At 70.8% G+C, this 57,671-nt stretch carries 46 protein-coding genes and 1 pseudogene (2 of these 47 cut by a window edge); 20 read left to right on the forward strand and 27 right to left on the reverse strand.

Annotated elements, in window-relative coordinates:
• Positions 1-1,166, forward strand: the 3' portion of a protein-coding gene (gene metG / locus ACF088_RS29590; RefSeq protein ID WP_392378923.1) for a methionine--tRNA ligase. The gene continues 553 nt to the left of window position 1, outside the view; only the last 1,166 of its 1,719 coding nucleotides appear in the window; its start codon lies beyond the left edge, outside the window; its stop codon occupies positions 1,164-1,166.
• Positions 1,167-1,355: 189 nt separating this feature from the next.
• Here the strand turns inward: metG and ACF088_RS29595 are convergent, their stop codons facing one another.
• Positions 1,356-3,080, reverse strand: a complete 1,725-nt coding sequence (locus ACF088_RS29595) for a hypothetical protein (RefSeq protein WP_392378924.1) — start codon at positions 3,078-3,080, stop codon at positions 1,356-1,358.
• 213 nt (positions 3,081-3,293) lie between these two features.
• A complete protein-coding gene (gene aspS / locus ACF088_RS29600; RefSeq protein WP_392378925.1) occupies positions 3,294-5,057 on the reverse strand; it encodes an aspartate--tRNA ligase in 1,764 nt (587 codons plus the stop codon).
• 266 nt (positions 5,058-5,323) lie between these two features.
• Here aspS and ACF088_RS29605 point away from each other — a divergent pair, with 266 nt between their 5' ends.
• Entirely contained in the window at positions 5,324-7,477 is a 2,154-nt protein-coding gene (locus ACF088_RS29605; protein WP_392378926.1) for a SpoIIE family protein phosphatase, read from the forward strand.
• Here ACF088_RS29605 and ACF088_RS29610 read toward each other — a convergent pair.
• The 3 genes from ACF088_RS29610 to ACF088_RS29620 form a co-directional block, all read right to left on the reverse strand.
• Positions 7,417-8,553 (reverse strand): AI-2E family transporter, encoded by a 1,137-nt coding sequence (locus ACF088_RS29610; RefSeq protein ID WP_392378927.1) that lies wholly within the window; start codon positions 8,551-8,553, stop codon positions 7,417-7,419. The genes ACF088_RS29605 and ACF088_RS29610 overlap by 61 nt on opposite strands.
• A gap of 98 nt (positions 8,554-8,651) precedes the next feature.
• Positions 8,652-9,605 (reverse strand): pirin family protein, encoded by a 954-nt coding sequence (locus tag ACF088_RS29615; protein WP_392378928.1) that lies wholly within the window; start codon positions 9,603-9,605, stop codon positions 8,652-8,654.
• A gap of 213 nt (positions 9,606-9,818) precedes the next feature.
• Positions 9,819-10,295: an SseB family protein gene (locus ACF088_RS29620; protein ID WP_392378929.1), complete on the reverse strand. Its 477-nt coding sequence runs from the start codon at positions 10,293-10,295 to the stop codon at positions 9,819-9,821.
• 164 nt (positions 10,296-10,459) lie between these two features.
• On the opposite strand from ACF088_RS29620, the gene ACF088_RS29625 reads away from it, so the two are divergent.
• From ACF088_RS29625 to ACF088_RS29645, 5 genes are all read left to right on the forward strand, one after another.
• Positions 10,460-12,286 (forward strand): acyl-CoA dehydrogenase, encoded by a 1,827-nt coding sequence (locus ACF088_RS29625; protein WP_392378930.1) that lies wholly within the window; start codon positions 10,460-10,462, stop codon positions 12,284-12,286.
• Positions 12,287-12,690: 404 nt separating this feature from the next.
• On the forward strand, positions 12,691-13,986 hold the full coding sequence (locus ACF088_RS29630; RefSeq protein WP_392378931.1) for a M18 family aminopeptidase: 1,296 nt from the start codon (positions 12,691-12,693) through the stop codon (positions 13,984-13,986).
• 1 nt (position 13,987) lies between these two features.
• Complete coding sequence (locus tag ACF088_RS29635) at positions 13,988-16,102, forward strand: BTAD domain-containing putative transcriptional regulator (RefSeq protein WP_392378932.1); 2,115 nt, start codon at positions 13,988-13,990, stop codon at positions 16,100-16,102.
• Positions 16,103-16,315: 213 nt separating this feature from the next.
• Positions 16,316-17,164, forward strand: coding sequence for a DUF4232 domain-containing protein (locus ACF088_RS29640; RefSeq protein ID WP_392378933.1), 849 nt, complete (start codon positions 16,316-16,318; stop codon positions 17,162-17,164).
• A 374-nt stretch (positions 17,165-17,538) separates the two neighbouring features.
• Positions 17,539-18,189 (forward strand): DUF4232 domain-containing protein, encoded by a 651-nt coding sequence (locus tag ACF088_RS29645; protein ID WP_392378934.1) that lies wholly within the window; start codon positions 17,539-17,541, stop codon positions 18,187-18,189.
• 72 nt (positions 18,190-18,261) lie between these two features.
• On the opposite strand, the gene ACF088_RS29650 is transcribed toward ACF088_RS29645, so the two are convergent.
• A complete protein-coding gene (locus ACF088_RS29650; RefSeq protein WP_392378935.1) occupies positions 18,262-20,079 on the reverse strand; it encodes an NHL domain-containing thioredoxin family protein in 1,818 nt (605 codons plus the stop codon).
• A 64-nt stretch (positions 20,080-20,143) separates the two neighbouring features.
• Here ACF088_RS29650 and ACF088_RS29655 point away from each other — a divergent pair, with 64 nt between their 5' ends.
• Together ACF088_RS29655 and ACF088_RS29660 are read left to right on the forward strand one after the other, a co-directional pair.
• Positions 20,144-20,674, forward strand: a complete 531-nt coding sequence (locus ACF088_RS29655) for an LURP-one-related/scramblase family protein (protein WP_392378936.1) — start codon at positions 20,144-20,146, stop codon at positions 20,672-20,674.
• 146 nt (positions 20,675-20,820) lie between these two features.
• Positions 20,821-21,645, forward strand: coding sequence for a maleylpyruvate isomerase family mycothiol-dependent enzyme (locus ACF088_RS29660; RefSeq protein WP_392378937.1), 825 nt, complete (start codon positions 20,821-20,823; stop codon positions 21,643-21,645).
• Between the two features lie 147 nt (positions 21,646-21,792).
• On the opposite strand, the gene ACF088_RS29665 is transcribed toward ACF088_RS29660, so the two are convergent.
• The 3 genes from ACF088_RS29665 to ACF088_RS29675 form a co-directional block, all read right to left on the reverse strand.
• Positions 21,793-23,046 carry a nitrate/nitrite transporter gene (locus ACF088_RS29665; protein ID WP_392379000.1) on the reverse strand — a complete coding sequence of 418 codons (1,254 nt, stop codon included), beginning with the start codon at positions 23,044-23,046 and terminating at the stop codon, positions 21,793-21,795.
• 98 nt (positions 23,047-23,144) lie between these two features.
• A complete protein-coding gene (locus tag ACF088_RS29670) occupies positions 23,145-23,828 on the reverse strand; it encodes a GntR family transcriptional regulator (RefSeq protein WP_311623090.1) in 684 nt (227 codons plus the stop codon).
• 198 nt (positions 23,829-24,026) lie between these two features.
• The gene (locus ACF088_RS29675; RefSeq protein ID WP_392378938.1) at positions 24,027-24,911 is read right to left on the reverse strand and encodes a GNAT family N-acetyltransferase; all 885 of its coding nucleotides are present in this window, start codon (positions 24,909-24,911) and stop codon (positions 24,027-24,029) included.
• A 208-nt stretch (positions 24,912-25,119) separates the two neighbouring features.
• Between ACF088_RS29675 and ACF088_RS29680 the strand changes: the two genes are divergently transcribed.
• On the forward strand, positions 25,120-25,296 hold the full coding sequence (locus tag ACF088_RS29680) for a hypothetical protein (RefSeq protein WP_392378939.1): 177 nt from the start codon (positions 25,120-25,122) through the stop codon (positions 25,294-25,296).
• Between the two features lie 397 nt (positions 25,297-25,693).
• Here the strand turns inward: ACF088_RS29680 and ACF088_RS29685 are convergent.
• From ACF088_RS29685 to pdhA (ACF088_RS29700), 4 genes and pseudogenes are all read right to left on the reverse strand, one after another.
• Positions 25,694-26,117 (reverse strand): annotated as a pseudogene (locus ACF088_RS29685) (VOC family protein).
• 405 nt (positions 26,118-26,522) lie between these two features.
• Complete coding sequence (locus ACF088_RS29690; protein ID WP_392378940.1) at positions 26,523-28,022, reverse strand: dihydrolipoamide acetyltransferase family protein; 1,500 nt, start codon at positions 28,020-28,022, stop codon at positions 26,523-26,525.
• Between the two features lie 23 nt (positions 28,023-28,045).
• Positions 28,046-29,029 (reverse strand): alpha-ketoacid dehydrogenase subunit beta, encoded by a 984-nt coding sequence (locus tag ACF088_RS29695; RefSeq protein ID WP_392378941.1) that lies wholly within the window; start codon positions 29,027-29,029, stop codon positions 28,046-28,048.
• 2 nt (positions 29,030-29,031) lie between these two features.
• On the reverse strand, positions 29,032-30,249 hold the full coding sequence (gene pdhA / locus ACF088_RS29700) for a pyruvate dehydrogenase (acetyl-transferring) E1 component subunit alpha (protein WP_392378942.1): 1,218 nt from the start codon (positions 30,247-30,249) through the stop codon (positions 29,032-29,034).
• 327 nt (positions 30,250-30,576) lie between these two features.
• Here pdhA (ACF088_RS29700) and ACF088_RS29705 point away from each other — a divergent pair, with 327 nt between their 5' ends.
• The 3 genes from ACF088_RS29705 to ACF088_RS29715 all read left to right on the forward strand — a co-directional run bounded on the left by ACF088_RS29705 (position 30,577) and on the right by ACF088_RS29715 (position 32,869).
• On the forward strand, positions 30,577-31,236 hold the full coding sequence (locus ACF088_RS29705; RefSeq protein ID WP_392378943.1) for a response regulator: 660 nt from the start codon (positions 30,577-30,579) through the stop codon (positions 31,234-31,236).
• A 120-nt stretch (positions 31,237-31,356) separates the two neighbouring features.
• A complete protein-coding gene (locus ACF088_RS29710; RefSeq protein WP_392378944.1) occupies positions 31,357-31,773 on the forward strand; it encodes a pyridoxamine 5'-phosphate oxidase family protein in 417 nt (138 codons plus the stop codon).
• Positions 31,774-31,825: 52 nt separating this feature from the next.
• Positions 31,826-32,869, forward strand: a complete 1,044-nt coding sequence (locus ACF088_RS29715) for a phosphotransferase (protein ID WP_392378945.1) — start codon at positions 31,826-31,828, stop codon at positions 32,867-32,869.
• A gap of 18 nt (positions 32,870-32,887) precedes the next feature.
• Here ACF088_RS29715 and ACF088_RS29720 read toward each other — a convergent pair whose 3' ends face one another.
• Complete coding sequence (locus tag ACF088_RS29720; RefSeq protein ID WP_392378946.1) at positions 32,888-34,501, reverse strand: protein kinase; 1,614 nt, start codon at positions 34,499-34,501, stop codon at positions 32,888-32,890.
• Positions 34,502-34,814: 313 nt separating this feature from the next.
• On the opposite strand from ACF088_RS29720, the gene ACF088_RS29725 reads away from it, so the two are divergent.
• Complete coding sequence (locus tag ACF088_RS29725; RefSeq protein ID WP_392378947.1) at positions 34,815-36,518, forward strand: protein kinase; 1,704 nt, start codon at positions 34,815-34,817, stop codon at positions 36,516-36,518.
• A 191-nt stretch (positions 36,519-36,709) separates the two neighbouring features.
• Here ACF088_RS29725 and ACF088_RS29730 read toward each other — a convergent pair whose 3' ends face one another.
• From ACF088_RS29730 to ACF088_RS29740, 3 genes are all read right to left on the reverse strand, one after another.
• The gene (locus ACF088_RS29730) at positions 36,710-37,267 is read right to left on the reverse strand and encodes a bacterial proteasome activator family protein (RefSeq protein WP_392378948.1); all 558 of its coding nucleotides are present in this window, start codon (positions 37,265-37,267) and stop codon (positions 36,710-36,712) included.
• 184 nt (positions 37,268-37,451) lie between these two features.
• Complete coding sequence (locus ACF088_RS29735) at positions 37,452-38,417, reverse strand: hypothetical protein (protein ID WP_392378949.1); 966 nt, start codon at positions 38,415-38,417, stop codon at positions 37,452-37,454.
• A 155-nt stretch (positions 38,418-38,572) separates the two neighbouring features.
• Positions 38,573-39,550: an NAD(P)H-quinone oxidoreductase gene (locus tag ACF088_RS29740; protein WP_392378950.1), complete on the reverse strand. Its 978-nt coding sequence runs from the start codon at positions 39,548-39,550 to the stop codon at positions 38,573-38,575.
• A 605-nt stretch (positions 39,551-40,155) separates the two neighbouring features.
• Between ACF088_RS29740 and ACF088_RS29745 the strand changes: the two genes are divergently transcribed.
• On the forward strand, positions 40,156-41,265 hold the full coding sequence (locus tag ACF088_RS29745; protein WP_392378951.1) for a potassium channel family protein: 1,110 nt from the start codon (positions 40,156-40,158) through the stop codon (positions 41,263-41,265).
• Between the two features lie 257 nt (positions 41,266-41,522).
• Here ACF088_RS29745 and ACF088_RS29750 read toward each other — a convergent pair whose 3' ends face one another.
• From ACF088_RS29750 to pdhA (ACF088_RS29770), 5 genes are all read right to left on the reverse strand, one after another.
• Entirely contained in the window at positions 41,523-43,331 is a 1,809-nt protein-coding gene (locus ACF088_RS29750; RefSeq protein ID WP_392378952.1) for a molybdopterin molybdotransferase MoeA, read from the reverse strand.
• On the reverse strand, positions 43,328-44,236 hold the full coding sequence (locus tag ACF088_RS29755; protein ID WP_392378953.1) for a DUF6457 domain-containing protein: 909 nt from the start codon (positions 44,234-44,236) through the stop codon (positions 43,328-43,330). Before ACF088_RS29755 ends, ACF088_RS29750 begins: the two co-directional genes overlap by 4 nt.
• Positions 44,237-44,604: 368 nt before the next feature.
• On the reverse strand, positions 44,605-46,341 hold the full coding sequence (locus tag ACF088_RS29760) for a dihydrolipoamide acetyltransferase family protein (RefSeq protein WP_392378954.1): 1,737 nt from the start codon (positions 46,339-46,341) through the stop codon (positions 44,605-44,607).
• Entirely contained in the window at positions 46,341-47,378 is a 1,038-nt protein-coding gene (locus tag ACF088_RS29765; RefSeq protein ID WP_392378955.1) for an alpha-ketoacid dehydrogenase subunit beta, read from the reverse strand. Before ACF088_RS29765 ends, ACF088_RS29760 begins: the two co-directional genes overlap by 1 nt.
• The gene (gene pdhA / locus ACF088_RS29770; RefSeq protein WP_392378956.1) at positions 47,375-48,568 is read right to left on the reverse strand and encodes a pyruvate dehydrogenase (acetyl-transferring) E1 component subunit alpha; all 1,194 of its coding nucleotides are present in this window, start codon (positions 48,566-48,568) and stop codon (positions 47,375-47,377) included. Before pdhA (ACF088_RS29770) ends, ACF088_RS29765 begins: the two co-directional genes overlap by 4 nt.
• Positions 48,569-48,792: 224 nt before the next feature.
• On the opposite strand from pdhA (ACF088_RS29770), the gene ACF088_RS29775 reads away from it, so the two are divergent.
• A complete protein-coding gene (locus ACF088_RS29775) occupies positions 48,793-49,341 on the forward strand; it encodes an Lrp/AsnC family transcriptional regulator (protein WP_392378957.1) in 549 nt (182 codons plus the stop codon).
• 94 nt (positions 49,342-49,435) lie between these two features.
• Here ACF088_RS29775 and ACF088_RS29780 read toward each other — a convergent pair whose 3' ends face one another.
• Both ACF088_RS29780 and ACF088_RS29785 read right to left on the reverse strand, forming a co-directional pair.
• The gene (locus tag ACF088_RS29780) at positions 49,436-50,026 is read right to left on the reverse strand and encodes a TetR/AcrR family transcriptional regulator (RefSeq protein ID WP_392378958.1); all 591 of its coding nucleotides are present in this window, start codon (positions 50,024-50,026) and stop codon (positions 49,436-49,438) included.
• An 11-nt stretch (positions 50,027-50,037) separates the two neighbouring features.
• Positions 50,038-51,549 carry a 3-hydroxyacyl-CoA dehydrogenase gene (locus ACF088_RS29785; protein WP_392378959.1) on the reverse strand — a complete coding sequence of 504 codons (1,512 nt, stop codon included), beginning with the start codon at positions 51,547-51,549 and terminating at the stop codon, positions 50,038-50,040.
• A 147-nt stretch (positions 51,550-51,696) separates the two neighbouring features.
• On the opposite strand from ACF088_RS29785, the gene paaN reads away from it, so the two are divergent.
• On the forward strand, positions 51,697-53,379 hold the full coding sequence (paaN, locus tag ACF088_RS29790) for a phenylacetic acid degradation protein PaaN (protein WP_392378960.1): 1,683 nt from the start codon (positions 51,697-51,699) through the stop codon (positions 53,377-53,379).
• 72 nt (positions 53,380-53,451) lie between these two features.
• On the opposite strand, the gene ACF088_RS29795 is transcribed toward paaN, so the two are convergent.
• Genes ACF088_RS29795 through ACF088_RS29805 form a run of 3 tightly spaced genes read right to left on the reverse strand, consistent with a single transcriptional unit; the run spans position 53,452 to position 56,203 of the window.
• Positions 53,452-54,126, reverse strand: a complete 675-nt coding sequence (locus ACF088_RS29795; RefSeq protein WP_392378961.1) for a TrmH family RNA methyltransferase — start codon at positions 54,124-54,126, stop codon at positions 53,452-53,454.
• The gene (locus ACF088_RS29800; RefSeq protein ID WP_392378962.1) at positions 54,123-55,535 is read right to left on the reverse strand and encodes an HTTM domain-containing protein; all 1,413 of its coding nucleotides are present in this window, start codon (positions 55,533-55,535) and stop codon (positions 54,123-54,125) included. The genes ACF088_RS29795 and ACF088_RS29800 overlap by 4 nt, the downstream gene beginning before the upstream one ends.
• On the reverse strand, positions 55,532-56,203 hold the full coding sequence (locus ACF088_RS29805) for a DUF5819 family protein (protein WP_392378963.1): 672 nt from the start codon (positions 56,201-56,203) through the stop codon (positions 55,532-55,534). The genes ACF088_RS29800 and ACF088_RS29805 overlap by 4 nt, the downstream gene beginning before the upstream one ends.
• A gap of 166 nt (positions 56,204-56,369) precedes the next feature.
• Here ACF088_RS29805 and paaA point away from each other — a divergent pair, with 166 nt between their 5' ends.
• The 3 genes in view from paaA to paaC are tightly spaced (each overlapping or abutting the next) and all read left to right on the forward strand, a layout consistent with a single transcriptional unit that may run on beyond the window.
• On the forward strand, positions 56,370-57,323 hold the full coding sequence (gene paaA, locus ACF088_RS29810; protein ID WP_392378964.1) for a 1,2-phenylacetyl-CoA epoxidase subunit PaaA: 954 nt from the start codon (positions 56,370-56,372) through the stop codon (positions 57,321-57,323).
• Complete coding sequence (paaB, locus tag ACF088_RS29815) at positions 57,320-57,658, forward strand: 1,2-phenylacetyl-CoA epoxidase subunit PaaB (RefSeq protein ID WP_392378965.1); 339 nt, start codon at positions 57,320-57,322, stop codon at positions 57,656-57,658. The genes paaA and paaB overlap by 4 nt, the downstream gene beginning before the upstream one ends.
• Positions 57,658-57,671 carry the 5' portion of a 1,2-phenylacetyl-CoA epoxidase subunit PaaC gene (gene paaC / locus ACF088_RS29820; protein WP_392378966.1) on the forward strand. Its footprint extends 703 nt past the window's final position, so the window shows 14 of its 717 coding nt (coding positions 1-14); the start codon lies at positions 57,658-57,660; its stop codon lies off the right edge, out of view. Before paaB ends, paaC begins: the two co-directional genes overlap by 1 nt.

A 57,671-nucleotide genomic window follows, 5' to 3' on the forward strand; every position in this document is an offset into this window, starting at 1 on the left:
AGACCAAGCACCTCTTCCTGCTCCAGTCGAAGCTGCAGCACGAGGTCGAGGGCTGGCTGGACGGCAACGGCAGCAAGGACTGGCCGACGCTGGCCTCGTCGATCGCGCACAAGTGGCTGACCGAAGGCCTTCAGGACCGGGCGATCACCCGCGACCTGGACTGGGGCGTTCCGGTGCCGGCCGATGTGTGGCCGGAGCTGGCGGCCGAGGGCAAGGTCTTCTACGTATGGTTCGACGCCCCGATCGAGTACATCGGGTCGACCAAGGAGTGGGCGGACGCCGTCTCCGACGGGAGCCGCGACTGGAAGTCGTGGTGGTACGAGGCCGATGACGTCCGGTACACGGAGTTCATGGCCAAGGACAATGTGCCGTTCCACTCCGTGATGTTCCCGGCGACGCAGCTGGGCACCCGCGAGCCGTGGAAGAGGGTCGACTTCCTCAAGGCCTTCAACTGGCTCAACTACTACGGCGGGAAGTTCTCCACCTCCCAGCGGCGCGGCATCTTCACGGACGCGGCGCTGGAGCTGCTGCCCGCCGACTACTGGCGCTACTTCCTGATCGCCAACGCCCCGGAGTCGGACGACACGTCCTTCACCTGGGAGCTGTTCTCGGCGTCGGTCAACAAGGACCTGGCGGACACCCTCGGCAACTTCGTCAACCGGGTGCTGTCGTTCTCGCGGAAGCGGTTCGGTGACGAGGTGCCCGCGGGCGCCGAGGCCGGGGCCGCGGAGCAGAAGCTCGGCGAGGAGATCGCCGGGCTGCTGACGGAGTACGAGGGCCACATGGAGGCCCTCCAGTTCCGTAAGGCCGCGGCCTCGCTGCGCGCCCTGTGGAGCGCGGGCAACTCCTACCTGGAGGAGAAGGCCCCGTGGCTGGAGATCAAGACCGACAAGGACGCGGCGGCGCTGACGCTGCGTACGGCGATGAACCTCATCCACCTGTACGCGATCGTCTCCGAGCCGTTCATTCCGTCGTCGGCCAAGGCGATGCGGGGGGCCTTCGCCCTGGAGAACGACACCGCGGTGTGGGTCTCCCCCGAGGAGGCGAAGGCGCTGGCCTCGGTGCCTGCCGGGACGCCCTTCACGGTGCCGCCGGTGCTCTTCGCGAAGATCACCGAGGAGGACCTGGAGTCCTACCGCGAGCGCTTCGGCGGCGCGGAGCAGTAGGCCCGGACCGCCCGCGAGCGTCGCTGCCGGCCGGAGCCCCCGGCCGGTAAGTCCCTCCGGGCGAGGGCGTGTTCGCGGGGGCGTGTTCGCTCCCGGACCCCTCGGCACCGCGCTCGTGCCCGTCCGGCCCCTGGGGCGGGGCGGGCACGAGTGCGTCGGGCACCGGCCGGTCCCCGGGCAGGACGTCGCTCAGTGCCTGCGCGGCGAGGACACATAAGCCGTCAGCCGTCCGAAGTCCGGCACCGGCGGCAGGGCGACCCGCCGCCAGCCACGGGCGTAGGCCGGCGGCCGCTGACCGCCTGCCACCACGACGGCGACCGGACGGCGGGCACCCAGCCGGACCAGGCCCGCGGGGGTGATGCTGGCGTCATGGCCCTGGGGCTGGCGGGACGCACAGCCCGCCCGATACGCCACCCGTACCGCCTCCTCGCCGCTCACCACACAGGGCGGCCGTACGCCGATCGCCCGCAGCGACGTGGCGACCCGCTCGACACCGGCCTGTGCACGTGCGGTGCTCCGCACCATCGTGTGCCAGACCGTCAGTTGGATGACCTCGTGGCTCAGCAGCGCAAGGACGAGGACGGCCATCGCCCAGGCGTGCCGGCGGCGCGGCAGGAGCGTCAGCCAGTACAGGAACCAGGCGGCGGGCATCATCAGCAGGGCATAGGCGGGCAGCAGGAAGCGGGGGGCGGCGTAGTCCACCGTCAGGAGGTAGGGGGCGGCGAGGCAGAGGCCGACCAGGGCCGGGAGGACGACGGGAGCAGGGCCGTACCGGTGCAGCGGGCCGCGGGGGTCGCTCAGGCGCACCAGCGGCCAAGCAGGACCGCGGCCGTGCCGCCCACCGCCGGGCGGGGGGTCGCCCGCCGGGTCCGGGCCGAGGCTGCCGGGCCGGATGGGAGCCAGCCCGAGGGGGTGCCGGGCGCCGCTGCGCTCCGCCGGCCCGTACCCGTGCAGTCCGCCACGGGGCTCGCGGGCGTGCAGCGCCGCCCAGACCGCTCCGGCGACCGCCAGGGGCAGCACCAGCCACCACACCGCTGTCACCGGATGTTCCCAGGTCAGATGGCAGGGGCGGCACAGTGTCTTGCCCTGGAGCGCCCGTGCGTGGTCGTCGAAGGTCAGATGCCAGCCGAGACCGCCCTGAATCTGCCCGGCTCTTTGCAGCCGCGCCAGGAGCCCGCCGTAGGACAGATACGCCTCCACGACCCAGGGGGCACACCCCAGGGCCAGCCCGGCCGGCAGCGCAAGCAGCACGGCGGGGCGACGCCAGGACGGGACGCACAGCGCCGCGGCGAAGAGCGGCACGGCCAGCCAGATGGCGTCGGTGGGACGCATCAGCGCGGCCACCGCCACCGCGGCGGCGAGGCCGGCTGCGGCACCCCGGTCGCCGCGTGGGGCCAGCTGGCGGGGCGGCTGCCGTACGGCCCGCAGGAAGCAGCCGGTGGCGGCGAGCGCGGCGTAGCCGACCCACAGGTTGGGCATCGCCTGCCCGCCGTAGAAGAGCGTGATCCACAACCCGGCGTACAGCGCACCGCCCAGCGCCGGTACGGGGGCGGGCAGCACGCGGCGCCAGCTGCACAGGGTGAGCAGGAGCGCGACGCCGGAGAGCACCGCCAGGTAGCAGTGCAGCACGGTCGCCGAGGTCGTCAGAGCCGCCACCGGGGCGAGCAGAAGGGTGACACCGCGGGCGCGCGGGGCGCTGAAGAACGCGGCCGGCGCATGGGGGTCGACCTGGCTGACGTACACCGTCTCGTCCCATCCCAGGCCCGGGGCGGCGACGGCGGAGGCGAGCAGGCAGGCGGTGAAGACGACGGCCACGGCGGTGAGCCACCGCAGGTCGCCGGCCGGGACGGGGCGGGTCACCCGAGCCGGCGGCCCCAGGGCGGACCTGGCGGTGAGGAGACTGGCTTGCTGCATGGGCACCACAGTGCGTGCCCTGCCGGGGCCCTGCCACACGGATGGGGCGGTCGGGGCACTCGGCGGTATCGGAAGCCGTCCCCGGGGGCGTACCGCTCCCGGCCGCCGACGCCCGCCCGACGGCACACGGTGCCGGAAACGGGCCGGGGCGGCGTTTCACGTGAAACGCCGCCCCTCAGCCTGTTCGAGGCTTCTCGCCCCGGGCGATGCCGCCTACTTCGCCTGCGGCTTGCGGAGGGAGAGGTGCAGCTCCTTGAGGCGCGCCTCCTCGACCTCGCTCGGGGCGCCCATCAGCAGGTCCTGGGCATTGCCGTTGAGCGGGAAGGCAATGGTCTCGCGGATGTTGGGCTCGTCGGCCAGCAGCATGACGATGCGGTCGACGCCGGGGGCGATGCCACCGTGCGGCGGGGCGCCGAACTTGAAGGCACGGAGCATGCCGCCGAACTCCGCCTCGACCGTCTCCTTGTCGTAACCGGCGATCGCGAAGGCCTTGTACATGACCTCGGGCTCGTGGTTACGGATGGCGCCGGAGGACAGCTCGGTGCCGTTGCAGACGATGTCGTACTGCCAGGCCAGGATGTCCAGCGGGTCCTTGGTCTCCAGCGCCTCCAGACCGCCCTGCGGCATGGAGAAGGGGTTGTGCGAGAACTCGATCTTGCCGGTGTCCTCGTCCTTCTCGAACATCGGGAAGTCGACGATCCAGCAGAAGCGGAACTCGTCCTCGACGAAGCGGCCGACGCGCTTGGCGGCCTCGACGCGGACCGCACCCATGATCTTGGAGACCTCGTCGAACTCGCCGGCGCCGAAGAAGACGGCGTGGCCGGGCTTGAGGTCCAGGGCGGCGACCAGCGACTTGACGTCGTCCTCGGTGAGGAACTTGGCGATCGGACCGGTCAGCGCATTCTCCTCGCCGACGCGGACCCAGGCCAGGCCCTTCGCCCCCTGCTGGACGGCGAAGTCGCCCAGCTGGTCGAAGAACTTGCGCGACTGGTCGGCGGTGTCCGGCACGGCCAGGGCGCGGACGTGCTTGTCGGCGAAGGCCTTGAAGCCGGAGCCCGCGAAGACATCGGAGACATCGACCAGCTCCAGCTCGGCGCGCAGGTCCGGCTTGTCGGAGCCGTACTTGAGCATCGCCTCGCGGAACGGGATGTGCGGGAAGGGCGAAGTGACCGTACGGCCGTTGCCGAACTCGGTGAACAGCTCGGTCATCAGCTTCTCGACGGGCCGGAAGACATCCTCCTGCTCGACGAAGCTCATCTCGATGTCGAGCTGGTAGAACTCGCCCGGCGAGCGGTCCGCGCGGGCGTCCTCGTCGCGGAAGCAGGGCGCAATCTGGAAGTAACGGTCGAAGCCGGCGATCATCAGCAGCTGCTTGAACTGCTGCGGGGCCTGCGGCAGCGCATAGAACTTGCCGGCGTGCAGACGCGAGGGGACCAGGAAGTCGCGGGCGCCCTCGGGGGAGGTCGCCGACAGGATCGGGGTCGCCATCTCGTTGAAGCCGAGGGCCACCATCTTGTGGCGGATGGCGGAGATGACGGCGGTGCGCAGCATGATGTTGCGGTGCATCCGCTCGCGGCGCAGGTCGAGGAAGCGGTACTCGAGGCGCCGCTCCTCGTTGACGCCGTCATCCGCGTTGATCGTGAAGGGGATCTGGTCGGCGGCGCCGAGCACCTCGACGTCGGAGACCTCGATCTCGATCTCGCCGGTCGGCAGGTCGGGGTTGACGTTGTCGGCGCCGCGCGCGCTGACCTTGCCGTCGATCCGGACGACGGTCTCCTTGGTCAGGGAGCCGAGGGCCTCGTTGGCGGGGGTGCCGGGGCGGGCGACGAGCTGAACGAGACCGTAGTGGTCGCGCAGATCGATGAAGAGGATGCCGCCCAGGTCACGTCGATTGTGCAGCCAGCCGCTGAGGCGGACGTCCGTGTCGACGTCCGCGGCTCGGAGCTCGCCGCAGTTATGGGACCGGTACCGATGCATCGCTCATCCAAGTCGTCGCGAGGTCGAGGTGAGGAGTTGTCGGGAGAGAGGAGAGGAAAAGGTGTACGGGCGCGGATGCCCGGTCGCTCTCCCCGTGGATCACCCGAAAGGCCACCCCAGGATTGACATAACCGCTCCAGGTTACCGTCCCGGCACGCACGCCTTCGTTGACATATACGCATCAGCGGAGCGGGGCGTCCCCACTGGGACGATGGTCACGTCCGGATCGCTGGTCCGGCCCCGCTAAACACACATAAAGTGAGGCAATGCGCACCGAGGATCTCCTGGCCGCCATCGCGACCGGCCTGTGGCGCTGGGACAACGCAGCGGGACGGGTGACCCTCGACTCCGAAGCGGCCCGGCTGCTCGGGCTGCCCGCCGCCCCGGTGGAGCTGACCGAAGCCGCGGTGCGCTCCCGTTTTCATCCCGTCGACTTCGCCGAGATCAACGGGATCGTGCAGCTCGCGCTCGCCGAGAAGACGCTCGCCGAGGCCCGGCTGCGCATCGTGGACGAGCGGGGGCGGGTGCAGCGCATCGTCCGCTCCCGCTCCCGCCCCCGTGTCGTCGACGGCGGCTTCGAGCTGGTCGGCACCCTTCAGGAGGTGCCCGAGCCACAGCCCGGGACGTCCGCCGCACACACCCCGATCACCGGCGACTGGCGCCGGTCGCGTGAGGCGTTCCTGCTGGACGCGGGCCGGGGGCTGGCCGAGGCGCGGTCCACCGCCGAGGTGCTGCGGGTCGCGGCCGGACTGTCGATGCCCGGGTTCATGCCGGACGGGCTGGCGGTCTTCGGCATCGAGGGCGACCGGCTGTCGGTCATCGGCCACCACGGCCACCACGGCGACGACGAGCGGCCGTTCGTCGCCATGACGCTGGAGACCGACTATCCGGCCGCCGAGGTCATCCGTACCGGCCGGGCCATCTATCTGCCCACGCCCCAGGACTACAGCCGCCGTTACCCCGGCACCTGGCCACTGGCCGCCCGCTTCCGCCGTACGTCCTGGGCGTTCCTGCCGCTGGTGAACGCGGGCCGGACGATCGGCGCCTGGATGGCGGCGTTCGCCCAGCCGGTGGCGTTCACACCCGACGAGCGCTCGGTGCTGACCACCGTCGCCCGGATGCTGGCACAGGCCCTGGCCAGGGCCGGTATGCAGGAGGAGCAGCAGGAACTGGCACTGGGGCTGCAGCGCAGCATGATGCCCACGGTGCAGCCGGACATCCCGGGGATGACGGTCGCGGCCCGCTATGTCCCGACCGGCGGCGGGCTGGCGGTCGGCGGCGACTGGTACGACATGATCCCGCTGCCGTCCGGCCGGATCGCGCTGGTCATCGGGGATGTCCAGGGGCACGACGTACGGGCGGCGGGCCTGATGGGGCAGCTGCGGATCGCGCTGCGGGCCTATGCCTCCGAGGGCCACCACCCCGATGCGGTGCTCTCCCGTGCCTCGCGGTTTCTGGCCGGGATCAACGAGACCGAACTCCGCGGCCACGGCGAGGACCAGCGCTTTGCGACCTGCCTCTACATCGAGGTGGATCCGGCGACGGGACTGCTGGACATCGCACGGGCCGGCCATCCCGACCCGGCGATCCGGATGAGCGACGGCACGGTGCTGGTCCGGCCCACCGCGGGCGGGCTGCCGCTGGGCATCGTCCCGGACACCGACTACCCGACCACCCGGCTCGTCCTGGAGCCCGGCGAGACCATGATGGTGTGCACCGACGGGCTGATCGAGACCGGCGGCCACGATCTGGAGACCGGCTGGGCGCGACTGCGCGACATCATCGAGACGCATGAGTCCGGCGGGGACGGCGAGAGCCTGGAGCGGCTCGCCGACGCCCTGGTCCAGGCCGTGCACGGACCGCCCTCGCACCACACCACCGGACCGCTGGTGGACCGCCGTGAGGACGACATCGCCGTGCTGCTGCTGTGCCGCGAGGCCGCCGGCTGCGGGGTCGGGACCGGCGGCCTGCTCCCGCCGCAGCCCATACGGCGCACCGTGCTCTCCGTCGCGCAGGCCGAGCCGGAGCGGATAGCCGAGGCACGCCGTCAGGTCCGCGACGTGCTCCACGACTGGGCCGACCCGGACCAGGTGGACTCGGCGGTGCTGATGGTCTCCGAGATGGTCACCAACGTCCTGCTGCACACCGACGGAGATGCGCTGCTGGTCGCCGAGATCACCGGTGAGCGGGGCACCCGGCGCATCCGCGTCGATGTCGCCGACAGCAGCGATGAGCTGCCGCACCGCCGCAGCCCCGGCGAACTGGCGTCGTCGGGGCGCGGTCTGATGCTGCTGGAACTGCTGGCCGGCTCCTGGGGTGTGGACCCGCGCGGGGACGGCAAGTCGACGTGGTTCGAGCTCTACGAGGACGCGGGGGACGCGGCGGGTCCGGTGTCACCGGAATCCGGGCCCGCGGCGTAGTACTCCCGCAGCTCGTGGAGTACGCCGGTGACGGCGGCGGTCAGCGGTACGGACAGCAGCATGCCGAGGATTCCGGCGACGCCGGCGCCCGCGGTGATCGCCAGCAGCACCGTCGCCGGATGCATCTTGACCGTCCGGCTCTGGATCATCGGCTGCAGCACATGCCCCTCCAGCACCTGCACGGCCAGGACGACGCCGAGCGCCCAGAGCGCGATCACGAAGCCCCGGTCGGCCAGCGCCACCAGGATCGCCACGGCGCCGGAGATGAAGGCGCCGAGGTAGGGGATATAGGCGCCGACGAAGACCAGCGCGCCCAGCCCGATGGCGCCCGGCACCCGAAGGATCAGCAGTCCGACGGTGATGCAGATGGCGTCGATCAGGGCGATGAAGGTGGTGCCCCGCATAAAGCCCTCGATGGCCTGGAAGCCGCGGCGGGCCATCCGCTCCAGCTGCGGTGCGGAGCTGCCGGGCGCCCAGTGGTGCAACGTGCGTACGGCCTTGTCGGAGTCGCGCAGGAAGAAGAAGGTCAGCAGCAGGGCCAGGACCGAAGCGGCGAGGAACTGGCCGACCGCGCTGACACCGGTCAGCAGCCCCGAGGCCGCGGTGCCGCCGAAATTGGTGACCAGTCCCTTGGATTTGGAGGCCAGATCGTCGAGCGACGTACCGGCCGCACCGAAGTGCTGGGAGAGGTCCTTGGCGGCTTGCCTGAGCGAGGAGATGATCTGGTCACCGGAGTTGACCAGCGCGTTGACGACGATGAACCCGGCGCCGCCGACCACCACCACGAGGACGGCACAGGTCAGTCCGGCCGCCAGCGAACGGTTGAGCTTCATCGCCACCAGCCGCCGGTAGAGCGGTCCGAGCAGCCCGCTGCCGAGCAGTGCCAGCAGTACAGGCGTGACCGCCGCGCTCAGTTCGACGCACAGCCACACCACGAGGGCCACCACGGCCGCGATCAGCAGCCCCACCAGACACCAGGCCGCGGTACGGCGGGCCTGGACCGGCAGCAACGGCGCTGAGGGCCGTGGCCGTTCAGGCCCGGCGCCGCGCCCGTTTTCCTCCGAGTCGTTTTGCACCCGGACAGTGCACCACGGCCGGAGGCCCGGACCCGGACCCCGAAACGGGTCAGGGGCGGCGTTTCACGTGAAACACCGCCCCTGCTGCCGACATGGCGTCAGTGCTCGTCGGCGGGGATCGTCCCGAGCCGGCCGGCCTGGAAGTCCTCGAAGGCCTGCGCCAGTTCGGCGTGGGTGTTCATCACGAACGGGCCGTAATGCATCATCGGCTCGCGGATCGGCAGCCCACCCAGCAGCACCACCTCGAAGTTCGGACTGCGCGACTCCTGGGATTCGTCCGCCCGGATCGTGATCGAGTCTCCGGTGCCGAACACGACCGCCTGCCCCATACGGAACGGGCGCCCCTCCGCACCGGCCGAGCCGCGTCCGGCCAGGGCGTAGGCGAGGGCGTTGAAGTCCTTGCGCCAGGGGAGGGTCAGCTCCGCGCCCGGGTTCACCGTCACATGCATCATCGTGATCGGCGTATGCGTGACGCCCGGACCGTTGTGGCCGTCGAGGTCACCGGCGATCAGCCGCAGCAGTGCTCCGCCGTCGCCCGAGGTCAGCAGCTTGACCTGGCCGCCGCCGATGTCCTGGTAGCGCGGGGCCATCATCTTGTCGCTCTTCGGCAGGTTCACCCACAGCTGGAGGCCGTGGAAGACACCGCCGGACACGACCAGCGACTCCGGCGGCGCCTCGATGTGCAGCAGACCCGAGCCGGCCGTCATCCACTGGGTGTCGCCGTCGTTGATGACGCCACCGCCACCGTGCGAATCACGGTGCACAAAGGTGCCGTCGAGCAGATACGTGACCGTCTCGAAGCCGCGGTGCGGGTGCCAGGGCGTGCCCTTGGCCTCTCCGGGCGCGTACTCCACCTCGCCCATCTGGTCCATCATGATGAACGGGTCGAGGTGCTTGTAGTCGATGCCGGCGAACGCCCGGCGCACCGGGAAGCCCTCGCCCTCGAAGCCGCTCGGAGCGGTGGCAACGGCCAGCACGGGACGGGTCTGTGCCGCGACGGGAGCCGCCACACGCGGCAGGGTCAGCGGGTTCTCTACGGTCACTGCGGGCATGACGGCCTCCTCGGTCGTTCGCTCAACTTAGTTGAATGGTGAACAACACGCAAGGCGTGCGGCATTCCCGCACGCATTTTCGCAGGTCAAAGGGGCCACCCTGGACGCGCTCACCCCCCGGACCGAGACACACATCGGGCCGGCCCCCGTCCCGGGACCGGCCCTCGATGCCGCCGCAGCGGCGCCCCTCAGCCCTCTGCACAGCAGGGGCGGTCAGCCGTACATACGCCGCATCGCGAAGTCGACCATCTGCTCCACGGCCTTCGCGTCGAAGACCATCCGGTGGTCACCCTCCATATCGAGGACGAACCCGTAGCCGGTCGGCAGCAGGTCCAGCACCTCGGCGCCGGTGATCACGAAGTACTTCGACTCCTTGCCCGCATACCGCCGCAGCTCCTTGAGGGAGGTGAACATCGGGATCACCGGCTGCTGGGTGTTGTGCAGCGCCAGGAACCCGGGGTTGTCACCGCGCGGGCAGTAGATCTTGGACGTGGAGAAGATGCCCTGGAAGTCCTCGGCCGACATCGAGCCGGTGGTGAAGGCGCGCACCGCATCGGCGAGGGAGGGCGGGGACGGCTCGGGATACAGCGGCGCTTCGCCGTAGCCCCCGGGGGGCGTTTGCTGCGGCGGGGGCGGCGGCGCTCCGTATTGCTGCTGCCCGGCACCCGCGTTCTGGTCGTAGCCGTACATGCGCCACAGCGTACTGAGTCGGCGATTCGCCGGGGGACGCTCGTCACAGATGGGCGGTAGGGGTTGATTCTTATTACCGGTGGGTAGCATCATCGTAGGCGCTTGCTACTTGCTGGTATTTGCGTTTGAGGTCCTCCCTCCCGAACCCTTACGGAGCCGTATCCATGGGGCACTACAAGTCGAATCTCCGCGACATCGAGTTCAACCTCTTCGAGGTGCTCGGCCGTGACAGCGTGTACGGCACCGGACCGTTCGCGGAGATGGATGTCGACACCGCCAAGAGCGTGCTGTCCGAGATCACCCGGCTTTCCGAGAACGAGCTGGCCGAGTCGTTCACCGACGCCGACCGCAACCCCCCGGTCTTCGACCCGGACACCAACACCGCGCCGGTTCCGGACACGTTCAAGAAGAGCTACCAGGCCTTCATGGACGCCGAGTGGTGGCGGCTGGGCATCCCGGAGGAGCTCGGCGGCACCACCGCGCCGCGCTCCCTCCTCTGGGGCTTCGCCGAGACGATCCTGGGCGCCAACCCGGCCGTGTGGATGTACGCGTCCGGCCCCGCCTTCGCCGGCGTCCTCCACGAGGAGGGCACCGAGGAGCAGCACCGCATAGCCCAGCTGATGGTGGACAAGCAGTGGGGCTCCACCATGGTGCTCACCGAGCCGGACGCCGGTTCGGACGTCGGCGCCGGCCGCACCAAGGCCGTGCAGCAGGCGGACGGCTCCTGGCACATCGAGGGCGTCAAGCGCTTCATCACCTCCGGTGAGCACGACATGTCCGAGAACATCGTGCACTTCGTCCTCGCCCGCCCCGAGGGTGCCGGTCCCGGCACCAAGGGCCTGTCGCTCTTCATCGTGCCGAAGTACGACTTCGACTGGGAGACCGGCGAGCTGGGCGAGCGCAACGGCGCCTACGCCACCAACGTCGAGCACAAGATGGGCCTGAAGGCCTCCAACACCTGCGAGATGACCTTCGGCGCCAACCACCCGGCCAAGGGCTGGCTGCTCGGCGAGAAGCACGACGGCATCCGCCAGATGTTCAAGATCATCGAGTTCGCGCGGATGATGGTCGGCACGAAGGCCATCGCCACCCTCTCCACGGGCTACCTCAATGCGCTGGAGTACGCCAAGGAGCGCGTGCAGGGCCCGGACCTCGCGGCCTTCACCGACAAGACCGCCCCGCGCGTCACCATCACCCACCACCCCGACGTGCGCCGCTCGCTGATGACGCAGAAGGCGTACGCCGAGGGCATGCGCGCCCTGGTGCTCTACACCGCCACGGTCCAGGACGAGATCATCGTCAAGGAGACCGCGGGCGAGGACGCGAGCGCCGCGATCCGCCTCAACGACCTGCTGCTGCCGATCGTGAAGGGCTACGGCTCGGAGAAGTCCTACGAGCAGCTGGCGCAGTCGCTGCAGACCTTCGGCGGCTCCGGGTACCTGCAGGAGTACCCGATCGAGCAGTACATCCGGGACGCCAAGATCGACACCCTCTACGAGGGCACCACCGCGATCCAGGGCCAGGACTTCTTCTTCCGGAAGATCGTCCGCGACCAGGGCCAGGCGCTCACCGCGCTCTCCGACGAGATCAAGAAGTTCCTCGCGGACAGCACCGGCGGCGAGGAGCTGGAGCAGGCCCGCGGCGAGCTGGCCAAGGCGGCCGCCGACCTGGAGGCGATCGTCGGCGCCATGCTGACCGACCTCGCCGCGACCGAGAAGGACGTCAAGTCCATCTACAAGGTCGGCCTGAACACCACCCGGGTGCTGATGGCCTCCGGTGATGTCGTCATCGGCTACCTCCTGCTCAAGGGTGCGGCCGTGGCGGCCGAGAAGCTGGCCGGCGCCTCGGCGAAGGACAAGCCCTTCTACACCGGCAAGATTGCCGCGGCGAAGTTCTTCGCGCACAACGTCCTGCCGGGCGTCGGCGTCCAGCGCGGTCTGGCCGAGTCCGTCGACCAGTCGCTGATGGAGCTCGACGAGGCCGCGTTCTAGGAGCGCCTTTCCGCGGCCCCGCTGCGGCGGGTCTCTTAGGAAACTCTCAGACGGGCCCTCCAGACTGATGGTGCCCGCCTCTCTTCCCCCGGAGAGGCGGGCTTCGTCATGCCCGGCAGGCGGCAGGGCCGGACGCGAGGCGGCTGTGGACGCGCGAGCGGTGCGCCGGGCGGACGCGCGGACGGCGCCGGACGGCGCCGGACGGCACGCGATGTGTACGCGCGGACAGTGCGCGGTGTACGTGCGGACGGTGCGCGACGTACGCCGGGCCGTCGGCCCGGAACCCGGAATCTCCCGCTCCAGAGGCTTCCCGGTCCCGAATACCGAAAATCCTGGCCGGAAGGGACCGGAGTCACCCTGCATGCGCACGAGGAATGCGGGGTCCGGCTCCTTATGCTGAATCCATGACCAACTCCGCCCGCTTCGATCGCGGCCACACCGACGACCTGATGTCCTTCCTCGCCGCCAGTCCGTCGCCCTACCACGCAGTGGCGAATGCGGCGGAGCGGCTGGAGAAGGCCGGGTTCCGGCAGGTCGCCGAGGTCGATGAGTGGGACGGCGGAACCGGCGGGAAGTATGTGCTGCGCGGCGGCGCGATCATCGCCTGGTACGTGCCCGAGGGCGCCGACGCCTCGACTTCGTACCGAATTGTCGGTGCTCACACAGACTCTCCCAATTTGCGCGTCAAACCGATTCCGGACACCGGCTCCCGCGGCTGGCGGCAGATCGCCGTCGAGATCTACGGCGGCACACTGCTCAACACCTGGCTCGACCGCGACCTGGGGCTGAGCGGCCGGGTGACGCTCGGGGACGGCGGCCACCGGCTCGTCCATGTCGACCGGGCGTTGCTGAGAGTGCCCCAGTTGGCCGTGCACCTCGACCGCTCGGTGAACGCCGACGGCCTCAAGCTCGACAAGCAACGCCATATGACGCCGATCTGGGGCCTGGGCGAGGTCGCCGAGGGCGATCTGATCACCTTTGTCGCCGAGGAGACCGGCATACCGGCCGACGACATCAAGGGCTGGGACCTGATGACGCACAGCATCGAGGCGCCCGCCTACCTGGGCCGCGACCGCGAGCTGGTGGCCGGGCCACGAATGGACAACCTGCTGTCGGTACACGCCGGTACGGCCGCCCTGACCGCGGCGGCGGCCGCCGGCAGCGAGCTGACCAGCATTCCGGTACTGGCCGCCTTCGACCACGAGGAGAACGGCAGCCAGTCCGACACCGGGGCGGACGGGCCGCTGCTCGGCACGGTGCTGGAGCGCTCGGTGTTCGCCCGCGGCGGCTCGTACGAGGACCGGGCGCGGGCCTTCGCCGGCACCGTCTGCCTGTCGTCCGACACCGGCCACGCCGTCCACCCCAACTACGGCGAACGGCATGAGCCGGGGCACCACCCGATGCCCAACGGCGGGCCGATCCTCAAGGTCAACGTCAACCAGCGCTATGCGACGGACGGCAGCGGACGGGCCCTCTTCGCGGCGGCCTGCGAGCGGGCCGGTGTGCCGTGGCAGAGCTTTGTGTCCAACAACTCGATGCCGTGCGGCACCACCATCGGGCCGATCACCGCGGCCCGGCACGGCATCGCCACGGTCGACATCGGCGTGGCGATCCTGTCCATGCACTCGGCGCGCGAACTGTGCGGTTCCGAGGACCCGTATCTGCTGGCGAACGCCCTGACGGCCTTCCTGGAGGGCTGAGTTGGAATTCTCACTGCTCGGTCCGATCGCCGTCACGACCGGCCCCGCGGAGCTGTCGCTCGGGCCCGCCAAACGGCGCAGTGTGCTGGCGCTGCTGTTGTTGCAGCCCAACACCACCGTCCCACTGGAGCAGTTGATCGACTCCCTGTGGGAGGACGAGCCCCCCGAACACTCCCGCACGGTCGTCCAGGGGCATGTCTCGCGGCTGCGCGCCACGCTCGCCGAGGGCGGTGCGGAGGCGTACGGCATCGAGCTGACGACCCATGGCTCGGCCTATCTCCTGCGGCTGCCGGAGGAGTTGATCGACGCCCACCGCTTCGGTGAGCTGGTGGCTCTGGCGCGCCCCGAGGCGGCGCCGGGCGATGCCGTACCGCTGCTGCAGGAGGCGCTGGGGCTGTGGCGCGGGCCCGCGCTGACCGGCACGGTCACCAGCCCGCCGTTCGCGGCCGCCGCACATGCCCTGGAGGAACGCCGGCTCACGGCCGTGGAGGCGCTGGGGCGGGCGCACGGCGCCCTCGGCGAGCATGAGCAGGCCGCCGCCATCCTCTACTCCGCCGCCGTCAACCACCCCTTGCGGGAGGGCCTGATCGCCGGGCTGATGCGGGCGCTGTTCCATACGGGGCGGCAGTCCGATGCGCTGGAGTGGTTCCACCGCACCCGACGGCTGCTCAACGAGGAGCTGGGTGTCGATCCCGGCGAGCGGCTGCGCCACGCGTACGAGGAGATCCTGCGCGCGGAGGCGGCCGGCGGGAACCGGCCGGGCGCGGCGAAGCCCGGGGCATCCGGCGCGGGCTCCGCATCGGGTGGGACACCGTCCGGAGCAGCTCGTTCCGGGGAGGCTTCCGGCGGCCGCCCCGGTGTTCCGGGAGTGGACCGCTCCGCCACGGGCGCCGGGGCGCGGCCCGTTGGCAGTGAGGGGCAGACGCACGCCCAGGGGACCGCCGACCGGAATGAGGCGCACGGTGGTCCTGATGCGCCAGGTGCCGGCGGGACGCAGCCCGGCACTACGGCCGGCGTGCGTGACGGGTCCGGTTCCGGTCGGGGCGGTGCGGCACCGCGGCTGCTGCCCCGTCCGCCCGCCCGGTTCCTGGGCCGGGAGGACCAGCTCTCCGCACTCACCGCGGTGCTGACGGACCGTACGACAGGCGAGAGCCCGCTCGCTGTGGTGGCGGGACCGGCCGGCGTCGGCAAGACCGCCTGCGCCGTGCAGTGGGCGCATCTGCACGCCGGGGCCTTCCCCGACGGGCAGCTCTTCGCCGATCTGCGCGGTTTCGGCGAGGGCGACGAGGCGCCCCCGGCCGAGATTCTGCGCGACTTCCTGCTGGCGCTCGGCACTCCGCCGGAGCGGGTGCCCGGCTCGGCGCAAGCCGCATCGGCGCTGTTCAGGTCGCTGGTCGCGGACCGCCGGCTGCTGGTCGTCCTCGACAACGCCAGCAGCTCGGCGCAGGTACGGCCGCTGCTGCCCGGTGGCCCGCACTGCGCCACGGTCGTCACGAGCCGCAGCCGTCTCGACGGTCTGGTCGCCACCGACTGGGCCCGCCCGGTCGGTCTCCAGACGCTCGGCCACGAGGAGGGCGCGGCGCTGCTCGGCGCCATGCTCGGCCCGGAGCGGGTCGCCGAGGACCCGGCCGCCGCGCGGGAGCTGGTCGATCTGTGCGACGGTCTGCCGCTGGCCCTGCGGGCCGCGGCCGCCCAGCTGACCGCCCGGCCGCGCTGGCGGCTGGCCCGGCTGGCGGCGGCGCTGCGCGACGAACGGCGGCGGCTGGCGCTGCTGTCGGCGGAGGACACCGGCATCGCGGCGGCGCTGCGGATGTCCGTCGCCCGGCTGTCGGCCGACGATGCACGGCTGCTCAGCGCACTGGCGACCAGCGCGGACGGCCACCTCAACGCCTCGTTGGCGGCGGCGCTCGCCGGGTACGACCCGGAGCGCACCCAGGACGGCCTGGACCGGCTCACGGAGATGCATCTGGTGGACGAAGAGGCCACCGACGTCTACACGATCAGCACGCTGACGCAGCTGTTCGCGCGCGATGAGCGCGGTGAGAGCGGTGAGAGCGGTGAGCGGGGCACGAGCGGAACCGGTGACGGGAGCAAGGGGAGCGACGGCCGGGGCTGAACCGTGGCCGAGCGGCCCGCCCCGGCTCGGCTCGGCCCGGCCCGCCCCGGCTCGGCCCGGCCCGGCTCGGCCCGGACGCGGGAACGTTAGGCGCACGTTAGTGGCACGGCAGCGGTGGGCGGCAACCTGGTGTGCAGGCCGCAGGACAGAGTCGGCCGGACCGCAGGACGTACCGCCGGGGCGGTACGGACCACCGACCGGGGGAGACCCGAAATGCCGCGCAGCCACGCCCGATCCGAAGCCGTTGTCGAGACCGGCGCCCGGGCCGTGACCGTCGCCCCTGGTGGGTCCCGTGCCGTCCGCCGCCGTACGCTGCGGATCGCCGCGGCCGGGCTGACCGCCGTCGCCGCGCTCACGCTCACCGCCTGCGGCGGCCAGGACAACCCGCTCAAGACGAGCGCGGCCAAGCCGTTCAACCCGTCGCCGCAGGCCGCCGAGGCCGCCGAGGCCCCGGCGGCGCAGGGCGAGGAGGCCGGGCAGGGAGGCACCCGGACCGACGGCGGCCGGACGGAGCAGGCCTCCGCGGGGCGGGGCGGCAACGGCATCGGAACGGATGCGAGGACGAAGGCCACCGGAGCGGGCCCGCACCGCGCGGACGTGTCCGGCAAGGCCTCCGGCAACACCTCCGGCATCCGGCACACCGCGTGCGACGCCGCGGAGATCCGTATCGTGGCCAAGCAGCTGACCCGGCCGGTCAACCACCTTCTGCTGGAGGCCACCAACACCTCCGGTGCCACCTGCGACCTCTACTACGCCCCCTACCTGCGGTTCGACCAGGCGCAGTCCCCGCTCGCCGAACTGCCGGCCAGCAGGCCGCAGTCCGTGGTCACGCTCGCCCCCGGCGAGTCCGGCTACGCCGGTGTGCTGACCTCGTCCGCCGACGGCTCCGGGCGCCACGGCCGCACCGTGACCTCGCTGTCGGTCAGCCTCCCCGGGCGCGACGGCAAGGGCAGCATCGGCGGCTCGGCGGCGGTGGCGCTCCCCGGAGGCTCGGTACACCTCGACGACAGCGCGTGGGTGACGTACTGGCAGTCGGACGCGAGCGAGGCAGCCGCCTGGTGAACCGGGTCCGCTGACCTGGGTCGCGCGACGCGACCATCCGCGACGCGACCATCCGCGACGCGACTAACCGCGACGCGACCAACGAAGATCCCCCTGAACCAGGGCGCCCGCATCCCCCAGCGGGCGCCCTTTGACTTGCCCGGACGGATCTCCGGCGCCTGCCCCGGAGCGGTCCCGGCCCCGCCCACAAGCCGGTCTTCGCCCCGTGCCACGGACGGATCTTTGCTGCGTACGAACCATCTGACCCGCTTTGATGGCACATCGGCCAAGGGCCCGGCGCACCCACCCTGGCGCATCGGCCGGCAATGGATATCGTGGCCGTGCCATGACAGACGCACCTCGCTGACTGCAGCACTCCACTGGGGGAACCACCCATGACCGTCCGCCGCTCCCGCAGTCGTTCCGCCGCGTACGCCGCACTGGCCCTCGGACTGGCCGGCTCTCTCGCACTGACCGGCTGCAACAGCCACTCCTCGAAGAAGTCGAAGAAGTCCTCCACCTCGTCTTCCAAGAGCAAGAAGCGCAGGATCATCGGCGGGAGTGCGGCCGCGGCCGGCACCGCGGGGGCGGCGTCCCGGCGGGTGCCCGACTGCTACCCCAGCACGTACAAGGTCACGTTCTCGCAGCAGACCGGCCCGAAGAGCCATGTGGCAGTGAAGTTCAAGAACTCCACCAGCCGCGACTGCAAGCTCTACAACGCGCCGCTGCTGCGCTTCAACAACGCCAAGGCCCCGCTGCCCCTGCAGCAGGGCACCCCCGGCCACTTCGACGGCACCCGTATCACCGTGCCCGCCCACGGTTACGCCTACGCGGTCATCCCGACCAACACCGCAGCCGCCAAGGGCACCGAGCAGAGGTCGGTGGCCATCGACTTCATGGGCATCTCGGCCAGCTCGGTCACGCACGGTCCGGTCACCGTCAACTTCGCGGAGAAGCGGCTGCACATCTCCGTCGGCAAGAGCAAGATCACCAACTGGAGCTCCAGCCTTCACGGGGCACAGCTGGCGGGCGGCGTCGGGAACTGATCCGCCGGCGCATCGGCCACCCACCGGTTCGACCAGGTCCCGGTCCCGGCTGACGGGCCCGGGATCTCGCCCCTACTCGGCGTCCAGCCCTGCCAGGACGAGCCCCAGCCGGGCCACCCCACCCTCGGCGATCTCGACCGGGACGCCCCAGTCCTGCTGGTGCACATGGCAGGCGGGGTACTCGATGTCCGGGGCATCGTCGCAGGACGCGGCCATCGCCGAGACATGCAGCACCCCCTCGGTCACCCCGTCCGCGAGCACCAGATCCCGCGCGAGATCGGTGCCCGCGCCCGCACCGTCGGCGAGCAGCTCCGGCGGCGTCGCGCTGACCAGCAGCCGCGTCGAGGGGCCGTAACGGGTGTCGAGCTTCTGACCGGCCGGGGCCTGGAAGACCACCTCCAGCCGCAGCGTGCCCGGGGCGACCTCGGTGGCCGCACGCTGGGTGCGGTGCGCCACCGATTCGACGCGGATCGCCTCCTCGGGCAGCCGCAGCCGGGTCAGCCGGTGCCGCGCCGACTCCACCACCACGATGTCGTCGTCGACGAGCACCGCGGCGGACGGCTCGCGCAGGTCCGTCGCCAGTGTCGTCACCTCACCGGTCGCGGGATCGAAGCGGCGCAGCGCGTGGTTGTAGGTGTCCGCGATGGCGACCGAGCCGTCGGGCAGGGCGGTCACGCCCAGCGGGTGCTGGAGCAGCGCCTGGTCCGCGGCGCCGTCGCGGTGCCCGAAGTCGAAGAGGCCGGTGCCGACGGCCGTACGAATGACATAGCCGTCACCTGCTGCGGAGGGCTCCAGGGGCTCCACCCAGCGGACCGCACTGGTCTCCGAGTCCGCGATCCACAGCCGGTCGCCGGCCGCGGCGAGGCCGGACGGCTGGGCGAACCACGCCTGCGCGGCCGGGCCGTCCACCAGGCCCTCATTGGTCGTGCCGGCCGCGACCTCGACCGTGCCGGCGGCCGGGTCCCAGGTCCACAGCTGATGCACGCCGGCCATCGCGATCCACAGCCGGTCCTGCCACCAGGCGATGTCCCAAGGCGAGGAAAGGTCCACCGCACGCGCCGGTCCGGAGGCCGGCGAGCCCTGCCACCACTGCTTGCCGGTACCGGCCACGGTCTCCAGCGCACCGGATGCCGGGTCGAAGACACGGATCGCGTGGTTCACGGTATCCGCGACGGCCACCCGGCCATCGGGCAGCAGCGCCAGGCCCTGGGGTTCGTTGAAGGAGTCCGGCGTCAGACCGCGCTCGCCGGTGCCGATCCGCCGCAGCACCTGTTCGCCGTCGGCGGCCAGCTCCACCAGCTGATGCCGGGTGGTGTCCGAGACGAGGAAGCTGCCCGCGGGCAGCCGGACCGCCTTGCCGGGGAAGCGCAGAGCGGTGGCGACCGGCTCCGGCGGTACATAGGGGCCGTCGCCGCGGCGCAGGGTGCCCTTCGCCGCGTGCTCGGCCTCCAGCTCCTCCACAAGCTTCTCGATGGCGTGCGCATGGCCCTCGCCGGCGTGCTGGGCGACGACATACCCCTCGGGGTCGATCACCACGAGCGTCGGCCAGGCCCTTACCGCGTACTGCTTCCACGTGGCGAGCTCCGGGTCGTCGAGGACCGGGTGCTCGACGCCATAGCGCTCCACAGCATCCACGACCGCCTGGTGCTCGGCCTCGTGCACAAACTTCGGGGAGTGCACACCAATGATCACGACGGTGTCGCGGTGCCGCTCCTCCAGCTCCCGCAGCTCGTCCAGGACATGCAGACAATTCACACAGCAAAAAGTCCAGAAATCCAGAACGACAATGCGTCCCCGCAGGTCGGAGAGGGTCAGATCCTTGTTACCGGTATTCAGCCAGCCGCCCTTGCCGATCAGCTCGGGGGCGCGGACGCGTGCACGTGAAGCCATGTGCACATTCAACGTCACTCCGGTGCGTGCGCATTCCGCAGGTACCGGCGGGAACACGTCAGCCATGGAGCAATCTCCCGGGGGGCCACCCCCGCACACGGGCAAATACACGGTGCGCGACCGCATCTTCGGCATCGGCGACGACTACTGGATCGACGACGAGCAGGGGCGGCACGCCTTCCTCGTGGACGGGAAGGCGCTGCGGCTGCGGGAGACCTTCGAGCTGAAGGACACCGAGCGGCGGGTGCTGATCACCATCCGCAAGAAGATGCTCAGCCTGCGCGACACCATGACCATCGAGCGGGATGACCAGCCGCTGGCCACGATCAAGCGCAAGCGGCTCTCGCTGCTGCGCAATCACTACCGCGTCGAGCTGGTGGACGGCACCGAGCTGGATGTCAGCGGAAAGATCCTGGACCGGGAGTTCGCGATCGAGTACGAGGGCGAACTGCTGGCGGAGATCTCGCGGCGCTGGCTGACCGTGCGCGACACCTATGCGGTCAATGTCGTACGGGACGACGCGGATCCGCCGCTGCTGATCGCCGTCGCGGTGTGTGTGATCCGGCTGGCGGAGCGGGAGCGCGGGGAGGACTGAGGAGCGGGCTTCCCGGCCGTACGGCCCTCTGCGGCCCGGCAACATCGGCCTACGATGGTCACCCGAAAGCACTGCCGGGGTGCCCGTGCGCAGCGTAACTTGACTGCACAGACAGCAGCCCGCGTACGAACCGTCCGAGGGGTCCCGTGACCGTCCATCCCAGCCTTCAATCCTCCATCGATGCCTGGACTCACTCCATAGAAGCGATAACCGAGCTGGTCACCCCGCTCGTCGAAAGCGAGTGGAACGGGGCGACGGGCCTCCCAGGATGGTCCGTTCGCGATGTGGTCTCCCACGTCATCGGCCTGGAATGCGAAATGCTGGGTGACCCGCGGCCGATCCATACGCTGCCGCGCGACCTCTACCACGTACGCAGCGAGTCGGCACGACGCATGGAGGTGCAGGTCGACGTCCGCCGGCACCACACCGCGCCGGAGATGCTCAGCGAGCTCGAATACACCGTCATCCGCCGCTCACGGCAGCTGCGCAACGAGTCCCGGCAGCCGGACGCCGTGGTGCGCAGCCCGCTCGGTGAGGACCGTTCGCTGGAATTCGTGCTGCAGCAGCGGGCGTTCGACGTCTGGGTCCACGAACAGGACCTGCGTCGGGCCCTCGGAAAGCCCGGCAACCTCGACTCCCCCGGCGCGTATGTGACCCGCGATCTGCTGGTGAAGGTGCTGCCCGGCATCGTGGCCAAGAGGGCCCAGGCGCCCGCCGATTCGGCGGTGGTCTTCGATGTCAGCGGGCCGCTGGAGTTCCTGCGCACGGTCCGCCTCGACGCCGAGGGCAATGCCACGATCGATGGCAGTGTCTCGCTCGGCCCGACCGTGACGCTCGCCCTGGACTGGGACACCTTCCACCAGCTGGCCTGCGGCCGGGTCCGCCCGGCGACCGTCGCCGAACAGATCAAGATCGACGGCGACGATGAGCTGGCCCAGGCGATCCTGGGCAACTTCGCCATCACGCCGTAGCGGGGCGGTTCCGGTGGGACCCCCTCACTCGCCCTGACCGTTGGCCGGCCACGAGCAGTTGGCCCCGGAGTGAGCCGTTTCACGTGAAACAGCCCTGTCCGTTTCACGTGAAACGGACCCGGCCGCCGACCGATCGGCCTGCAAGCCTCATGCGGGCACGTGGACCGCTTCCACCCGGCTGACCACCAGCCGTTCGCGCTCGCGCCGCGCCGCACGCCGCCGCAGCCGCAGGATCTGGGAGACCCCGGTCGCTTCCAGGACGAAGATCGAGGCAAAGGCGATCCGGTAGTTGTCGCCGGTCGCGTCCAGCAGGACGCCGATGGCGAGCAGAGTCGTCATCGAGGCCGTGAAGCCGCCCATGTTGACGATGCCGGAGGCGGTGCCCTGACGCTCCGGCGGGTTGGCGGGCCGCGCGAAGTCGAAGCCGATCATCGAGGCAGGGCCGCAGGCGCCCATCACCGCACAGAGCACGATCAGCAGCCCCATCGGCGCATGGTCGGCCGGCCAGCACAGGACCGTCGCCCACATCAGAGCCGTGGCGCCGGCGGTGCCCAGCGCCAGCGGCATGCGGGCCGCGTGGTGGCGGGCGATGACCTGGCCGTAGATCAGGCCCACCGCCATGTTGGAGAGCACCACGAGCGTGAGCAGTTCACCGGCGGTGCCACGCGACAGGCCCTGCGCCTCGACGAGGAACGGCAGCCCCCAGAGCAGCAGGAACACCATTGCCGGGAACTGGGTGGTGAAGTGCACCCACATGCCCAGCCGGGTGCCGGGCTCCCGCCAGGCATCCGTGATCTGCCGGCGCACGAACCCCGTGCCGGTGTGCTCGCCGGATGCGGGCGGCGGCTCGAAGCCCTTGGGATGGTCCGTGAGGAAGAGCAGCAGCACGATCAGCACGACGATGCCGCCGACGGCGCTGGAGGCGAAGGTCGGGGTCCAGCCGAAGGTGTGCAGGAAACGGGCGAGGACGAGCGTGGAGACCAGATTTCCCGCCATACCCACGAGCGCGGCGATCTGCGCGATCATCGGGCCACGGCGGGCCGGGAACCACCGCGAGCCCAGCCGCAGCACGCTGATAAAGGTCAGCGCATCCCCGCAGCCGAGCAGCGCACGGGAGCCGAGTGCCATGGCGTACGAGGAGGAGAACGCAAAGCTCAACTGGCCGACGGTGTAGAGCACCACGCCGAAGGTCAGCACCTTCTTGGCGCCGAGCCGGTCGACCAGCAGACCGACGGGGATCTGCATCCCCGCGTACACCAGCAGTTGGAGGATGGAGAACGTCGACAACGCCGAGGCATTGATGTGGAAGCGCTCGGCGGCGTCCAGGCCCGCCACGCCGAGGCTGGTGCGGTAAGTGATCGCGACGAAGTAGACCGCAACGCCGATGCCCCAGACGGCCATGGCCCGACGGCCGCCGGGCGGGTCGGCGGGCAGCAGCCTGGCGGAGCCGCCGCCTATACCGGAGCTGCTGGAGCTGTCGGCACTTCCGGAACCACCACTCATCGCACATCCCCCTGTGCGAGGTGACGGACCCAGCTGACGTGCCGCTGCACGGCGTCGGTCGCGGCGTCCGCATCCCCTGCGCGCAGGGCCTCGAGGATCTCCGCATGCTCGGTGATGTTCTTGGCGATCCGGTCCGGGTGGGCATGCATCACCGCGACACCCATCCGCAACTGGCGGTCGCGCAGCTGCTCGTAGAGCCGGTCCAGGATCTGATTGCCGGCGCTGCGCACAATGGCAGCATGGAAGGCGCGGTCGGTGACGGAGACGGCAGCCAGATCACCGGAGGCGGCCTGCTCCCGCATCGTCTCCAGCAGCTCGGTCAGCTCGCCGACCAGCGCCTCGCTCACGGGCACCGCCTTGGCCGCGGCGTGCTTCTCCACCAGCAGCCGGGTCTCGACGACATCGGCGATCTCCTGCGCGGAGACCGGCAGCACCAGCGCACCCTTCTTCGGGTAGAGCTTGATCAGCCCCTCGACCTCCAGCCGCAGCAGCGCCTCACGCACCGGCGTCCGTGACACCCCCACCGCGTCGGCCAGTTCGCCCTCGGTGAGCAGCATCCCGCCCTCGTAGCGGCGGTCCAGGACGGCGTCCTTGATGTGCGCATAGACCCGTTCGGCGGCGGGCGGTTGCTTGGCGGCAGGCTCTCTGGCAGGGGCGGTGGGCGTGGAGGCGGAGGGCATGCACACAGGATAGATACAACAGGTATGCGTCCGAAACTTCATTCCGCGATGCGGACACGGCGGGGGCGGGGCGGGGCGGGGCGGGGTGTCCTGATGGAGCGCTGTCGGCGTCGCGGTCACCGCGGAGCGGCGGCCGGGCGGCAGGCACCCCCGGCCCGGCCCGGCCGCCGCCTGCCCGGCCGCCCGGGTGCCGCGCCCTCAGCCCGGCATCCGCCCCTGGGCGATCAGCCGGTTCACCACCTGCGAATGGGCGGGGGCACAGCGCTCGCGTGCCTCCCGGCGGTCGAACCAGGCGAACTCGGCGATCTCCCGGCCGGGGACCGGTGCGATGTCCTGGGGCCCACCGGTGAAGCAGGTCATCCGCAGCCGGCGCCCGTTCTTGCCATGAGCCACGTCATGGATGACGAACGCCTCCGAGAGGTCCTGGGCCGGAACCACCAGGCCGAGCTCCTCGCGAAGCTCACGCGACAAGGCCTCCCGCGCGGTCTCTCCGGGCTCGTACTTGCCACCCGGGAGATAGAACGTGTCATTCCCCCGCGTCCGTACACTCAGCAGCCGTCCGTCGCGCACATGCAGCCAGCCCACCGACTTCAGCGGCGCGGCACGCTCCAGGGCGATCAGCGGCCGGCCGGTCTCCTCGTCCGTCCGCCGCCCCCGCTCCGTGAAACCCAGGTGCGCAAAGAAGCGCCGGGCCGCGCCGCTCCCCTCGAAGACCTCCAGGGCCAGCGCACCGTGCAGCGTCGCCGCATGCTCCAGCAACTCCCGCCCGATACCGCCCCCTTGGGCTTCCGGTGCCACCACCAGCCCGCCGACCCCGGCCCCGGGACCGTCCCCGCTTCCGTCCCCGCTCCCCTCCCCGGACTCGCCGGGCAGCAGCCCGAGCAGCCCGACGACACTGCCCTCGCGCTCGGCGACCCAGTTCTCCGCCCGGACGAGGTCCGCCTCACGGAGGGTCCGGGCCCGTTCGGCCCGGTCCTCCCCGTCGATGAGGGGATGCGCCCGCTGCACGGCCCGGGACCACAGATCGGTGACCACGTCCTGGTCGGATGCCCTGTAACGCCGGATGATCATTTCGCTGCTCATTTCGCCGACCGTAGGCAGCACGGCCGACCGCCGCAAACCCTTTCCCGCAACGGGCCCGGCATCTGCCGAAAGGGGTACCGGAGAGCGATGTCGGGTCCGCCTCAAGTCTGACAAGAGTCCATACCTGCCGCGTACGGTGCGGCGCGGATTCCGTGGGTGAATAGAGGCAGGGAGCCGGGGAGGCTCCTACATCCAAGGGGAGTTGACCATGCAGCCCAGGACGAACGCCGGCCGCCGTACGCGGAACACCGTCGTGCTGGCATTGATTGTCGCCGGCCTGTGGGCGGGCGTCGCACTGACCCGCGGCGCCACGCACCCCGATGAGTCCGGCCCGGTCGGGCCGGTGGCTCACTTCAGCCGCGCGGTGGAGCTCATCCGCGGCTGACCGTCGCCGGTGCGCTGCGGAGCCCGCTAGGGCTTGTCTTCAACGTCCCGTCATTCGCCCATGGGGCGGGCCTCGCGGTGCCTGGTGCACTGCACTCGCTGCGCTCGCTCCGTCTCGGCTCCTCATGTGGGCCGGTGGATGCCGAGCGCGATCGCAAGGCGGAGGGTCGTCCCGGCACTGGGTGTACCGGGACGATCCGACAACGCGGATGGAGGTCCCCCCGCGCCGTTCAGGCGTGGGGAAGTGCGTGCCAGGCGCCGCGAGGCAGGCGGAACCTTGAAGACGTTGAAGGCAAGCCCCAGGGGGGTGTCTCCCCGATCAGGCCGGATCAGGGAGACAGGCCCGGTCGGGGAGCCGGGCCCGGTCGGGGAGACAGGCCCGGTCGGGGAGACAGCCCCTACGCCTTCCGCGCCTCACCGCGATAGGTACCGAACGACCAGCGGTTGCCTTCGGGGTCGCGGGCGCCGAAGCCCCGCGACCCGTAGTCGGTGTCGGTCGGCTCATCGGTGATCTCCGCGCCGGCCGCTCGCGCGCGGGCACACAGCTCGTCGGGGTGGGTCGGTGACCACATAGGCACCGAACGTCCCCGGCCGCAGCGGCCAGCGGTCGTCGTCCGGGTCCTTGACGGAGCCGAGCATGATGCCGCCGCCTTCCGGCCAGGAGAGCTGGGCGTGCGCGACACGCTCACCCTCGCCGTGGACCACGGTCTCCTCAAAGCCGAACGCATCGACCAGGAAACGGATCAGACCGCGGGCGTCGTGGGCCCGCAGCGTCGGCCATACCTGGGGTGCGGGCGTGGTGTCGGACAGGTTCTCGGGCATGGTCACCGGACCTCCTGGATCGGGGATGCGCCCCTGACGGGCCACTGACCTCAGCATTCCTCGATGGCGTCCCCAGAGCCTCGGACGTTTCGGAACTCCTCGGTGAGCGACCGGCGGGCGGGCAGCCGGCCGGCGCGCGGAACTCCCGGGCGAGATGGGCCTCGGGGCGCCGGCCGGCGTGAGCGGCTCGTCAAGGGTGAAGATCAGGGTCGGCCACGGCGAGGGAAGCGTGCGGTGCCGGCCCGGTGGGACTCCGGCCTGCCGGTATCCGGCGTACGCGCCGACATACGGCGGGAGCGGGGGCGCGGGGCGGGCGAGCGGATGCTCGTCAACGGGGCCGGGGCGGTCCCGAGACGGCGCTTCACGTGAAACACCGCTCCGAACCGCCCGGTCCCGCATCCTGGCTCATCCCCAGGTGATCAGACGCTTGGGTCGTTCCAGCACGGCCGCGATATCCGCGAGCAGCTTGGAGCCCAGCTCGCCGTCGATGAGCCGGTGGTCGAAGGACAGCGCGAGGGTGGTGACCTGGCGCGCCTTCACCTTGCCCTTGTGGACCCACGGCTGGAGCTTGACCGCGCCGAAGGCGAGGATCGCCGACTCCCCCGGGTTGAGGATCGGCGTCCCGGTGTCGACGCCGAAGACGCCGACATTGGTGAGGGTGACCGTACCGCCGGCCATCGCGGCCGGGGACGTCTTGCCCTCGCGGGCGGTGGCGACCAGATCGCCCAGTTCCGCAGCGAGTTGGGGGAGTGTCTTGACCCCGGCGTCCTTGATGTTCGGGACGATCAGACCGCGCGGGGTGGCCGCCGCGATCCCGAGGTTGACGTAGTCCTTGTAGACGATCTCCTGACGCGCTTCGTCCCAGGAGGCATTGACCTCCGGATGACGCTTGATGGCGACGAGGAAGGCCCTGGCGACGAGCAGCAGCGGGTTGACCCGCAGCCCCGCCATGTCCGGGTCCTGCTTGAGCTCCTGGACCAGCTTCATCGTGCGGGTCACATCGACGGTGATGAACTCCGTGACATGCGGCGCGGTGAAGGCGCTGGCGACCATCGCCTGCGCGGTGGCCTTGCGTACCCCCTTGACCGGCACCCGCCGCTCGCGGGCCGCGGCATCGACGAAGCCCGGCTCGGCCTGGGCGGCCGCCGGCGCGGCGGAAACCGGCGCGGCCTCGGTCGTGGCCGGCGCCGCTGCCGGGGCGACGGCCGCATGGACGTCCTCGCGGGTGATGACGCCGTCCGGGCCGGTCGGGACGATCGCTGCCAGGTCGATACCGAGGTCCTTGGCGAGCTTGCGCACCGGCGGCTTGGCCAGCGGCCGACCGACGTGCCCCGCACCTGTGCCGTTCGCGACCGGAGTCACAGGAGCGGCCGGGGAGGCGACGGGAGCGATCACCGGGGCGGCGGCCGGTGCCGGGGCGGCCCGTCCGTTCAGCTCCGCCTGGAGCGCGGTACGCGCGGGCTCCGGCTGGGCCGGCACCCCTGCCTGGGGCTTGCGCGCCCGGCGCTTGGTGGAGGACGGCGCGGCGCCGTAGCCGACCAGCACCGCCTGGCGACCCTGGGGCTCGGCGTCCTCCTCGGGGGACGCGGCGGCCTGCGGCGCCTGCTGCACGGCCGGTGCCGCGACGGGCCCGGCTCCGGGATCGGTGTCCACGGAGATGATGACGGTGCCGACGTCGACGGTGACGCCCTCGCCGAAGTTCAGCTCATGCACCACTCCGTCGTAGGGAATGGGCAGTTCCACGGCGGCCTTGGCGGTCTCGACCTCACAGACGACCTGGCCGTCGCTGACGGTGTCGCCCGGCTGGACGTACCACTTGAGGATCTCGGCCTCGGTGAGGCCCTCGCCCACGTCGGGCATCTTGAACTCGCGGAAGCGCTGGGCATGGGCGGTACTTGCAGTCATGGTTACGAACTCTCCTCAAACCCTCAGTACGCCAACGCACGGTCGACGGCGTCGAGCACCCGGTCCAGTCCCGGAAGGTACTCGTCCTCCAGACGGGAGGGCGGATACGGGGAATGGAACCCGCCGACCCGCAGGACGGGGGCCTCCAGGTGGTAGAAGCACCGCTCGGTGATCCGGGCGGCGATCTCCGCACCCGCACCGAAGAAGACCGGGGCCTCGTGGACCACGACCAGCCGTCCCGTCTTCTCCACCGACGACTGCACGGTGTCGAAGTCGATCGGGGAGAGCGAGCGCAGATCGACGACCTCGACCGACTTGCCCTCCTCGGCCGCGACATTGGCGACGTCCTGGCAGACCTTCACCATCGGGCCGTAGGCGGCCAGGGTGAGGTCGGAGCCGCTCCGGGCGACCCGGGCCTTGTGCAGGGGGTCGGGGATCGACTCGGTGTCCAGCCGCGATTTGTCGTGGTAGCGGCGCTTGGGCTCGAAGTAGATGACCGGGTCGTCACCCGCGATGGCCTGCTGGAGCATCCAGTAGGCATCGGAGGAGTTCGAGGGAGAGACGATCTTGAGCCCCGCGACATGCGCGAACAGCGCCTCGGGGGACTCGGAGTGGTGCTCGACCGCACCGATGCCACCCGCGTACGGGATGCGGATGACGACCGGCACCTTGACCTTGCCCAGCGCGCGGGCGTGCATCTTCGCGAGCTGGGTGACGATCTGGTCGTAGGCGGGGAAGACGAAACCGTCGAATTGGATCTCGACGACCGGGCGGTAGCCGCGCAGCGCCATACCGATCGCGGTGCCGACGATGCCGGACTCCGCGAGCGGGGTGTCGATCACCCGCTCCTCGCCGAAGTCCTTCTGCAGACCATCGGTGACCCGGAAGACGCCGCCGAGCTTGCCGACGTCCTCGCCCATGACGAGGACCTTGGGGTCCGCCTCCATGGAGGCACGCAGCGATTCGTTGATCGCCTTGGCAATGGTGATCTTCTCGAAGACGGCCATGGTCAGTTCTCCTCCGCGGCGGCATCGGCATCGACGAACGACGCCTGGTACGCGGCGAACTGCGCGCGCTCCTCATCGACGAGCGCGTGCCCGTCGGCATAGACGTTCTCGAAGATCGCCATGGTGTCCGGGTCGGGCATGGCACGCACGGCATCGCGGACGCGCTTGCCCAGGGCCTCGCTCTCCTCGTCGATCGAGGCGAGGTACGCCTCGTCGACCAGGCCCTCGGCCTCCAGATACGTCCGCAGCCGCAGGATCGGGTCCTTGGCCTCCCAGGCCGCCCGCTCCTCGTCCTCCCGGTACTTCGTCGGGTCGTCGGAGGTGGTGTGCGCACCCATGCGGTAGGTGAATGCCTCGATGAGCATCGGGCCCTGGCCGGTGCGCGCCCGCTCCAGCGCCACCTTGGTCACCGCAAGGCAGGCCAGGACGTCATTGCCGTCGACCCGTACACCGGGGAATCCGTAACCGCGGGCGCGCTGGTAGAGCGGTACCCGGGTCTGCTTCTCGGTGGGTTCGGAAATCGCCCATTGGTTGTTCTGGCAGAAGAACACGACCGGGGCGTTGTAGACCGCGGAGAAGGTGAAGGATTCCGCGACGTCTCCCTGGCTGGAGGCACCGTCACCGAAATAGGCGATGACCGCGGAATCCGTGCCGTCCTTCTGCACACCCATCGCATAGCCGGTCGCATGCAGCGTCTGCGAACCGATGACAATGGTGTAGAGGTGGAAGTTGTTGCTGTTGGGGTCCCAGCCGCCGTGATTGACACCGCGGAACATGCCCAGCAGGTTCGTCGGGTCGACGCCACGACACCACGCCACACCGTGCTCGCGGTAGGTCGGGAAGACGTAGTCGTCGTCGCGCAGCGCCCGGCCGGAGCCGATCTGGGCGGCCTCCTGACCCAGCAGCGAGGCCCACAGACCCAGTTCGCCCTGGCGCTGGAGGGTGGTCGCCTCGGCGTCGAACTTCCGCGTGAGCACCATGTCGCGGTAGAGCCCGCGCAGCTCGTCGGCGGAAAGATCGATCGAGTAGTCCGGGTGCTCGACCCGCTTCCCTTCGGGGGTCAGCAGCTGTACGAGCTGATCCTGCTCCGCCTGTTCGGGCCGACCGGAGTTCCGGGCCTTGGCCGGGGACGCCTTCTTCGCCGACGTCGCCTTTTTGGCGGTGGTGCGCTTGCTGCTGCCGCGGGCGTTTTTCCGCTGCGCAGTGCCTTCCACGGTCACGTGCTGCTCCTCCGTCTGTCCGGCCCCCGGGGTCCGCCGGTGGCCGTATTGCGGCTCACCCGGTATCCGATACGGCGCACGGGGTGTGTGCGAACGCGGCCGGATCCGGGTGGAACAAAGCTCCCGGAAGGTGGCCCGCTCATTGCACGTTACCCATTGTCAAAGCCGAAGTGGAAACGGCGCTGACCTGCGATTTTGCTTGGATTTCCAAGTAAACCGCGGAGGCTTGGAACAACTCCTGGTCACAGCGTTGCAGGCCGCCGGGACAACGGCACGTTATATCGCTGACCTGGAGCACGGGAAGGGTTGATGTGTGAGACTGGTGTGGTGCGCGAAGACGGAAAAATCAGGGTATTCCTGCTCGATGACCACGAAGTTGTCCGGCGCGGCGTTCACGAAATGCTGTCGGTCGAGGACGACATCGAGGTGGTCGGCGAAGCGGGTACCGCCGCAGATGCCCTGGTCAGGATCCCGGCGACGCGTCCGGACGTGGCGGTGCTCGATGTCCGGCTGCCGGACGGGAGCGGTGTCGAGGTCTGCCGTGAGATCCGTTCGCAGGACGAGGACATCAAATGCCTGATGCTCACCTCGTTCGCGGATGACGAGGCCCTTTTCGATGCGATTCTGGCCGGTGCGGCCGGTTATGTCCTCAAGGCCATCCGAGGCAATGAACTGCTCACCGCGGTACGCGAGGTGGCGGCCGGGAAGTCTCTCCTCGACCCCGTGGCGACCGCCCGGGTGCTGGAGCGGCTGCGCGACGGCAATGCCGCGAAGGGCGACGACCGGCTGGCGAGCCTCACCGACCAGGAACGCAGGATTCTCGACCTGATCGGCGAGGGGATGACCAATCGCGCCATCGGTGAGCGACTCCATCTCGCCGAGAAAACGATCAAGAATTATGTCTCCAGCCTGCTGTCCAAGCTCGGCATGGAGCGCCGCTCGCAGGCCGCCGCGTATGTCGCACGACGGCAGGCGGAGCGGCACTGAAACAGCCGGGCGCCGAGGGCACCGCCCTGCCCGGCTCATGGCGATTCAGGACCATCGTCCCGGTCCCCCGGGGCTGCCGGCCCCTACGTGCCGACCGGACCCGCCCGGCAAGGTGGTGACATGCCCACCGACAACTACCGTGCCATCGACCTGCTGAGCCGCACGCCCTACGGGCGCGTCTCGGCCAGTCGGCGGGCGCTGCCCTTCACCACCGTCACCCGTCATCTCGTCCTCGACGGGCGACTGGTCCTGCGACTGCACCGCGGCTACGGCTACCACCAGGCCCTGGACGGCAGCGTGGTCGCCTACGAGGCCGACAACGTCAACAGCGGTGAGCCCGACACATGGTCGGTGCAGTTCACCGGCACCGCCCGGGTCATCGAGCCCACCCCCGCCGTGCGCGAGCTCTTCGGCCGCACCCCTCTGCTCGCCGACGGCGCCCCCTTCGACCCGGTCTTCCTGCGCATCGAGCCGGAGTTCGTGACCATGCACTGCCTCACCGATGTGCCTGTTTTCCGCTATGCGCACACTCCGTAAGGCTCTCCGGCGCACCCACTCCGACGGGCGCAGTTGATCTAACATCTGGCGCGTGCTGCGCTCATCTGTAGTCCGGACGGCGGCAACGCCCGACAGAGACACCCTCGGATCCCTGCTCCGCCACTACGCCGGCGCCGGCGCGCCGCTGTCGTGCGAACCCGTCGCCGAGGGCCTGCTCAACCACGGCTACTTCCTCGCCACCACTCGCGGCCGCTACTTCCTCAAACACCACCTCGACGGCGACCGCGCGGCCCTCACCCGCCAGCACCGCGCCACCCGCCGGCTCGCCGCGCTCGGCCTGCCGGTCGCCCCGCCCGTCGCAGACGAGGACGGCCGGACCGTCACCGTCCTCGACGGCCGCTGCTACGCCCTGCACCCCTGGGTCGAAGGCCGGCACCTGGGCGGCGCCGCACTGACCCGTGGCCAGTCCTGGCAGCTCGGCGCCCTGCTCGGGCTCGTCCACACCGCGCTGGAGCAGGTCATGGCCGACGAGCCGCACCCACCCCGGCCGCCCTGTGCGGACGCCGGCGCCGACCCCGAGCGGACCTTCGAGACGATCGACGAGCTGCTGGCCCTGGCCCGCGGCGCGCGGCCGCGCACCAGCTTCGACGAACTCGCCGAACACCGTCTGCTGGAGCGCCGGGCCCTGCTGGCACAGCTGGCGCATCACCGCCCGGCCCCCGGCGCGGAACCTCCGGCCGGCTGGGTGCACGGCGATTTCCATCCGCTGAATGTGCTCTACCGCGACACGGAACCGACCGCGATCGTCGACTGGGACCGGCTGGGCGTCCAGCCTCGCGCCGAGGAGGCGGTGCGCGCCGCCGCGATCTTCTTCGTCCGCCCGTGCGGCACCCTGGACCTGGCGAAGGTGGCGGCGTACGCGGGCGCCTACCGCAGCGCCTGCGGAGCGGGCGCCGATGAGCTCGCAGCGGCCGTCCACCGGGTCTGGTGGGAGCGGCTGAACGACTTCTGGATGCTCACCTGGCGTTACCAGTTGGGCGACCGCCGCACCGATCCACAGTTCCCGGCGGCGGCCGCACTCGCCGTGTGGTGGACCCGCGAATACCGGGCCGTACGGAACGCCTTCACCGGCTGAACCGGGGCAGGGCGCCGGTCAGCCGTTCGTACCGAGCGTGGCGCCGCCGTCCGCGCCGTTCCCGGCGGTGGCCCCGCCGTCGGCACCGGCACTCGCCCCGCCATCGGCGGTGCCGCCGTTCGCGGCGCCCCCGTCAGCGGTGCCGTCCGTGGGACCACCGTCGGACGTCCCGCCGGTGTCGTCGGTGGGCGGCACGGAGGTCGACGGCTCGGGCGTCGACGGCTCCGGGGTGGGCGAGTCCGAGGTCTCCGGCGTGCTGGGCTGCTCGGGCGGCGGCTCGCTGTACGTGCTGTCGTCACCGCCCGTGGTGCCGGGGTCGGTCTCCGGGGTGCTCGGCTCCTCCGAAGGCTGCTCGCTCGCCTTGTCGTCCTTCGTCGGCGTCGGCGACTGCGACGTGGGGGTGTCCTGCTTCTTGCCCTGGCCACCGGTGTGCTGCATCGCGAAGGCCACACCCATGGCGATGGCGATCACCGCGAGCGCCGCGATCAGCCAGATCTTGCCGCGGCTGCCCTTGGCCGGCCGCGGCCCGCCGTCGAAACCACCGTCGTCGGCCCGCATACCGGGCGTCAGAATCGGCTGCGCCGTGGTCTGCCCGGCGTTGGAGTGCGGCAGCGCGGTGGTGGCCGCGGCCCCCAGGGACGAGGTGTGACCGCCCTCGTGCACCGCGACCGGGCCGGTGCTCCAGGTGCCGGTGTGACCACCCTGCTCGTGCAGCATCTGCAGCGAGTACTGGACCAGGCCGCGCATCTCCTCGGCGGACTGGAACCGGTCGTCGGGGTCCTTCGCCAGCGACCGCATGACCAGGCCGTCCAGCTCCGGGGGCACCGCGTCGGCGACCGCCGATGGCGCCACCGGCATGTCCTGGACGTGCTGGTAGACGACCGACAGCGGGGTCTCGCCGGTGAACGGCGGCCGCAGGGTGAGGAGTTCGTAGAGCAGGCAGCCGGTGGCGTAGAGGTCGGAGCGGGTGTCGACGGTCTTGCCGAGCGCCTGCTCCGGGGAGAGGTACTGAGGGGTGCCCATGACCATGCCGGTCTGGGTCATGGTGGATGCGGCGCCGTGCAGGGCACGGGCGATACCGAAGTCCATGACCTTGACGGCGCCGCTGTTCGTGATGATCACATTCGCGGGCTTGATGTCACGGTGCACGATGCCGTGCTGGTGGCTGTAGGCCAGCGCCTCCAGCACACCGGAGACGATGATCAGCGCCTGGTCCGCCGGCGGCGCGTCGGCGTTGAGCAGCAGATCGCGGATGGTGTGGCCCTCGACCAGCTCCATCACGATGTACGGCACGGTGTTGCCGCCGACCAGGTCCTCGCCGGAGTCGTACACCGCCACGACCGCGTGGTGGTTCAGCCCGGCCACGGACTGTGCCTCACGCGTGAAGCGGGCCTTGGAGACCGGGTCCTCGGCGAGGTCGGCGCGCAGCAGCTTCACGGCGACGGTCCGGCCGAGACGTACGTCCTCGGCCGCGAACACCTCCGCCATGCCGCCGCGGCCGAGCCGTCCCGTGAGCCGGTAGCGGCCATCGCCGACCAGCCCGCCGTTGCCCCACATCTCCGGTGCGTCGGGGATATTGGAGCCGGTGGCGTCAGGATCGGACGGGCCCTGGGGGCTCTGCGTCGGTGCCATCGGTCCTCGCCGTCGAATCAATCCGCATGAGAGCGGTAAGGTCATCGGTCTTCGCTAGAGCACGCTACAGGCTCCGCGGCACTCGCCGGTCCGTCGCGGACCGGCCATCAAACCTGCCGCGCGCCACTTGCTGCAAGCTCACCTGGGGTAATGAGGCACGGAACAGTCTCCTCGCCGTGACGGGATCTTGCACATCTGGTCACGGAACGGGCACACAGCTTGACGTGTCCGAGGCCTGGGGCAGACTTGGCTGCGGAATTCCAGATTTTGATCGCTATACATACGCGTATAGCGCCTAGGGGGAAGCGGAACGATGAGCCAGGACGGCGCTCAGGGCCAATACGAGGGCCGTTCGGTCGGCGGAGGACGTTACCAGCTTCGTGATCTTCTGGGCGCCGGTGGCATGGCCTCCGTGCACCTCGCCTACGACAGCGTGCTGGATCGCGAGGTCGCGATCAAGACGCTGCACACCGAGCTCGGCCGCGAGCAGGCCTTCCGTGAGCGCTTCCGGCGTGAGGCCCAGTCCGTGGCGAAACTCACGCACACCAATATCGTCTCGGTCTACGACTCCGGCGAGGACGAGCTCGACGGCGGCATGGTGCCGTACATCGTCATGGAGTACGTCGCGGGCCAGCCGCTGCGCTCCGATCTGGACAACGACATCGCCCAACATGGCGCGATGCCCACGGAAAAAGCCTTGAAGATCACGGCCGATGTGCTGGCCGCGCTCGAGGTCAGCCATGAAATGAGCCTGGTCCACCGGGACATCAAGCCCGGGAACGTCATGCTGAACAAGCGCGGCGTGGTCAAGGTCATGGACTTCGGCATCGCCCGCGCCATGCAGTCCGGCGTGACGTCCATGACCCAGACCGGCATGGTCGTCGGCACTCCGCAGTACCTGTCGCCCGAGCAGGCCCTCGGCCGGGCCGTGGACGCCCGCTCCGACCTTTACTCCGTCGGCATCATGCTCTTCGAGCTGCTGACCGGTCAGCTGCCGTTCGACGCGGACTCCCCGCTCGCCATCGCCTACGCCCACGTCCAGGAAGAGCCCCCGGTCCCGTCGAGCATCAACAGCTCGCTGCCGCCGGCCGTGGACGCGCTGGTGGCCCGTGCGCTGAAGAAGAATCCCAACGAGCGGTTCCCCACGTCCGAAGCGATGCGGGACGAGTGCCTGCGGATCGTCGGATCCGGGCAGTCCGGTGCGACGCCACTGATCATCGGGGAGGGCCCGCGGGCGCGCACCAGCGGCGCGTCGGTCTCCTCCGCGGTGTTCCCCGCCGCCTCCGGGAACCCGCAGACCCCGGCCCCGCCGAACGTGCAGCAGCCGTATCAGCCGACGCAGGCGGCCGGGTTCGGCCCGTCGACGCCCGCGCCGCCGAACAGCGCCTACCCGACGCCCCCGCCGCCGAACAATGCCTACCCGACGCCCGCGCCGGGTCCCATTCCGGGGCCGGCGCCCTTCAACTCGGGTGGCTTCCAGCAGCCGCCGTACAGCCCGCCGCCGCCCGTGACGGCCTCGATGCCGCCGACCGGTGGCCCCGCCCGGCGCAAGAGCAACACCGCAGTGATCGTCGTCTCGGCGATAGTCGGCGTGATCGTGGTCACCGCGATCGCGATCGGCATCGGTCTGAGTGCCGGCTCAAGCGAGAACAACGGCGGTGACGTCACCCCGTCGTCGGCGGACTTCGACACCGACATCACGACGGCGTCGCCTCCCCAGAACGTCAAGCCCGAGGACAAGACGGCGACGATCCTGATGTCCGAGTGCACCAATCCGAGCAAGAGCTACAGCGAGAAGGGCAAGGTTCTCGTCCCTTCGTTCCGCTTCAAGAACCTGGACTCGGTGAAGAAGTGCATCGAGGCCGCCGGCTGGAAGTACAAGATCGTCTCGCACGAGGACAGCGCGCTCTGGGGCAAGAACACCGTCACGAGTCAGACCCCGGCCGCCTACAGCTATTGGCTCCCGAGCAAGACCGAACCCATCGAGCTGACCGTCTCGACCGGCCGCAGCGGCTGACCGTCTCGACCGACCGCAGCGGCTGACGGCGGTCGCAGGCGGGAACGGCCCGCCGGGGCGTCCCGTGGACAGCAAAGAGGCCGGCACGCGCACAGCGTGCCGGCCTCTGTTGTCTGTTCCACGCGTGGCGCCTCGGCTCCACCGTGATGACCCTGGGGCAGCGTGAGAGGTACGGGCCCGAGTTACCCGAGTCAGAGGTACGGGCCCGAGCGGGCGCCGCCCTGGCCCGGCTTGCTCTCCTCGCCGTCCATCGGAACGGCCCCGGGCGGCAGCGCACGGCGCATCGACTCCAGCTGGGCGCGGGCGGCCATCTGCTGGGCGAACAGTGCGGTCTGAATGCCGTGGAAGAGGCCCTCCAGCCAGCCCACCAGCTGAGCCTGGGCGATCCGCAGCTCCGCATCCGTCGGCACCGACTCATCGGTGAACGGCAGCGACAGCCGTTCCAGCTCCTCGACCAGCTCGGGCGCCAGCCCGTCCTCCAGCTCCTTGACCGAGCTGGCATGGATCTCCTTGAGCCGGACCCGGCTCGCCTCGTCCAGAGGCGCGGACTTCACCTCCTCCAGCAACTGCTTGATCATGCTGCCGATGCGCATGACCTTCGCAGGCTGTTCGACCATGTCCGTCACGGGGGTCTCACGGGGCTCGTCGCCTTCATTCCCGCCACCGGTGCTGCCGAGCGCCATGCCGTCCGGGCCGACCACCAGGACGTGCGGATTTTCCTGCGACCGTTCATTCATCGGCATATCCATGCCGCCATTCTCTCGTACGAGGGGTCATGAAGGGTGGTGCCCCTGAGAGAAGGTGATCCACCCTTCTGGGCGGACCCGGCTGCCGTGGTTTCACGTGAAACCACGGATTCCCACCGTTTCACGTGAAACCGCCGACAAAACCACCGACGAAGCCACTGACGAAGCCACTGACAAACCGCCGACATCAGCTCCGGCGCAGCCGCAGGGCGAAGAAGGCCAGGCCCAGGCCTGTGAGAGCGAGGCCGGCGCCCATCGGAAGGACTCGCTCGACCGGTGCGTCCGGGGATTCCATGGCGTACGGGCTCGCCGTTGCGGCCGCTTCGCCATCCGCGCTTTCCGGTACAGAGCGCGCCTCCTCCGGGGCGGCAGGGGTCGGGAGCGGCGGCAACGCCTCGTAGGGACGCTGGGTGAATCGGTCGGCGACATCGAAGCGACGCGAGGGCGACGGCCGTGCCGGGGTGCTCTTTGCCGCATGGGATGCGGACGCCGCGGGCTTGGGGTGCTTCGGCTCGGGGGTACGCGGACCGGGGCGGCGGTGCGCACGGTCGGCGTCGGGAGCGCTCGACCCGGCGGTCGGCCCGTGAAGACCGGCCCCCGGGAAGTCCGCACCGCCGTAGTCGGGCCCCGGGAAGGGGTACGACGGGCCGTCCGGCCCGGTGAAGGCAGGGCTGAACGGGTGATGCGGGCGGTGGTGCAACCGTCCATGCACGCGAGGCCCACCGAACTGGTGGTGCGACGGCCGGTGCGGGAAGCGCGGGAAGGCGTCCGGCATCCCGGGGAAGCGAGGTGACAGCTCCGGGAGGCGCGCAGGCGCCCCGGGGTGGCCGGGGTGGCCATGGTGGCCCCAACCATGGCGGCCTCGCCCCGCGCCGTCGCCGTGACCGTCGGCCGGACGACGGTCTGCCGGACGACGGTCAGCCCCAAAGCCGTCGGGCCCGTAGTCGTCGAGCCCGTAGTCGTCAGGTCCGGTTTCCTCCTGCGCATAGTCGTCGGGCTGATCGCCCGGGCGGGCGAGCTGCGGGGGGTGGTCGACCGGTGTGACCCGCCGGTCCGCAGCCGCCGCCGAGGTGGCTCCTATCGGAACGGGCAGGACGACGGCGGCCACCAACAGACCGGTGGCAATGCGCGAACGGAAACCTGGAGCGACCACAGTGCCCCTCCCGTGCCGAGCCGTCGAGTGACCTCCTCAGCGTCACATGTGATGAGATTCACGGCATCTCGGACATATCAGGCGGGTTACCTGACGGGACGCGGGAGGGACAGGCCCGGGCGGCGCGGGTCACGGGAGGGGGTGGCCGGGATGGCTCAGAGCGTCAGCACGACCTTGCCGACATGCGCACTTTCCTCCACGATGCGGTGCGCCTCGGCGGCCTCGGGCATCGGGAGCGTACGGTCCACGATCGGCCGCACCTGTCCGTTACCGATCAGCGGCCAGACATGCTCCCGGACGGCGGCGACGATGGCCGCCTTCTCGTTCAGCGGGCGGGCACGCAGCCCGGCGCCGGTGATCGCGGCGCGCTTCGCCATCAGGGCGGCGAGATTCAGCTCCGCCTTCACCCCGCCCTGCAGCCCGATGATGGCCAGCCGTCCGCTGACCGCCAGCGCCTTGATGTTCCGCTGCAGATATTTCGCACCGATGATGTCGAGGATGACGTCCGCGCCCGTGCCATCGGTGGCCTTGCGGATCTCCTGGACGAAGTCCTGCTCGCGGTAATCGATGAGGATGTCCGCGCCCAACTCGGCACAGCGGGCCAGCTTCTCGGGGCCGCCGGCAGTGACCGCGACCCGCGCGCCGACCGCCTTGGCGAGCTGGATCGCCATGGTGCCGATGCCGCTGGCACCACCGTGGACCAGCAGCGTCTCACCGGGCCGCAGATGCGCGATCATGAAGACGTTCGACCAGACGGTGCAGGTCACCTCGGGCAGCGCGGCGGCCGAGACCAGGTCCAGGCCGTTCGGCACGGGCAGCACCTGCCCGGCCGGGACGGCGACCTTCTCCGCATATCCGCCACCGGCCAGCAGTGCGCACACCTCGTCACCAACGGCCCAGCCGTGCACGCCCGGACCGAGCCCGATGATCCGCCCCGAGCACTCCAGCCCCGGATACAGGGAGGATCCCGGCGGCGGGTCGTAGAAGCCCTGGCGCTGCAGCAGGTCGGCGCGGTTCACGGCACTGGCCACGACCTCGATCAGGACCTCGCCCTCGGCAGGCTGCGGATCGGGCACCTCCGCCCAGACAAGTGCTTCGGGTCCACCGGGCTCCGGGATAGTGATCGCTCGCATGGGCGCGAGGCTACTCGCCGTCCGCGCACAGGGCGACGGTGCGGGGGCCCACGACTACCGCCGGGTCGGCCACCGCCCCCCTGATGACGTGCAGTTATTCCTCCGTCCGGCGCACCGGGGCAACACCGGTCCGAGACAACGGGCGGCTCGGGCGCAGTGGCGGACGGGCCCGGGGCGGCGGTGCCGGGCCATGGGCTCGCCCGGGCGGCGGTGCGGGGCCACGGCGGGGGGGGCCGGGCCACGGCGAGTGGCGCTTGGGTTACAGCGGGGGGCGCCGGGCCACGACGGGGCCGGGCCACGGCGGGGGTCCGGGCCACGGCTGTTTCTTCGCTCCGGTACGGCCTGTCTCCGGTACGACTTGCCACTCCACCGGGTGAGCGCCCCGGCATCACCCCACAACCGCCCCGCTGCCGGCGATATCAACCCTCCGTGATCACCACCACAGCTCACCACCGCCCGCACCTTCCCCGGTGCGGCGGAGTCCTGCCGACGGTCGCCGACTCCCACCGCGGCCAGGCACGCACGGTGCCTGGATCAAGGAGCATGGGAGGCATGTCTCCTTCACAGACCGTTTCGGCTCAGGCCGCTCCGGGAGCGCCGGCCGGATGAGCGACGAGCAGCAACCGCGCCGCGGGACGGGCAGCACCGCCATCCTCCGCTCCCTCTGGTCCCGCACCCGGACCGAGGCCAAGGACGACACCGAGGCCGGCCGCTCCATCGTCATGCCCGCCCAAGGCATGGCGCCGCCCCTTCAACAGGTCCTGCGGCGGCTGGTGATGGCACTCGGCGTGCTGGCCCTCACGACGCTGCTCGTATGGTTCGACCGCGACGGATACCGCGACAGCGCCCACCACAACGTCGATTTCCTCGGCGCGGCCTACTACGCGACGGTCACCCTCTCGACCACGGGTTACGGCGACATCACTCCGGTCAGCGACGGCGCACGGCTGACCAACATCCTGGTCATCACACCGCTCCGCGTACTGTTCCTGATCATCTTGGTCGGCACCACGCTCGAAGTCCTCACCGCGCGCACCCGGCACCAAGTACGTATTCATCGTTGGAGGTCCCGCATGCGAGATCACGTCGTCGTCATCGGGTACGGGACAAAGGGCCGCCACACCATCGAGACGCTGATCGGTCAAGGCGTCCCGAAAGAGAAGATCGTCGTTGTCGACCCGCAGAAGACCGTCGTGGACGCCGCCAGCAGTGACGGCTTCGTGGGCGTTCACGGAGATGCGACCCGCTCCGACACGCTGACCAGAGCCGAGTTGCAGCGTGCCGCGCGCGTGGTCGTGGCAACCCGGCGCGACGACACCGCGGCCCTGGTCACGCTGACGGCACGGCAGCTCAACACACACGCCTCGATCGTGGTGGCGGTCCGGGAGGACGAAAACGTACCGCTGCTGAAGCAGAGCGGCGCCGACATGGTCATCACGAGTTCCAGTGCGGCGGGGCGGCTGCTCGGTATGTCCATGGCCAGCCCGTACGTCGGCACCATCCTGGAGGATCTGCTGACCTACGGGAGCGGACTGGATCTCGATGAGCGACCGGTGACGAAGAGCGAGGCGGGCCGCTCGCCCCGGGAGCTCGGTGATCTGGTGGTGGCGGTCGTACGGGGGCACCGGGTGCTGAACTACAGCGATCCGCAGGCCGCGACGCTGGAACTCACCGACCGCGTGATCACCATCCGGCAGGCGGCGCCGAGCAGCTGACGTATGCGCGGCACCGGTGCGGGCGCGGCAGAGGACGCGCGGCAGAGGGTCCGTTAACGGGGCGGCGGGCCGAGCGGAGGGCCGGGCCGCCGGACCGCCGGGCCCAGCGGACGGCGAGCGACGTCACGGCGACCGGAACAGACGGCAGGGCCCGACAGACGGCAGGGCCCGACAGACGGCAGGGCCCAACAGGCGGCAGGGCCCGACGGACGGCGAGCCACCCACGGAGGGCGGACCAGACGGTCGGCGCCCGTGCCCTACCCGCCCGCCGTGGCGGTCCAGCCCGTCGATGAACCCGGGGACCAGCCCGCCGACGAGCCGGCCGACCAGGGAAGTTCCACGAGTTCGAGCTCGGTGCCGCGCTCCGCGCCACCGGGCGGGACGACGGCCAGCGCATCGGCGGCGGCGATTCCGCGCAGCATGGCCGGGCCGTGGAAGTGCAGCGGCGCCGCCATCAGGCCGTACCGGTCGTCATCGCGGTAGGCCACCGGAACGAGCCGGGTGTCCTGCGGATGCCCGTGAACGGGGGCGGCCAGCGGCGTACGGTACGGCGCGGCAGGAGGGCAGGCGGCGAGCGTACGGAGCAGCGGTTCGGCGAGCGTGACCAGGCCCGAAACGGCGGCGAGGGGGTTGCCGGGCAGGCCCACGAGATGCCGGTGCGGGGCCAGGCGGGCGAGCAGCATGGGGTGCCCGGGACGTACCGCGACGCCGTCGACCAGCACCTCGGCGCCCAGCCGGCGCAGGGTGGGGTGCACATGGTCGCGGGGGCCCGATGCGGTGCCGCCGGTGGTGATCACCACGTCGGCGGTGGACTCCGCGACGGCGGCGTACAGGGTGTCGGCGTCATCGGCGAGGTGGCGTGGCGCGGCCGCTTCGACGCCCAGGGCATGCAGCCACGGCGCGAGCATCGGGCCGAGCGCATCCCGGATCCGGCCTTCCTGCGGCAGACCGTGGTCGAGCAACTCGTCGCCCAGCACGAGGACTTCGGCGCGTGGCCGGCGGTACGCGGTCAGCTCGTCGTAACCGGCCGCGGCGGCCAGGCCGAGCACGGCGGGGGTCACCAGGGCGCCGGCGGGCAGCAGTTGGTCGCCGCGGCGGCACTCCTGACCCCGCGGGCGGATGTCCTGACCGGGCGGCGCGGGCTGCGGTGCGTACAGCCGCCGTCCGCCGTCACTCAGCTCACGGACCTCGCCGTGCTCGCTGCGCAGCACGGCGGTGGCACCGGACGGAACGCGCGCACCGGTGGCGATCGGGATCGCATGTCCGTCGTGGAGCGCCTGGGTCGGGGCGTGGCCTGCGAGGATGCCGGGAGGGGGACCGGCCTCGGATGCGCCGACGGGGTGGTCGAGACGCCAGGGGCCGGGGCCGGACACCGCCCAGCCGTCCATCGCCGAGGTGTCGAACGACGGCAGGTCGGTGAGCGCGGTGAGGGGCGCGGCGAGTGTACGGCCGAGCGCGTCGCCGAGCGCCGAGGTCTCGGGCTCGGGTGTACCGGCTACGGCGCGTTCGGCCATGTCCCGGGCGGTGTGCCAAGGGACGGCGACCGAGGTGGGGCGGGAGTCGTGGCCGGCGGGAGGCGGGGGGTCTTCGGGACCGACGGGGTCGGAGGAGCGGGTGGGCCCGGAGGAGCGGGTGGGCTCGGAGGCGCGCGAGGCGCCGTTGCCGGAGGAGCGGGAGGATCCGGAGGCGCAGGTGGGCTCGGAGGCGCGCGAGGCGCCGTTCCCGGAGGCGGTGGGGTCGTCGAGGGAGAAGGGATCGTCCGGTGTGTAGGGGATGTCGTTGCTGCCCCCGGTGGCGGAGGAGTTGGCCGTCGCGGCCTCGCGGGTGGCATACGGCACCCTGCCGGTCGTGGGCCCGGCCCCGCCGCCCTCGGCCCCGGGCCGCACGCGCGGCGGCGCTGTGGCGTTGGCGAGCGCGAGCGCCTCTTCGAACGGGTCGCCACGCCCCTCGTCCGCCGCCGCGCCCCCTGTCCTGCCCACCGTGCCGCCGGGCTCCCCGCCGAAATCCCAGCCGAAATCGCCCTCGAAGCCCGCGTCGAAGTCCCTGTCGAAGTCCCTGTCGGTCATTCTGCGGGCTTCGCTTCGGCACCCGTGCCGCCGCCGGCCTCCGCCGAACCGGCGGACTCCTCGGCCTCCGCCGCCCAGCGGTTGGCCAGCGCAGCCGCCCGTTCGGTCAGCTCCTGCACGTCCCGGCCCTGTTGGCCCGCCGCGTAACCGATCAGGAAGGTCGTCAGTGGTGCGGCCGGCCGGGCCACACCGTGCGCCGCGTCCCGCGCGAGATCGAGAAGCGACGCCGTGTCGACATCGAGCTCGATGCCCAGTTCGGCCTTGACTGCGGTGATCCATTCATCCAACACGTTTCCATGCTCCCTGATACGGGCGCGTGCCGCGCTGAGGTCTTCCCAGGTGTCGCAGTCGAAGGATGCCGTGGCCGTGACGTCCGGGACCCGTTCGAGCCGCAGCCCGTTCACCAGGGCACGCAGCGGCAGCCCGGCGAGAGTGCCGCGTCCGGCCCGTACCCGCGCCAGCTCACGGCGCAGCGACGCGGCCCGGTACGCGGCCACCAGCGGCTGGTCCCGTCCCGAGGCGTCCCGGAGCATCGCCCCGTCGCAGGTCGCGGCACCGGGTGTTCCCGTCGCCGCCGCCAACAGGCCCTGCACGGTCGCGGCGGTCAGGAACGGGAGATCGGCGGAGAGGACGAGCACCGTCGGGGCGGTGGTGTGCCGCAGACCGGCGTCCAGGGCGGCGAGCGGACCGCCGCCCGGCGGGTCCTCGAGGGCGCGGACGACGGCGCGGGTGGTCGGGCGGTGAGGGCCGACAACGACGGTGATCGCTGCATCGGGGCAGGCGGCGAGCACCCGGTCCAGGAGGGGGCGAGCGCCGACGGAGAGGGCGGGTTTGTCCGCCCCACCGAGCCGTCGGGCCGCGCCTCCGGCCAGCACGATGGCGTCGTGGTCGGTGCGGGTGTTCACCCCTTGAGTATCGCCGGGCGTGCGCGGATCACACCGGTGCGGGCGCTGTGGCAGATGTCAGCTCTGCCACAGCGGACGCGACGGCCACGGGTGGGTCGGCGCGCCCGCCAGACGCTGCGGCTGCCACCCGCCTCGCCGCGGCCACCACCTTCACCACCGGGGCCGCCACCGCCGTGCCTTCACCACCGCCATCGGTCCTGCCGCCGCCGCGCCGCACCGGGGCCACCAACCACACCAAGGTCTCCAAACACACCAGGTTCACCAAACACACCAGGGTCACCAACCACCTCACCGAGGAGGTGACCCCACCGAGGTCACCGGCCCCATCGAGGTCACCGGCCCCACCGCGGTCACCGGCCCCACCGAGATCACAGCCTCCGTAGCAACAGCGCGGGCTGTTCCACGCAGTCCGCCACATGGCGCAGGAAGCCTCCGGCGGTGCCGCCGTCGCACACCCGGTGATCGAAGGTGAGGGAGAGCTGGACGACCTGCCGGACGGCCAGCTCGCCTTCGTGCACCCAGGGTTTGGCGGCTATCCGGCCGACGCCGAGCATCGCCGCTTCGGGGTGATTGATGATCGGCGTGGAACCGTCGACCCCGAAGACACCGTAGTTGTTGAGGGTGAAGGTGCCATGTGTCAGCTCGGCCAGGGAGAGCCCGCCGCCCCTGGCGGATTCGGTGAGCCGGGTGATCTCGGCGGACAGCTCTTCGACCGTACGGGCATGAGCGTCCCGTACGACCGGCACGACCAGACCGCGGTCGGTCTGCGCCGCAAAGCCCAGATGGACTGCGGGCAGCCGGACGATCTCCTGGGCCTTGGTGTCGACAGTGGCATTGAGCTCGGGGAATCGTGCGAGCGCCGCCGTGGTGATCCGGGCCAGCAGCGCGAGCAGCGACACCTTGGAGGCACCCGCCACATTCATCGCCCTACGGGCGGCGAGGAGTTCGGTGGCATCGGCCTCCACCCAGCAGGTCGCCTCCGGGATCTCCCGACGGCTGCGGCTGAACTTCTCGGCGGCCGCACCGAGCATCCCCTTCAGCGGGATCCGCTCCTCACCCGCCGCGGCGCCGGCTCCCATGGATCCGACGGATCCGAGGGCCGTCACGGCTCCGGCGGTGGCAACGGCCCCCACCACGCCTGTCGCACCGGCGCCGACGATTCCTGCGGCACCGCTCGTCGCCCCGGCACCCAGCGAGGTGACCGCGCCGGCCCTACCCGACGGCTCCCTCTCCTGCCGTGCCCGGACCGCGCACTCGACGTCCGTACGGAGAATCAGCCCATCGCGCCCGGACCCCGTCAACTCCCGTAGATCCAGCCCGTTTTCCCGCGCCATCCGACGCACCAGTGGGGAAATGACGGCCACCGTACGACTGTCGGCATCCACCGCACCGGCCACGGCCGCCACGGTCGCCCCGGCCGCCCTGTCCGCCTCAGCCGTCCCTGCCGGACTGTCCTCCCCGGGGGACCCGGGGGCCCCGGTGTCCCTGACAGGCCCGGTGACGCCGACTGCCCCCACGGCCGCCGCCCCGGCATCAGCCGCCCCTGAGGCACCGGGCGCACGATCGGCCGCTGCGGCTCCGGCCGAGCCGTCCGCCACTCCTCCGGGCGCCCGCGGCACTCCCGCCACGGGGCCTGCCCCGCCCCCCGGCCGGATCCGGCGCCGCCGCGCCGCCGCCGCGCTCGTGCCGTACCCGACGAGGACATTCCCGGACCCGGCATCCGCCGCGCCCTCCTCGGCCGGAGCGGCGACACCGGCCGCAGACGGCGCCGAAGCCCCCGCATCGGGTGCACCACCTGCCGCCCCCACCCCGGCATCCGGCGCCGCCCCGGGGCCCACCCCCGCCAGGTCATCGGGCACGGCCCCCACCGCGACCGTCACCAGCGGCGCCCCCACCGGGACTTCCTCTCCCTCCGCACCGAAGCGGGCGGTCACCACGCCCCCATACGGGCACGGCACCTCCACCATCGCCTTGGCGGTCTCGACCTCCACCACCGGCTGGTCGATGGCCACCACCTCGCCGACCTCGACCATCCAGTGCACGATCGTCGCCTCGGTGAGGCCTTCCCCCAGGTCGGGCAACGTGAATTCGCGGACCACGGCCATCACTCACCACGTCCCTCGGTCCAGTCCGACTCCCACTGGAGGCGGGCGACGGTGTCCAGGATCCGGTCCACGCCGGGCAGATGGTGCCGCTCCAGCATGGGTGGCGGGTAGGGGATGTCGAAACCCGCGACCCGCAGGACCGGCGCCTCCAGGTGGTGGAAGCAGCGCTCGGTGATCCGTGCGGCGATCTCCCCTCCGGGACCGCCGAACCCGTTGGACTCATGGACGATCACGGCTCGTCCGGTCCGCCGCACCGACGCGCAGACCGTGTCGTCGTCGAACGGCATCAGTGAGCGCAGATCGACCACTTCCAGGTCCCAGCCCTCGGCGCCGGCGGCCTCGGCGGCCTCCATGCAGACCGGCAGCGACGGGCCGTAGGTGATCAGCGTGGCGCTGCTGCCGCGGCGCCGGACCGCGGCGCGGCCCAGCGGCGCGACCTCGGTGGGCGCATCGGGCGACCAGTCGGCCTTGGACCAGTACAGGCGCTTGGGCTCCAGGAAGACGACCGGGTCGTCGGAGGCGATGGCGGCGCGCAGCAGCCCGTAGGCGTCCTCGACGGTCGCCGGGGTGACGACCTGGAGCCCGGGGGTGGCGAGGTAGTACGCCTCGGAGGAGTCGCTGTGGTGCTCGACCCCGCCGATGCCGCCGCCGTACGGGATGCGGATGGTCAGCGGCATCGTCAGCGCGCCTCGGGTGCGGTTGCGCATCCGGGCGACATGGCTGATCAGCTGCTCGAACGCGGGGTAGGCGAAGGCGTCGAACTGCATCTCGACGACCGGTCGCAGCCCGTACATCGCCATGCCGACGGCGGTGCCCAGGATGCCGGCCTCGGCGAGCGCGGTGTCGGTGCAGCGGTCCTCGCCGAACTCCTTGGCGAGGCCGTCGGTGACCCGGAAGACGCCGCCGAGGGTGCCGACGTCCTCGCCCATGACATGGACGGACGGGTCGTCGGCCATGGCGTCGCGCAGCGCGCGGGTCAGCGCCTGCGCCATGGTGGCGGGCTTGCGCGCGGTTGCCGGCTCGGCGGTGGTCGTCATGGCCTGGCCTCCTCGGCGGAGCCGTTGGCGCCCGCGGTGTCCTCGGTGTGTCCGTTGGCCTCGGCGTCCAGCTCGGCGCGCAACAGCGAGGCTTCGGCGCGCAGTTGGCTGGTCTGCTCGGCGAATACATGGGTGAACAGGTCCATCGGGTCCAGCTGCGGGTCGGCGTTCATCCGCTCCCGGAGGTCGGCCGCCAGTTGCTCGGCGCCGTCCCGGGTGGCGGCGACGAATTCATCGGTGAGCAGATCGCGGGCTGCCAGCTCATGCTCCAGAAGGGCTATCGGGTCGTGAGACCGCCAGGTCTCGACCTCGGCATCGCTGCGGTAGCGGGTGGCGTCGTCGGCGTTGGTGTGCGCCTCGATGCGGTAGGTGACGGCCTCGATCAGGGTGGGACCGCCGCCCCTGCGGGCCCGCTGCACGGCTTCGGCGAGCACCTCGTGCATGGCGGGCGCGTCATTGCCGTCGACCAGACGGCCCGGCATGCCGTATCCGACAGCCTTGTGGGCGAGGGACGGCGCGGCGGTCTGCTTGGCGAGCGGCACGGAGATCGCGAAGCCGTTGTTCTGGACGAGGAAGACCACCGGCGCCTGCCAGACCGCCGCGAAGTTCAGCGCCTCGTGGAAGTCGCCCTCGCTCGTGCCACCGTCACCCACCATGGCCAGCGCCACCACCTCGTCGCCCTTGAGGCGGGCGGCGTGCGCCAGGCCCACGGCATGCGGGAGCTGGGTGGCGAGGGGGGTGCACAGGGGGGCGATGCGGTGTTCGTGCGGGTCGTATCCGTTGTGCCAGTCACCGCGCAGCAGGGTCAGCGCCTGTACGGGGTCGAGGCCGCGGGCCACGGCGGCGAGGGTGTCGCGATAGCTGGGGAAGAGCCAGTCCCGGTCTTCGAGCGCCAGCGCCGCGGCGACCTCGCAGGCCTCCTGTCCCGTGGAGGACGGGTAGACCGCCAGGCGCCCCTGCCGGGTCAGGGCCGTCGCCTGGGCGTTGTACCGGCGGCCGCGCACCAGCTGGGCGTAGAGCCGGGTCAGCAGTCCGGAGTCGAGCCGGGCCGCGGCATCCGTCCCCAGGAGGCGGTACGGCTCCTCGTCGGGCAGGAGGGGCGCGGGATCGACGCGCGGCCGCCAGACGGGCGGGGGGCCGGCCAGGCTGCTCTTCTTCCTGCTGCTGCCGGGCTGCTCAAGGACCGTCATGCCGAGCACCTCCTCGGATCGAAGGGGTGGCGCGATGCGCCTCATGTGGGTGGTGGGCGAGCGGCGGATGGGCAGGATGGAATCGGCCAGGGCGGGTACGCCCTGCCCTACCGATTGTTCGGTCGTTGATGCATTTTGGCTACAGGCGCACTCAGCCTGTGGACAAACGGTTCTCCACAGCTTGAGATGAAGACAGGGCGTCCACAAAGGGGAGGCGGGACCATATGCCGGGCGAACAGATGGCCAATTCCGACGGGCAGCCGCCCGCGGCACCCGCCACCCCGCCGGCACCTGCACCACCGGCCCCCGCACCGCCACCGGCCGCACGCCCGCTGGACACCATCGACCGCTCCATCCTGCGCATGCTGCAGACCGACGGCAGGGCATCGATACGTTCCGTGGCCGAGCGGGTGCACGTCTCGCGCGCCAACGCCTACGCCCGGATCAACCGACTGATCGACGACGGGGTAATCCGCGGCTTCAGTGCCCTCGTCGACCAGGAGCGCGCAGGTCAGGGCGCTTCCGCATATATCACGCTGAAGATCGTGCAGAACTCCTGGCGGACCGTGCGCAAGCAGCTCACCGCGCTGCCCGGGGCCACCCACATCGCGCTGGTCAGCGGGGATTTCGATGTGCTGCTACTCGTCCACACCAAGGACAACCGCGAGCTGCGGGAGCTGGTCCTCACCCGTATCCAGTCGATACCGGAAGTGCTCAGCACCCGCACCCTGCTGGTCTTCGAGGAGACCGACCTCGGGCCCGAGGAGGACTGATCCGCCCAGGGCGCTCGGCACCGGCGCAGACCAGGGTTTACGCAGATCAGCGCTTGCCCAGACCAGGATGTGCGCAGATCGGAGCTTGCGCAGATCAGGGCTTGCGCAGCCCCGCGAACGCCGTACGCACCACGGCCTCGGCCACCTCGTCACGGCTCACCGCACCGCCCCGCCCCGGCCGGTACCACTCCACAATCGAGTTGATCATGCCGAAGAGCAGACGGGTGGCCAGCCGGATGTCCACGTCGTCCCGGAGGTCGCCGTCGGCGGCGGCCTGCTTGAGCAGATCGGAGACCTCGTGGTCGAACTCCCGGCGGCGCTCCATGGCCCACCGCTCGGTGTCCGTATTTCCGCGCACCCGCAACAGCAGTGTCACATAGGGGAGTTCGTCCATCAGCACCTCGGCCACACGCCGGGTGACATGCTCCAGCCGCCCTATCGCCCGCCCCCCAAGGGCGCCCGGCTCCTCCAGCACACCGAACAGCCCGTCCAGGGCACGGCTTATGGCACGGCGCAGCAGCTCTTCCTTGCTGCGGACATGGTGGTAGATCGAGGACTTCGAGATGCCGGCCGCTTTGGAGAGGTGCTCCATGGACGTGCCGTCGTAGCCGCGCTCGATGAACACCTCGACGGCGACCGCGAGCAGCGAATCGGGCGTATAGGTGTCGCGCTTGGCCATGGTCATGATTAGAGCACCTATTCCTCGAGGTCTGCACGGCGCCGTAGCGCCCAGGACGGTACATACCGTCCGCCGGCGTTCTGGTGGTGCATCGAGTCCAGCAGATTCCACACCCACTGGGCGCCGAGCCGTTCGACCCACTCCATGGGGCCGCCGGGATAGTTCACGCCCAGCCGCATGGCCGTGTCGATGTCCTCGGGATTCGCGACCCCGCGGGCCGCGGCATCCACGGCGAAGTCGATGATCATCGCGATCGTCCGGGCGACGATCATCCCCGGTACGTCCTCGATCACGCTGACCTGCTTGCCCAGCGCCTGGAACAGCCCGACCGCCTCGGCGAGGTCCGCCTCGGAGACCGCCGACGAGGCCGCCAGGGCAATACGGGTGGCGGCGCGGTAGTCCAGGGAGAGGTCGAAGCGGATGTCCTTCCCGTGGACGTCCGACGCGGCCGGACAGCCGTTGGTCAGTGCCAGGCAGGCTCCACCGGGCAGCCGCAGGAAACCCTCCGACTCCCCCGGTGTCCGGTCGCGGGTGACCTTGATGCCCGCCTCCTCGATGAGCTCGCACAGCACCGCCGCGGGGCCGGGCAGCTTCGCGTGCAGGCCGACGGACTCGGGCGCCGGACAGAGCTCCGCGGTCCGCGGTTCGGGCCGGCGGGCGCCCTCGGAGTAGTCGAACCACCCCCGGCCTGCCTTACGGCCGTGCAGCCCGGACTCGACCAGCCGGCGCTGCGCCAGGGAGGGGGTGAACTTCGGGTCCTGGAAGAAGGCCTGCCACACGGAGTGGGTGACGGCCTCGTTCACGTCCTGCCCGATGAGGTCGGTCAGTTCGAACGGCCCCATCTTGAAGCCGGCCCCGTCGCGCAGCACCGCATCGATGGTGGCCGGGTCGGCGACCCGCTCCTCGTAGGCACGCAGGGCTTCGGCGTAGAAGGGGCGGGCGATGCGGTTGACGACGAAACCGGGGGTGTCCGTACTGCGCACCGGCTTCTTGCCCCAGGCCGCGGCGGTGTCGTACGCGGTGGTGGCGGCGGCCTCGTCGGTGGCGAAGCCGCTGATCACCTCGACCAGGGGGAGCAGCGGCGCCGGGTTGAAGAAGTGCATGCCCACGCAGCGGCCGGGGTGGCGCAGCCGGCCCGCGACCGCGGTCACGGACAGCGAGGAGGTGTTGGTGGCCAGCAGACAGTCGGCCGTAACGATGCCCTCCAGGGCGGTGAACAGCTCCTGTTTGGCGGGAAGTTGCTCCAGAATCGCCTCGATGACCAGTGCCGCGTCGGCCAGCTCCGCGAGGGCGGTGGCGGGGGAGAGTCGCTCACGGGCGGCATCCCGCTCGTCCGTCGTGATCCGGCCTTTTTCGACGAGCCGGTCCAGCCGCCCTCCGATCGCCTCTGCGGCTTGTCCGGCGCGCCCGGGGGCGGTGTCATAGAGGCGTACGCGATGGCCGGCGACCAGCGCCACCTGCGCGATGCCCTGCCCCATGGTGCCGGTGCCCACCACTGCCACGGTGCTGCTGATTGCGAGAGCCGTCATGCCAGCTGATCCTCCCCGACCGACTTTTCCACAGGCCGGCCGAGCCCTCTTGCCCCGACCGATCGTTCGGTTACTCTAACTCCGTTGCCCTGTCCGCTCCCAGCCCCTATCCACTCTCCGCCCAGCTCGACGAGGAGTTGGTCATCGATGGCCGCCGAAATGACCGCAGCGCAGTTGATCGAGAAGCACCGCCCGACGCTCGAGCAGACGCTGGAGGCGATCCGCACCCGCGCGTACTGGTCCCCGCACCCCGAGCACCCGAAGGCGTACGGCGAGAGCGCCGCGCCCGACGGGCTGGCCGCCTTCGAGGCACTGCGCGGCCGGCGGTTCGAGCTCGACCAGCCCGGCACGGACGACTGGACCGGCGAGGAAGTCTCGCCGTACGGCCTGAAGTTGGACATCAGCTATCCGCACCCTGATGTGGACGTGCTGCTGCCGGCCATGCGCGCCGCGCTCCCCGCCTGGCGGGATGCCGGCCCCGAGACGCGCGCGGCGGTGTGTCTGGAGATCCTGGCCCGGATCAGCGCCCGAACCCATGAGTTCGCGCAGGCCGTGATGCACACCAGCGGCCAGGCCTTCATGATGGCGTTCCAGGCGGGCGGTCCGCATGCTCAGGACCGCGGCCTGGAGGCGGTGGCGTATGCGTACGCCGAGCAGGTCCGCATCCCGGAGCAGGCGCCGTGGTCCAAGCCGCAGGGCAAGCGCGACCCGCTCGAGCTGACCAAGAGCTTCACGGCCGTGCCGCGCGGCGTCGCCCTGATGATCGGGTGCAACACCTTCCCGACGTGGAACGGCTATCCGGGCCTGTTCGCCTCTCTGGCGACCGGCAACCCGGTGCTGGTCAAGCCGCATCCGCGTGCCGTGCTGCCGCTGGCGCTGACCGTCAAGGCGGCCCGCGAGGTGCTCACCGAGGCCGGCTTCCCCGCCGACCTGGTGTGCCTGGCCGTGGACAGGCCGGACGAGGGCCTGGCCAAGACACTGGCCGTCCGCCCCGAGGTCCGCATCATCGACTACACCGGCTCGACCGCCTTCGGCGACTGGCTGGAGACGCACGCCCGGCAGGCGCAGGTCTTCACGGAGAAGGCCGGCGTCAACACCGTCGTCATCGACTCCACCGATGACTACAAGGGCATGCTCGGCAACCTCGCCTTCTCGCTGTCGCTCTACAGCGGCCAGATGTGCACCACTCCGCAGAATCTGCTGATCCCGCGCGACGGCATCACCACGGACGCCGGTCCGAAGTCGTACGACGAGGTGGTCAGCGACCTCGCGGGCGCGGTGAGCGGCCTGCTGGGCGACGACGCACGGGCCAACGCCCTGCTGGGTGCCATCGTCAATCCGCAGGTCAAGGAGCGGATCGACGCGGCTGCCGGGCTCGGCGAGGTGGCCCTGGCCTCCCGTGAGGTGCCCAACCCCGAGTTCCCCGGTGCCACGGTCCGCACGCCGGTGATCGTCAAGCTGGACGGCGCCAAGCCGGACTCCGAGGCCGCCTATCTTTCCGAGTGCTTCGGCCCGGTGTCCTTCGCGGTGGCCGTGGATTCCGCGGCCGACGCGGTGGATCTGCTGCGGCGCACGGTCCGCGAGAAGGGCGCCATGACGGTCGGCGCGTACACCACCTCCGCCGAGGTCGAACAGCTGGTGGAGGAGGCCTGCCTGGAGGAGTGCGCCCAGCTGTCGCTGAATCTGACCGGCGGGGTCTATGTGAACCAGACCGCGGCGTTCTCGGACTTCCATGGCTCGGGCGGCAACCCGGCGGCCAATGCGGCGCTGTGTGACGGTGCCTTCGTGGCCAACCGCTTCCGGACGGTGGAGGTGCGACGACCGGCATGACGGGTGCGGGCGCCGGGCCCCGGGAGGTTCTCCTGGGCCCCGCGCCGGGCGCCCGACGGAGCTCGGGGTCCGTCAGCCGCCGTCCGGCCCCTCGATCCGTGCATGGCGGCCGATCCAGGCATGCATCGCGATGGCGGCGGCGGCCCCCGCATTGATCGAGCGGGTCGAGCCGAACTGCGCGATCGAGCAGACCAGCGAGGCATGCCGGCGCGCCTGTTCGGTCAGCCCCGGCCCCTCCTGGCCGAACAGCAGCACACAGCGCCGCGGCAGCGCGGTCGTCTCCAGCGGCACGGATCCGGGGAGATTGTCGATCCCGATGATCGGCAGTTCCTCGGCCGCCGCCCAGGCGGTGAGGTCCGCGGTGTCCGGGTGGTGGCGGACGTGCTGGTAGCGGTCGGTCACCATCGCGCCGCGGCGGTTCCAGCGGCGCTGCCCGACGATATGGATCTCCTTGGCCAGGAACGCATTCGCGGTCCGTACAACCGAGCCGATGTTGAAGTCGTGGCCCCAGTTCTCGACCGCCACATGGAAGTCATGGCGGCGGGTGTCGAGGTCGGCGACGATCGCCTCCCGCTTCCAGTAGCGGTAGGGGTCGACGACATTGCGGCGGTCGCCGTGCGCGAGCAGCTCGGGGTCCAGGCGGTCGTCCTGGGGCCAGGGCTCCGGATGCGGCCCGACGCCGATCTGGGTCCCGTACCCCTCGTCGTACTGGAGGGGCTCGGCGGGGGTGGTTTTCTCGCTGCTCACCCTACGAGCGTATGGCCACCGTCGCCGTGCCCCGTACGGGCCTCCGGCTCGCCGCCCCCGGTCCCGTCGGCCGGCCGGGCCGCACCGCCACGCGAAAAGAGCCGTTCGCGCAGGCCGGAGAGGCGTGCGGAGACCCAGGTCAGGAAGTTCGTGGGCAGAAAGACCGCATCCGCGGTGATCATCGCGAGCGAGAAGAACGGCAGTCCGAGCAGGAACGCGATCGAGAGATGCTCGCAGATCATCGCGACCAGCAGCACATTCTTCAGCCGGCGGTTGAAGAGCGTGAACGGGAAGGCGACCTGCACGATCACCGTCCCGTAGGTGATCAGCATGACCATCACGCCGTTGCTTCCCAGCAGCTCGGACAGCGCCGGCCAGGGGGAGAAGTAGTCCAGGTGCATCGGGTAGTAGACCGCGGTGCCGTCCTGCCAGCGTGAGCCCTGGATCTTGTACCAGCCGGCGGTGGCGTAGATGAGGCAGACCTCGATCACGATCACCAGCAGTGCGCCGTTGTGGGCGAGCTTGGCGAGGGTCTCCAGGACGATGCGCGGCTCACCGGGGGCGTAGCGCTGCACCGCCCACCACAGACCGTGCGCCAGCCACAGGCCCCACAGCACCAGGCTCCAGCCGATGTGCGGGAACGGGCCGCCCTCGGACCAGCCGAGGCCGTAGCTGCCGTTCAGCTGGGCGACGGCCAGGCCGAGGCCGAGCACGGCCCACAGGATGACGCCGGGCAGATCGCGGGAGGCGGCGGATGCGCCCCCGGCTTCCTCCCCACCGGAGGCGTACGCGGCGGCCGCTGTTCGCTTCGCACGGCGTGCGTCCAGCGACCAGACCTGCCCGCACCGGGTCAGCACGAGATACATCGACATCAGGTGGATGACGTTGTCGCCGCCGTCGCCTATGAAGACGCTGCGGTTCTGCAGCGAGAGCACGCCCACCATGAACAGCACCGACATGGTGCGGGTGCGCCAGCCGAGCATCAGCAGCGCACTGGCCACGACGGCCACGAGGTAGACGCACTCGAACCAGCCGCGGCTGTCGGACCAGGGGAGTACGGAGAAGGCGTGGTTGCCGTCCAGGAGCCGACGGGCCATGTCCAGGTTCCAGGGGCTGTCGGGCCCGTAGAGGACCGCGCGGTGCGGCCACTCGCGCAGCAGGAACAGCAGCCACGTCGCCGAGAAGCCGATCCGGATCAAGGCGGTCTGGTACGGGGCCAATGCACGGCTGGTGACCAGCCCGAGGCCACGTCCGATGGCGCGCTCGATGCGGGTCTCCTGGTAGGGCTCCGGCTCCGGAGGCGCCTGTGGTGCATGGGCTTGCTGCGGTACGCCGGTCGGCTGGGGGGTGTGCGGGGCCTGCTGTGCGCTCGGAGTCTGCTGAGGCTGGTGGGGCGTCGGTGACGTCACTGGCTGTTCGCCCCCTTGGGCAGGTCGTCGGCGGTGACCTGCCACCAGGGCAGCACGCGGTACACGGGCTTCTCGCTGATCTTCTCGGAGCTCCATGGCGGCGGGCGGACCGCCGTCGTCTGCGAGCGGACCTGGACCTGTTCGACCCGGCCGCCGCCCTTCGTCCACTCGCCGTCCATCCGGAGCATCACGATCCGCCGGATATAGCGCTCGGACAGCTCCCCGCGCAGGCCGACGGGGCGGTTCTGTGCGTTGTGGGTGTTGAGGAAGAGCTCCCAGCCGCGGCGCAGTTGGTTCTGCTGGGTGTGGCTGGGCAGCGGGTTGTGGAGGATGCCCCGGCCGTCGCGGGCGGTCAGATCGGTCCAGCCGCTGGTCCGCACGGCGCCGTCCTCGGTGCGCAGCTGCGCACGGACCTGCACCGCGATGTTCTGCTGCAGCGGGTTGGGGGCGAACAGCTTCCAGTTCTGTTCGTACTCGGGGTAGACGTAGTCGCTGATCAGGTCGCCCTGCTGTTTGCTGAGCGTATTCGACGGCGCCACGTGCAAGAACATCATGGCGAGATGAATCGCGACGATGACCGCGAGGGCACAGGCCGCCACCCCTATGACGATCCGCGAGGGCAGCGAGAGCGCGGACAGTGGCCGCGTTTCGTCCCCGTATGACTGCATTCCCGCCCCGTTCCCAGAATCCATGCGGTCAACTCCGCTTCGGAACCGTACCTACGCGGCCGCACCGGGCACACCCTCCCCGGGTTATCCACAGGCTTGACACCCGCGGTCCGCCCGCTCACCATTGAACCGAACGATCGGTCGGTCGGGAGCGAGGGGGCACCACATGACGACGATCGCGCCGGAAGAGACGGCGGCCCGCGAGGCCGTATTCGACGCCACCGTGGCCGCGGACGAACGCATCGAGCCGCGGGACTGGATGCCGGACGCCTACCGCTCGACGCTCGTGCGCCAGATCGCGCAGCACGCCCACTCCGAGATCATCGGCATGCAGCCGGAGGGCAACTGGATCACCCGGGCGCCGTCCCTGCGCCGCAAGGCGATCCTGATGGCCAAGGTGCAGGACGAAGCCGGCCACGGCCTGTATCTCTACAGCGCCGCCGAGACCCTGGGCACCGGCCGCGACGAACTGCTCGACAAGCTGCACTCCGGCCGCCAGAAGTACTCCTCGATCTTCAACTACCCGACCCTGACCTGGGCCGATGTCGGGGCCGTCGGCTGGCTGGTGGACGGCGCGGCGATCACCAACCAAGTCCCGCTCTGCCGCTGTTCGTACGGCCCCTACGCCCGCGCAATGGTCCGTATCTGCAAGGAGGAGTCCTTCCATCAGCGACAGGGCTACGAGGCCCTGCTGGCCCTCAGCCGCGGCACCGAGGCGCAGCACGCCATGGCGCAGGATGCGGTGAACCGCTGGTGGTGGCCGTCACTGATGATGTTCGGCCCGCCGGACGACGAGTCATCGCACTCCGCGCAGTCCATGGCCTGGAAGATCAAGCGGCACTCCAACGACGAGCTGCGCCAGCGCTTCGTGGACATCTGCGTCCCCCAGGCCGAAGCCCTCGGGCTCACGCTCCCCGACCCGGAGCTGACGTGGAACGACGAGCGCGGCCACTGGGACTTCGGCCCGATCGACTGGGCCGAGTTCCGTGAGGTCCTCAAGGGCAACGGCCCCTGCAACGACCAGCGGATAAGCCGCCGCCGGCAGGCTCACGAGGACGGCGCCTGGGTGCGCGAGGCAGCCGCCGCACACGCGGCCAAGCACGGGGAGGTCACCCGATGACGACACCACGCCCTGCCGAAGCCCCCGCGGCCACCGCGGGGACGGCCGCCCGGCCCGCCGACTGGCCCCTGTGGGAGGTCTTCGTCCGCAGCCGCCGCGGACTCTCCCACACCCACGCCGGCAGCCTGCACGCACCGGACGCCGAGATGGCGCTGCGCAACGCCCGCGACCTCTACACCCGCCGCTCGGAAGGCGTCTCCCTCTGGGTGGTGCCCTCCGCGCAGGTCACCGCCTCCTCGCCGGACGAGAAGGACAGCTTCTTCGAGCCGGCCGGTGACAAGCCCTACCGCCACCCGACCTTCTACGAGATCCCGGACGGGGTGCATCACCTTTGATGAACGTCACCGC

This window comes from Streptomyces sp. NPDC015125 (assembly GCF_043080045.1).
Taxonomy (GTDB): domain Bacteria; phylum Actinomycetota; class Actinomycetes; order Streptomycetales; family Streptomycetaceae; genus Streptomyces.

What these genes read in the sequence shown, in the direction of transcription:
- pdhA (WP_392378956.1), bottom strand. Translation starts at nt 48,568, where the DNA reads ATGACGGTCCTTGAGCAGCCCGGCAGCAGCAGGAAGAAGAGCAGCCTG.
- ACF088_RS29595 (WP_392378924.1), bottom strand. Translation starts at nt 3,080, where the DNA reads ATGCAGCAAGCCAGTCTCCTCACCGCCAGGTCCGCCCTGGGGCCGCCG.
- ACF088_RS29680 (WP_392378939.1), top strand. Translation starts at nt 25,120, where the DNA reads ATGCAGCCCAGGACGAACGCCGGCCGCCGTACGCGGAACACCGTCGTG.
- ACF088_RS29725 (WP_392378947.1), top strand. Translation starts at nt 34,815, where the DNA reads ATGAGCCAGGACGGCGCTCAGGGCCAATACGAGGGCCGTTCGGTCGGC.
- ACF088_RS29730 (WP_392378948.1), bottom strand. Translation starts at nt 37,267, where the DNA reads ATGGATATGCCGATGAATGAACGGTCGCAGGAAAATCCGCACGTCCTG.
- ACF088_RS29750 (WP_392378952.1), bottom strand. Translation starts at nt 43,331, where the DNA reads ATGACCGACAGGGACTTCGACAGGGACTTCGACGCGGGCTTCGAGGGC.
- ACF088_RS29720 (WP_392378946.1), bottom strand. Translation starts at nt 34,501, where the DNA reads ATGGCACCGACGCAGAGCCCCCAGGGCCCGTCCGATCCTGACGCCACC.
- ACF088_RS29690 (WP_392378940.1), bottom strand. Translation starts at nt 28,022, where the DNA reads ATGACTGCAAGTACCGCCCATGCCCAGCGCTTCCGCGAGTTCAAGATG.
- ACF088_RS29645 (WP_392378934.1), top strand. Translation starts at nt 17,539, where the DNA reads ATGACCGTCCGCCGCTCCCGCAGTCGTTCCGCCGCGTACGCCGCACTG.
- aspS (WP_392378925.1), bottom strand. Translation starts at nt 5,057, where the DNA reads ATGCATCGGTACCGGTCCCATAACTGCGGCGAGCTCCGAGCCGCGGAC.
- paaB (WP_392378965.1), top strand. Translation starts at nt 57,320, where the DNA reads ATGACGACACCACGCCCTGCCGAAGCCCCCGCGGCCACCGCGGGGACG.
- ACF088_RS29710 (WP_392378944.1), top strand. Translation starts at nt 31,357, where the DNA reads ATGCCCACCGACAACTACCGTGCCATCGACCTGCTGAGCCGCACGCCC.
- ACF088_RS29630 (WP_392378931.1), top strand. Translation starts at nt 12,691, where the DNA reads ATGACCAACTCCGCCCGCTTCGATCGCGGCCACACCGACGACCTGATG.
- ACF088_RS29615 (WP_392378928.1), bottom strand. Translation starts at nt 9,605, where the DNA reads ATGCCCGCAGTGACCGTAGAGAACCCGCTGACCCTGCCGCGTGTGGCG.
- ACF088_RS29655 (WP_392378936.1), top strand. Translation starts at nt 20,144, where the DNA reads ATGGAGCAATCTCCCGGGGGGCCACCCCCGCACACGGGCAAATACACG.
- ACF088_RS29625 (WP_392378930.1), top strand. Translation starts at nt 10,460, where the DNA reads ATGGGGCACTACAAGTCGAATCTCCGCGACATCGAGTTCAACCTCTTC.
- ACF088_RS29805 (WP_392378963.1), bottom strand. Translation starts at nt 56,203, where the DNA reads ATGCAGTCATACGGGGACGAAACGCGGCCACTGTCCGCGCTCTCGCTG.
- paaN (WP_392378960.1), top strand. Translation starts at nt 51,697, where the DNA reads ATGGCCGCCGAAATGACCGCAGCGCAGTTGATCGAGAAGCACCGCCCG.
- ACF088_RS29650 (WP_392378935.1), bottom strand. Translation starts at nt 20,079, where the DNA reads ATGGCTTCACGTGCACGCGTCCGCGCCCCCGAGCTGATCGGCAAGGGC.
- ACF088_RS29785 (WP_392378959.1), bottom strand. Translation starts at nt 51,549, where the DNA reads ATGACGGCTCTCGCAATCAGCAGCACCGTGGCAGTGGTGGGCACCGGC.
- ACF088_RS29780 (WP_392378958.1), bottom strand. Translation starts at nt 50,026, where the DNA reads ATGACCATGGCCAAGCGCGACACCTATACGCCCGATTCGCTGCTCGCG.
- ACF088_RS29745 (WP_392378951.1), top strand. Translation starts at nt 40,156, where the DNA reads ATGAGCGACGAGCAGCAACCGCGCCGCGGGACGGGCAGCACCGCCATC.
- ACF088_RS29760 (WP_392378954.1), bottom strand. Translation starts at nt 46,341, where the DNA reads ATGGCCGTGGTCCGCGAATTCACGTTGCCCGACCTGGGGGAAGGCCTC.
- ACF088_RS29620 (WP_392378929.1), bottom strand. Translation starts at nt 10,295, where the DNA reads ATGTACGGCTACGACCAGAACGCGGGTGCCGGGCAGCAGCAATACGGA.
- ACF088_RS29640 (WP_392378933.1), top strand. Translation starts at nt 16,316, where the DNA reads ATGCCGCGCAGCCACGCCCGATCCGAAGCCGTTGTCGAGACCGGCGCC.
- ACF088_RS29775 (WP_392378957.1), top strand. Translation starts at nt 48,793, where the DNA reads ATGCCGGGCGAACAGATGGCCAATTCCGACGGGCAGCCGCCCGCGGCA.
- ACF088_RS29740 (WP_392378950.1), bottom strand. Translation starts at nt 39,550, where the DNA reads ATGCGAGCGATCACTATCCCGGAGCCCGGTGGACCCGAAGCACTTGTC.
- ACF088_RS29605 (WP_392378926.1), top strand. Translation starts at nt 5,324, where the DNA reads ATGCGCACCGAGGATCTCCTGGCCGCCATCGCGACCGGCCTGTGGCGC.
- ACF088_RS29670 (WP_311623090.1), bottom strand. Translation starts at nt 23,828, where the DNA reads ATGCCCTCCGCCTCCACGCCCACCGCCCCTGCCAGAGAGCCTGCCGCC.
- ACF088_RS29675 (WP_392378938.1), bottom strand. Translation starts at nt 24,911, where the DNA reads ATGAGCAGCGAAATGATCATCCGGCGTTACAGGGCATCCGACCAGGAC.
- ACF088_RS29765 (WP_392378955.1), bottom strand. Translation starts at nt 47,378, where the DNA reads ATGACGACCACCGCCGAGCCGGCAACCGCGCGCAAGCCCGCCACCATG.
- ACF088_RS29695 (WP_392378941.1), bottom strand. Translation starts at nt 29,029, where the DNA reads ATGGCCGTCTTCGAGAAGATCACCATTGCCAAGGCGATCAACGAATCG.
- ACF088_RS29665 (WP_392379000.1), bottom strand. Translation starts at nt 23,046, where the DNA reads ATGGCCGTCTGGGGCATCGGCGTTGCGGTCTACTTCGTCGCGATCACT.
- paaA (WP_392378964.1), top strand. Translation starts at nt 56,370, where the DNA reads ATGACGACGATCGCGCCGGAAGAGACGGCGGCCCGCGAGGCCGTATTC.